Consider the following 51,767-nt stretch of genomic DNA (forward strand, 5'->3'; position numbering starts at 1 on the left):
TCTATCGGCTCTCGCCACCCGGAGGGCACGCTCCCCGCCGCGAAAAATCTCCTGAACCGTTGAACCTCCGCGCCCTCCGATGCGTACTCACCCACGTCCGGTGGCGTGCGCGGCACCGGCGACCTCGATCAGGCGCGCCGCGGGGGCCTTCTGATCAGGCCGGCGGCGGGCTCGGCCGGGACCGCTCATTCCACTCCGATGAGGAGCGGGTAGCGGTCCTGGCCGCCCTCGTAGACCACGACCTCCACGTCCGGCCGGTGCGCGTGCAGCCGCTCCCGTACGGTCTCGACGAGGTCGCCGGGGAGCCCGGCACCGGTGATCAGCGTGACCAGCTCGCCACCGCCGGACAGCATGCGGGTGAGGATCCGCGTCGCCACGTCGGACAGGTCCGCGCCGATCACGGACACATCTCCGTCGATCAGGCCGAGGGTGTCTCCCTGCCGGCAGATCCCGGCGCTGGTCACGGCCTCCTCGGCCGCCGTCTCCAGCTGGCCGTACCGGGTGGCGCCGGCCGCGCTCGTCATGGCGATCACGTCGTCGTCGAAGCGGCGCAGCGGGTCGTGCACGGCGAGCGCGGCGAGCCCCTGTGCGGAGGCCCGTGCCGGGATGACCGCCACGCGTACGCCGTCCTCCCGCGCGCGCTGGGCGGCCGCCTCGGCGACGGCGAGGACCGAGCGGTCGTTCGGCAGGACCGCGACCTCGTCCCCGGCCCGTACGATCGCCCCGGCCAGCTCGTCCAGCGACGGCGCGCCGCCCGGCTCACGGTGTACCGCCGTCGCCCCGTGCTCCTCGAACAGCGCGGTCAGCCCCTCGCCCAGGGTCACCGTCACCACGCCGCGGCCGGTGGTGCGCGGGTGCCGGTCCGCGGGCGCCTGGAGCCAGGTCACGCGGATGCGATGGGGACGGCCGGCGCGGATGCCGGCCTCGATCGCCGGGCCGGCGTCGTCGGTGTGCACGTGGACGTTCCAGAGGCCGTCGCCGCCGACGACTACGAGGGAGTCGCCGAGCCGGTCGAGCTCGGCACGCAGCCCGGCGACGGCATCCTCGCCGGCGTCGAGGAGGTACATCACCTCGTAGTCGCCGCCGGTCTCGGCGGGCCCGCAGGACGTGTCCCTGGGCGCGCTCCTGCGGGGGATCTCATACGACTGCGGAAACTCCTCGCTCGCGACCGCCGCGAAGGTCTCCAGCACCACGCAGAGCCCGGCCGCGCCCGCGTCGACCACCCCGTTGCGGGCGAGGACCTCGAGCTGCCCCGTCGTCTCGCGCAGCGCGGCTCGCGCGCCCTCGGCGACGCTCCAGGCGAGCGCGCCGGCCTCGCCCTCGTCGGGACAGGCCCCGGCGACCGTACGCAGGACGCTGAGCATCGTGCCCGGGACCGGGTGGGCGACGGCCTGGTCCGCCAGGCGCGAGGCGTGCCGCAGCGCCTCCCCGAGCCGTCCGCCCCCGCCGAGGATCTCGGCCAGCGCGCGCAGGATCTGGCTGAGGATCACGCCCGAGTTGCCCCGGGCCCCGACCAGCGCGCCCTCGGCGAGCGCGCGCCACGCCGAGGCGGCGTCGGCGTCGGCGGGAAGCCGCTCGACCGCCTCCGAGGCCGCCAGGACGGTGAGGTGGAGATTGGTCCCGGTGTCGCCGTCGGGAACCGGGAAGACGTTGAGCGCGTCGATCTCGGCGCGGGTACGGCCCAGCGCCTCCGCGGCAAGCCGGCACCACTGCCGTACGGCCTCAGCGTCGAGAAGGTCTCCCACGCCACCTCCAGAGATTCACGTCGCAATAGACTTACCGGACATCGAACGGGTGGCTCCAGTACCCCGGCGATTCGCGTCCGTGGGGCGGGGTCGGCTATTCTCTTCCGAGTGCCCTGTCCGGGCCTCTTTTGACGAGCGCCCGATCTCGGGCCATCACTCGAACCCTTTGGAGCGCATCCATGGCTTCCGTCTGCGACGTCTGCGGCAAGGGGCCGGGGTTCGGCATGCGCGTCTCTCACTCGCACCGCCGCACCCCGCGCCGCTGGAACCCCAACATCCAGCGGGTGCGTGCGGTCGTCGGCCGCACCACCAAGCGCATCAACGTGTGCACGTCGTGCATCAAGGCGGGCAAGGTCATTCGGCCCACCGCGCGCTGACGCCGCACCGGGCGCCGTGAGGCGCCCACATAGACCGTGCTCTCACCGGGCACGACGAACGGCCGGTTCCCACACGGACCGGCCGTTCGGCTGTCCGCCCCCAGACCGGTCTCGTACGGAGCGGGGACGGGTCGCCGTCCTGCCGAACGACCGCTCGGTCCTCGCCGTCGCCGTCGCCGCGGCCGCGGCCCAGCGCGCGCCCGCGCGGGGGCTCGCCGTGCACGACCGCTGCGCCGCCGCCGGACGGCATCCGCGGGGCGGCCCCAAGGGGCCGGTCTCGTACGGCGTCCAGGCGCTTCGGCCGGCGACCACGTGGCGGGACGCCGCCCGCCGCGCGGCGGGGCTTCGAGGCGGGCCATGAGGGCACGATGGGGTGATGAGAGTCGTCGTGCTCGCCGACACCCACGCGCCCCGGCGCTGGCGCGGCTGTCCCCCGGCCGTGGCCGCGCACCTGCGCGGCGCCGACCTGATCCTGCACGCCGGCGACGTCTGCGTCCCCTCCGTGCTGGACGAACTCGCCGCGTACGCGCCGGTCAAGGTCGTGCGCGGCAACAACGACGGGCCCGACGTCGCCGCGTGGGGTGCGCCGGAGACGCTGGAGTTCGAGCTGGCCGGCCTGCCGGTCGCGATGATCCACGACAGCGGCCAGGCGGCCCGCCGTACGGCGCGCATGCACCGCCGCTTCCCCGGCGCGGACCTCGTGGTCTTCGGCCACTCCCACATCCCGATGGACGAGACCGGCGACGGCGTACGGATCTTCAACCCGGGCTCCCCCACCGACCGTCGCCGCCAGCCACACGGCACCGTCGGCCTCCTCCACGTCGAGGACGCACGGATCGTCGAGGCGCGGATCGTGCCGGTCACCTAGGAGACGCGCTCGGCGACGGGTGAGACGGGTTCGGCCGGCGCCGGTTCGCGCGTCGCGCCGACGAACAGGACCGCCCCCAAGGCCACGACCGCCGCCACCAATGTGTGGCGGCGCGCCGCGGACCTTCCACGCGTGCGCGAACTCCAGCAGGCGGGCCGGGCCGGCGTCGGCGCGTGCGTCGGCGAGCCCCTGGGCCAGCGCGCGGGAGCGTGCGGATCGGTCTCGGCCGCCGCCGCGACGGCGAGGTCGGCGGCCACCGGTCCGTGGAACGCCACGGCCGCGCGCAGCTCCTCCCGTCCCGCGCCGAACGGATCGTAGAACGCCGACGGGTCACACTCCATCGCCGCCCGCAGGTCGGCCAGGTCCGCGTCGTCCAGGTCGGCGAGCGTGGTGATCCGGGGCATCAGGGCCTCACCCGTCCGCCAGATCGCCCACGCCACGCTCCCCAGAGCGACCACAAGGCGCGCGTAGGCCATGATCGCGTTCCCGGTATGGGAGATCTTCCCCGCCGCCGTCAGAGGCGCTCCGCCGAGCAGGAGCGCGCCGACGCCCGCCGCCGCGGCGATGGTCCAGCGGGCGGCGGACCGCATGTCGGCCACCGCGTCCGACTGCGGACGCACGGACGCGCCCTCCTCGGCCACCGGACCCCGCCCCGTACCCGTCGCGGAGGATGACGCCATCGTCCCCGGGCAGCCGCCGGTACGGGCCCCACGACCTGCCGTCGAACACTTCGATCTCCCCGGAGCCGGCAAGGCGGTGCGGGGTCAGCGGCGGTGCAGCCAGCCGTGGTCGACCGGGCCGATGCCCTCCCCCAGCGGGAAGCCGTGTTCGATCGCGCCGGTGACGTACTCCTTGGCCCGGCCGACCGCGCTCACCACGTCGTCGCCGAGCGCGAGGCGGGAGGCGATGGCCGAGGCGAGCGTGCAGCCGGTGCCGTGGGTGTGCCGGTTGTCGTGCCGGGGCCCCGCGAACCGGTATTCGCGCGTGCCGTCGAACAGCAGGTCGACCGGCTCGCCGGGGAGGTGCCCGCCCTTGACCAGCACCCATTCGGAGCCCAGCGAGAGCACCGCCTCGGCGGCCTCGCGCAGGCGGCTCTCCTCGTCGACCTTGACACCGGTGAGCTGCTCGGCCTCCCAGAGGTTCGGGGTGACGATGGTGGCGAGCGGGAGGAGTTGGGCGCGCATCGTGTCCAGCGCGTCCGGGGCCAGCAGCGAGTCGCCGTGCTTGGAGACGCCCACCGGATCGACCACGATCGGCGCGTCCACGTCCGCGAGCACCTCGGCCACCGTCGCGACCAGCGCGGACGAGGCGAGCATGCCCGTCTTCACCGCCTGCGCGCCGATGTCGGACAGCACGGAGTCGAGCTGGGCGCGTACGGCCTCCGGCGGCAGCTCCCAGTAGCCCTGGACGCCGAGGGAGTTCTGCGCGGTGACCGCCGTGACGACGCTCATCCCGTGGACGCCCAGCGCGAGCATGGTCTTCAGATCGGCCTGGACGCCCGCGCCGCCGCCGGAGTCGGATCCGGCGATCGTGAGCACGCGAGGGGGAGTCATGATCTCAAGCCTACGGGGAGCCGCCGCTCAGCACGCTTTCCCGTTGAACGAGCAGATGGTCGGGCGCGCGACGGCGCCCTTGGCGGTGAAGGACACCTTCACCGACTTTCCCGGGGCGATGGTGGGCCGGTCGGCCGGGTTGCCTGCCACCAGCGTGTCTCCCTTACGGATGATCTTCACGTCCCAGGCAGAGATGATCTTCGTCTGCGGGTAGCGCAGGGTCAGCGTCCAGCCGTTGACCGATCTGGCGCCGCGGTTGGTGATCGTCGCCTGGCCCAGGTATCCGGCGCGCCAGGTCGAGACGGTGCGCAGCGCGACGGTGATGGCGGTCCGGCTCGTCCCCCGGCTCACCCGGCTGCCCTCACGCGGGGTCAGCGACGAGTCATCGCGCGCGGTTCGCCGGCTGTGCCGGCCGTTGGGCTGGGCGGACTCGCTGACCTGTGGCTGCGCCTTCTGGGCCGTCGGGGGGCCGCCGGCGAAGTTCAGTGAGATCTGCTGCGTGCTGACGGCGGACACGACCGCACCGATCGCCACGACACCGGAGACCGCCGGCAGGAGCGGCACCTTGCCGACCCTCCGGCGCCGGCGAGAGCCCTCGTCGTCCGGAACGCCGTCTTCCACGATCTTGGTGTGTCGTCCCATCCCGTCCCTCTCCGGTCTCGGGATGTATACCAAAAGCACACTAGTCATGCCTACCAGACGAGCGGGCTCAACAGCGACAACTCACGGCTTCGGCCGCCTGAAGTGATCCCATCCGGCCGGCCCGTAAGAGCGCCCGTCGACGGTCACGCCGGGCTTTCCGGCCACCACCGTCCCGATGACCTGCCACTCCGCGGGAAGCGCCGCGACCGGCGGGAACGTCGCGGCGAAGGCGTGATCTTCGCCACCGGTCAGCGCCATCACGCGCCCCTCCGGCACCGGCGGGCCCGGCACCGCGGCGCCCTCGACCTCGACGCGGACCCCGCTCGCCTCCGCGAGATGCCCGAGATCCTGGACGAGCCCGTCGCTGACGTCGAGCATCGCGGTGGCGCCGAGCTCGCGGGCGCGCAGGGCCGCGGCGTACGGCGGGCGCGGGCGCCGGTGGGCGCCGACCAGGTCGGCCGGCTCGATGAGGCCACGCGAGAGCAGGTCGAGCCCTGCCGCCGCGTGGCCGAGCCGCCCGCAGACCGCGACCACGTCGCCGGGGCGCGCGCCGGAACGCGTGATCGGCGGCCCGTCCAGCGCGCCGAGCGCGGTCACCGCGAGCAGGACCGAGTCGGCGCCCACGACGTCGCCGCCGGCCACCGAGGCCGACACCTCCGCGCACTCGTCGCGCAGCCCGTCACACAGCGCCTCCACCCAGTCGACGGCGGTGTCGCCCGGCACGCCGAACCCGAAGAGCAGCGCCGTGGGCCGCGCCCCCATCGCGACGACGTCCGCGAGGTTCTGCGCGGCGGCCTTGCGCCCGATGTCGTACGGCGGTGACCAGTCGCGGCGGAAGTGCCGTCCTTCGAGCAGCACGTCGGTGGTCGCGACCACCCGTCCGCCCGGCGCGGCCACGATCGCGGCGTCGTCGCCGGGACCGAGCAGAACGCCGGGCCCGGAGCCCGTCCCACGGCTCAGACGTGCGGTGATTCGCGCGATGATCCCGAACTCGCCGAGTTCCCCGACGGTGATGACCTACCTCCAGTGAAGACACGGTACGGTGGCCGCCTGACGGCAGTCCCAGGGAGGACGTGATGGTGCAGGCCTACATCCTCATTCAGACCGAGGTCGGCAAGGCTGCCGACGTGGCTCGTGAGATCTCCGGCATTCAGGGCGTGACCCTGGCCGAAGACGTCACCGGACCCTATGACGTGATCGTCCGCGCCGAGGCGAACAACGTCGACGAGCTCGGCAAGCTCGTCGTCGCGCAGATCCAGTCGGTCGAGGGGATCACGCGGACACTGACGTGTCCCATCGTGCACATCTGACGCGGTGTCCTTCCTGCCGCCAGTCTGCACCATGAGACGCTCGCTGGCGGTGGGCGGCCCGCTCACCGCGCTGGTCCTGGTGGCGGGCTGTGGCGCCGGAGCCGTCGAGGCGCCCGTGCCGAGACCTCCCGCGTCGATCGCGCGCCTCTGCCAGACCCTGCGTGATCGGCTGCCGGCGAAGGTCCACGGACGGTCCCGGCGCTCGACCACACCCAAGTCCCCCCTCGTCACCGCGTGGGGCTCGCCCGCGATCGTGGTGCGCTGCGGCATGCCCCGGCCCCTGGCTCTGAAGCCCACCTCGGACCTCGTCGTGATCAACGGCCTCAACTGGCTGCCGGTGCCGCCGGACCGCCCGGTCACCTTCACCGCGGTCGGGCGGCAGGCCTACATCGAGGTGACCGTCCCGGCTGCGTACGAGCCGCCCGGCGACGTGCTGATCGAGCTGGGCGGCCCGATCAAGGCGGCCGTCCCCGCCACGCCCGACGGCTCTCTCTGACTCACTCGGCCCGGCGGCGCGGCCGTCGTCCGTGCGGCTGCGTGGGTTCGGGCCGTACGGGAGGCGCGGTCACCGGGCGGCTGACCGCGCCGCCGTTCAGCGCCAGCGTGTCGCCGTTGTGGCCGATCTCCAGCGGCTCCCCGCCGAGCAGCTCGTACGTCGCCTCGTGCGCGGTGACGTGGATCTTCAGCCGGCGGCCGCGGAACCGCATGCGGAAGATCAGCCGGGTGATCCCGCCGGGCAGCCGCGGCGTGAAGCTCAGCCGGTCGTCCTGGACGCGCATCCCGCCGAACCCGGCCACCAGCGCGGTCCACGCGCCGGCCAGCGAGGCGATGTGCAGCCCGTCGCGGGTGTTGTGCTCCAGGTCGCCGAGGTCCATCAGGGCGGCCTCGCCGAGATAGTCGTGGGCGAGGTCGAGGTGGCCGGTCTCGGCGGCGATCACCGCCTGCGTGCAGGCGGACAGCGACGAGTCGCGTACGGTCAGCGCCTCGTAGTAGGCGAAGTTGCGCGCCTTCTGCTCGTCGGTGAAGGCGTCGCCGCGCAGGTGCATGGCCAGGACGAGGTCCGCCTGCTTGACGACCTGCTTGCGGTAGATGTCGAAGTAGGGGAAGTGCAGCAGGAGGGGGTACTGGCTCGCGTCGGTGTTCTCGAAGTCCCACGGGGCGTGGTCGGTGAAGCCCTCGCTCTGCGGATGCACCTTGAGCCGCTCGTCCCAGGGGATGTACATGTCGGTCGCCGCGTCGCGCCAGGAGGCGGTCTCCTCGTCGGTGACGCCGAGCTTCTCGGCCTGCACGGGGTAGCGTTCGGCCAGGTCGGCGGCCGACTGGAGGTTCTCCTGCGCCATGAGGTTGGTGAAGACGTTGTCGTCGGCGATGGCGCTGTACTCGTCCGGCCCGGTGACGCCGTCGATGCGGAACCTCCCCTGCGCGTCGTGGTGGCCGAGGCTGCGCCACAGCCGGGCGGTCTCCACGAGGAGTTCGAGGCCGACCTCGCGGGCGAAGTCCTCGTCGCCGGTCGCGGCCAGGTAGCGGGTGACGGCCTGCGCGATGTCGGCGCCGATGTGGAAGGCCGCCGTGCCCGCCGGCCAGTAGCCGGAGCACTCGTCGCCCTCGATCGTCCGCCACGGGAACGCCGCGCCGGCCAGGCCGAGCTGCTCGGCGCGCGCCTTGGCGTGGTCGAGCGTCGAGTGCCGCCACCGCAGCGCGTCCGCGACCGTCCTCGGCTGCGTGTAGGTGAGCACGGGCAGAACGAACGACTCGGTGTCCCAGAACGTGTGCCCGTCATAGCCCGGCCCGGTCAGCCCCTTGGCCGAGATGGGCCGCCGCTCGCCGCGCGCTCCGGCCTGCAGCACGTGGAACAGCCCGAAGCGCACCGCCTGCTGCACCTCGGGGTCGCCGTCGACCTCCACGTCGGCACCGTCCCAGAAGTCATCGAGGTAGTCGCGCTGCTCGCGCAGCAGACCGTCCCAGCCGGACAGCCGCGCCGCGGCCATCGCCGCGATGACCTGGTCGTGCAGAGCGGGCCGGGACCGCTGGCTGGACCAGCCGTACGCGAGGTACTTGACGACGCGCAGCTTCTGGCCGGGTTCGAGGCTCGTGGCCACGGTGACGCGCCCGACGTCCTCGCTGGCGTCGGTGTCGATGTGGCCGTCGGGGCTGTCGATCTCGTGGGACATCGCCGCGCCGACGCGCAGCCCGCTCTCGCGGGTGCAGTGGACCATGACGACGCCCCGGTCGCGCGCGACGGACTCCTCCACCACGAGCGGGTTGTGGACGGCGGCGGAGGCGCGCGGGTCGTTGTCGCCGCCCGGCAGCGACTCGTTGGCGACGAGCTCGGACTGGAGCACGACGCGGACCTTCTCATCCACCGCCTCGACCTCGTACCGGATCGCGGCGACGGACCGCTGGACCAGCGAGACGAGGCGCACCGAGCGCACCCGGACCGTGTCACCCGCCGGAGAGGTCCACTCGGCCGTACGCGTCAGCGTGCCGGCCCGCAGGTCCAGGAGCCGCTCGTGCCAGCGCAGCTCGCCGTACCGGACGTCGAACGGCTCGTCGTTGACCAGCAGCCGGATCAGCTTGCCGTTGGTGACGTTGATGATCGTCTGACCGGACTCCGGATAGCCGTAGCCGGCCTCGGCGTACGGCAGCGCTCGCAGCTCGTACACGGAGTTGAGGTAGGTGCCCGGCAGCCCGTGCGGCTCCCCCTCGTCGAGGTTGCCCCGCAGGCCGACGTGCCCGTTGGACAGGGCGAAGACCGACTCGCTCTGCGCGAGCGTGTCGAGGTTCAGTCGCTGTTCGCGCACGCACCACGGCTCCACCGCGTACGCGGCCTGCTTGATCACAGGAGCTCCTCCAGGTCCTTGACGACGAGATCGGCGCCGTGGCGCTTCAGGGCCTCGGCCTGGCCGACGCGGTCGACGCCGACGACGAACGCGAAGTGGCCGGCCCGGCCCGCCTCCACCCCCGCGAGGGCGTCCTCGAACACCACGGCCTGGCCGGCCGGCACGCCGAGGGCCGCGGCCCCGGCGAGGAACATGTCCGGGGCCGGCTTGCCGGCGAGGTCGCGCTCCTTGGCGGTCACGCCGTCCACGCGCGCCTCGAACAGGTCCGCGATGCCGGAGGAGTCCAGCACCTGGGCGGTGTTGGCGCTGGAGGAGACCACGGCGGTACGGAGCCCGGCCTCGCGGGCCGCGCGGACGTAGCGGATCGAACCGTCGTACAGCTCGACGCCGTCCTGGCGGATCTTCTCCAGCACCAGCTCGTTCTTGCGCTCGCTCAGCCCGGTGATCGTGGGCGCACCCGGGGGGTCGTCCGGCGAGCCCTCGGGCAGGTCGATGCCGCGCGACTGCAGGAACGACCGCGTGCCGTCCTCACGGCGCTTGCCGTCGACGTACTCGTCGTAGTCGCCCTCCGGGTCGAACGGCGTGAACGACGCGCCGTCGCGATCACGAAGGAACTCGTCGAACATCTGCTTCCACGCCGCCGCATGGACGGTCGCGGTGCGGGTCAGCACCCCGTCCATGTCGAACAGGCACGCCGTGGCGGCGTCTGGCAGGCCGAGCATGTGTCCCTCCCCGTCGTCGGTGAACGACACATGCTTACCCGATCGAGCCGTCTCAACCGCCACGATCCGCCGATCCGCGCGCGGTGCTCAGGTCGGCAGGCCGACCGCCCGCTCGCCGCTGCGGCGCTGCTGGATGATGACCGCGACGACGAGAAGCGCGCCCTGGGCGACGTTCTGCCAGAACGTGTTGACGCCCACGACGTTGAGGCCGTTGTTGAGCGCGCCGAGCAGCAACACGGCCAGCAGGGTGCCGCCGACGCCGCCCTTGCCGCCCTTCAGCGCGCAGCCGCCGAGGGCCGCGGCGGTGATCGACTGGAGTTCGAGCCCCTCACTGCCGCTGGTCGGCTGCCCGGAGCCGGTACGCGCGGTGAGGACGATGCCGGCCACCGCCGCGACGATGCCCGCCAGCGCGTACACCGCGATCAGGTACTTGTTGATGTTGATGCCGGCGAGGCGCGCGGCGGTGTCGTTGCCGCCGATCGCGTAGACGTTCCGCCCGATGTCGGTGTACTTCAGCATCAGGTGCACGAGGATCGCGACGACGATCAGGATGCAGACCTGCACCGGGATACCGGCGATCCGGCCGCGGGCGATGAAGATGAACAGGTCGTCGCCGAGGACGAAGCCCTGCGCGCGCCCGCCGGAGATGAGCTGGGCGACGCCCTTGTACGCGGCGAGGCCGGCCAGGGTCGCGATGACCGGGTTGACGCGGCCGTACACGATGATGAGGCCGTTGAGGATGCCGATCACGACGCCCAGGCCGATGGCCGCGGCCATGCCGAGCAGCGGGTTGTGCCCGGTCGAGGTGAAGGCCATCGCGGAGATGACCGAGGCGACGCCGGTCTGCGAGCCGACGGAGATGTCCATCGCGCCGCAGATGATCACGACGGTCTGCACCACGGCGAGCAGCCCGGCCACGGTCGCGGCCTCGCCGATCACCTGTACGTTGTCCCAGGTGAGGTAGCCGGAGTTCAGCCAGCTGAAGATCGCGACGACGACGATGAGCGCACCGACGAGGCTGACGTTCTGCGGGCCGATGGTGGACAGGATCCGGCGCGGCGTCCGCTCCTTCGGCGGGGTGTCCACCGGCTCGCGGGTGGCGGTTGTCATTCTTGTCCCTCCGATAGCGACGTGGTGAGGTCCTCCGCCATGGCGAGGCCGAGGATGGCCTCCTCGGAAGCGTCGGCCCGGTCGAGCTCGCCGGTGATGTGGCCGTTCTGCATGACGATGACGCGGTCGGCCAGTCCGAGCACCTCGGGGAGCTCGGACGAGATGACGAGGACGGCCACGCCCGAGCGGGCGAGGTCGTCGATGAGGTGGTAGATCTCCGCCTTGGCGCCGACGTCGATGCCGCGGGTGGGCTCGTCCAGGATCAGCAGCTTGGGCTTGCGGGCCAGCCAGCGGGCGAGCACGACCTTCTGCTGGTTGCCGCCGGACAGCTTGCGCACCTCGTGCTCGATGTTCGGCGTGCGCACGTTGAGCCGGTCGACGTACTCCCTGACCAGCTTCCGTTCCTCGGCGCGTCTGACGAAGCGGAAGCGGCGGAGCCGGTCCAGGACGACCAGAGAGGTGTTGTCGCGGACCGAGCGTTCGAGCAGCAGCGCCTGGGCCTTGCGCTCCTCGGGCGCGTACCCCATTCCGGCGCGTACGGCGTCGCTCGGCTGCCGCAGGCGCACGCGCCTTCCGTCCACCCGTACCTGCCCGGAGCGGATCGGCAGGTCGCCCACCAGCGCCCCGGCCAGCTCCGAGCGGCCCGCGCCCACGAGCCCGGCCAGGGCCACGACCTCGCCGGCGTTGACGTTGAAGGAGATGTCGCGCACGTCATCGGAGGTGACGCCGTCGACCTCCAGGACCACCTTGTCCGTGGCGGAGTGGTCGCGGGCGAACATCGCGGACAGGTCGCGGCCGACCATCATCCGCACGATCTCGTTCTCGTCGGTCTCGGACGCGTCGCGGACGCCGACCAGGCCGCCGTCGCGCAGCACCGCGATCCGGTCGGCGAGCTGGAAGATCTCCTGCAGCCGGTGGGAGACGTACACGACGGCGAGCCCTTCCTCGCGCAGCCGCCGGATGAGGGTGAACAGAGCCTCCACCTCGTGCTCGGACAGCGACGAGGTCGGCTCGTCGAACGCGATCACCTTCGCGTCGGAGGTCAGCGCGCGCAGGATCTCCACGATCTGCCGCTGGGCGGGCGTGAGGCGCGAGCCGAGCGTGTCCGGGCTGATCACGCGCTCGAAGCCGAGGCGTTCGAGGTCGGCGCGGACGCGCCGGTTGAGGGCGGCCCGGTCGAGGCCGCGGCCGGCCCTGCGGGGCAGCGCGCCGAGGTAGACGTTCTCGGCCACCGACACGTGCGGCACGATCTCCGGCTCCTGCGGGATGACCCGGATGCCGGCCTGCCGCGCGTCGGCCGGCGTGTGCAGCTTGAACGGCTCGCCGTCGAAGAGGATCTCCCCTTCGTCCGGCAGGTAGTCGCCGCTCATGATCTTGATCAGCGTGGACTTGCCGGCGCCGTTCTCGCCCATGAGCGCGGTCACCGCCCCGCCGGGGAAGTCCAGCGAGACGTCGTTCAGCGCCCGTACGCCGGCGAACCGCTTGGAGATCCCTATAACGGACAGTTCGGTCATGAGACCTCCCTCTTCGGAAGCGTGACCGAGGCGCTGCGCCGGTCGGTTGCCTCGGTCATGTCAGCTCCGGGGGTCGGGGACGGGGCGGCCTGGCCGGCCGCCCCGCCGGTGGGTCAGGTGCAGGTGAGCCGGGCGTCGGCCCAGTCGGAGTGGTCGCTGTTGGTGCCGTTGCCGCCGTCGGTGACGACGAGGCGCACGAACGTCGCCCCGCTCACGTCGGCGGTCAGATGCTTGGCCGGGTCGGCCGTGGTGAGCAGGCCGCTGTCGGCGACCTTGGTCCCGTCGGCCCACAGCTCGAACGTCACCGAGCCGTTGGCCGTCTTCTCGTCGTCCACGCCTACGTCGGAGGAGACCGACGTGCAGCGCTTGGCCGTGTAGTACTCGACGGTGCTCGGCGCGTGCACGCCGAGACCTTTCTTGTAGACGGCGCCGTTGATGGTGATCGGATGGCCGTCGCCGGCCGGCTGCTCGCCGTTGCTGGTGTCCTTCTCGACCGGTCCCCAGTAATTGTCGCTGCGCAGCCAGGGAATGTCGCTCAGGTACGAGGTGCCGGACGGCGGCGCGGTCACGTCGAGCACGTCGACCTGGATCGTGGTCCGCGCGACCGTGTCGTCCGGTTGGTAGGTCGCGGTGGTGGTCAGGTCGTACGAGCCGGGCTTGGCGCCGGCGGGCGCCTGCACGGTCCAGGTCGTCGTGAAGCTCCGGTTCGAGCCGACGAGGACGCTCGACCTGCGAGACGTGGCCTGGACGTTCCAGCCGTCCGGCGCGGCGAGGTCGCCCCGCAGGAGCACGGCGGGCAGCCGGCCGGAGTTGGTGGCGGTCGTGGTCACGGTGACCGGCTTGCCCGGTTCGACGAACGGCCGCGCGCCCGGGTAGGCGACGGGGACGTCGAGCCCGGCGTCGACCGCCGGCGGGTAGATCACCCAGCGCGGGTCGCGGGCGACGCGCAGCATCACGGTGCCGTGCGCGGGCACGGAGGCCGTGAGGGTCCCGGCGGTCTCCCGCGTGGTGTGCGCCCACAGGTCGCGGACGCGGTACGCCGGCGCGGCCGGCATGCCGATCGCGCTCGCCGAGGTGGTGATCCGCTGCGGCGCGTCCGACTCGTTGAACAGCGCCACCGCCTTGTCGCCGTTCGCGAGCGGCTTGACGAAGACGTCCCGCCCGCCCTCGGTGGAGACCGGCGTGCCCTGGACGCCGAGCTTGTCCTGGTCGACGGCGATGACCTCTTTGTTGGTGAGGATGCTCATCGTCGCGGCCGAGGCCTTGCGCAGGTCGCTGCCGATCAGCAGCGGGGCGGCCATCTCCGCCCAGAGGCCGAAGTGCGAGCGGTATTCGGTGTCGGTCATGCCGCCGTTGCCGACCTCCAGCATGTCCGGGTCGTTCCAGTGCCCGGGCCCCGCGTACTGGGACAGGACCATGTTCTGGTGCACGATCCCCAGCATGCTGGTGTAACTGTCACCGATGTCGCCGGTGGTCCGCCAGGAGTTGCCGACGTCCTTGGCCCACAGCCAGGGCTTGTTCTCGCCCCACTCGCACATCGAGAACAGGATCGGGCGGCCGGTGGCCAGGAGCGCGTCGCGCATGTCGGTGTAGCGCTTGACCGCGTCCACACCCTGGTTGTTGCAGTTGTCGTACTTCAGGTAGTCCACGCCCCAGGAGGCGAACAGCCGTGCGTCCTGCTGCTCGTGCCCGAGCGAGCCGGGCATCGTCTGCGCGCAGGTCAGGGTGCCGGCGCTGGTGTAGATGCCGAACTTCAGGCCCTTGGAGTGCACGTAGTCGGCGACGGCCTTGATGCCGTCGGGGAACCTCGTCTTGTTCGGCACGTAGTCGCCGTTGGCGTCACGGTCGTGCTCGGCCCAGCAGTCGTCGAGGTTGACGTACTGGTAGCCGGCGTCCTTCAGTCCGGAGGAGACGAAAAGGTCGGCGATGCCCTTGACCATGGCCTCGTTGAAGTCGGCGCCACAGTGGGTCGCGTTCCAGTTGTTGAAGCCCATCTGGGGGGTCAGGGCGAGGCCGTTGTCGAGGGCGGCGGCGGGCGGGGCGGACGCGAGGGTGATCACCGCGGCGCCTGCCGCACTCGTCGCGACCGCGACGAGGGCCGACGCCATGGCGCGGACAATGCGCATGGGGGCTGCTCCTGGTTTCGGGGACTGCGCACTGCTGGGGATCGGCGGCGGTGTAGCGGCACCGCGCCGGTCCCCGGGGTGATCACGGCCGGCGGGCGGCAGAGGCGCGCCCGCCGGTCACGATCGTCGGCGTTCCGTTCAGAGCCGTACGGGGTACGGCCGAGCCGGGAGGACGCCGCGCTCCCGGATCAGGTGCACTTGACGCCCTCCTGCTTCCAGTTCGTGGCGTCGACCATCTTGGTCGGGGCGAACGCCTCCTGCGGCATCGGCTTGCCGTCGCGCAGGTTGTCCACGATCTGCTGTACGGCGAGGCCGCCGACGTCGTAGCCGTTGATGAACAGGGCGGCCTTCATACCGGTCGCCTTGCCCGATCCCCAGTCCTTGCAGGCGAGGTACGCGCCGAGGCCGACGCCGTCGATGTCGGCGGCCTTGTAGCCGGCGTTCTGGATCGCGGTGACCGCACCGGAGACGTTCTCGTCGTTGCAGCCCCAGATCACCCAGTGCTTGACGGAGCGGTGGCCCGAGACCACGGCGCCGGTCTTGGACTGGGCGTCGGTCGGGGTGTTGTCGGTGCCGACCTTGATGACCTTGACCTTGGTCCCGGCCGCCTGCTCGAACGCGGCCTGCGCGGCGACCACGCGGTCGGTGCACACGGTGACGTCCTGCTTCCAGGCCGAGATCACCGCGGTGTCGGAGGCCTTCCAGCCCGCCTTCTTGAACTCCTCGCCGACGCGCTGACCGACCTGGGCGCCCATCTGGCTGCCGGAGAAGCCCACCCGCTGGACGAGCTGGTCCTTCGGGCACTTGGCGGGGTCGGGACCGTTCTTGCAGATCTGGTCGTCACTGGACAGCAGCGCCACCTTGCCGCCGGCCGCGGTCTGCACGATCTGCGGGCCGACCGCCGGGTCCGGCGGGACGATGATGATGCCGTTCGCCTTCTGGGCGACCGCCGCCTGGGTCTCCGACACCGCCTTGTTGGTGTCGTTGCCGAGGTTGACGACCTTCACGTCGACGTTGCCGAGCTGCTTGGCCTTGTCCTTGGCGCCCTGGGCCTCGTCGATGAAGTACTGCTGGTCGCCCTGCTTCTGCAGGTACGCGATGGAGATCTTCCCCGAGACCTTCTTGCTCGAGCTGGTCGAGGAGCTCTCCTTGCCTGACGAACAGGCGGTGAGGCTGAGGGCGACCGCGACGCCAAGCGCCAAGATCGCGCCGCCGGGCCTGCGTATCCGGGCCATGCGCTGCCTTCTTTCTGGCCTTCTCCGGCTGGATGGTGGCTGGACCTGGTGCCGTTACCCCGATGTTTCCGCTGAGTTACCAGGCGATGTGCGCCATTCCTACCATTGTCAACACAAACCAACAAGACTCGATTCGGTAACGCGTTTACCTGTGTTGACATATGTCGGTTCTGCGGGCACGCTGCACGCGGTGGCCGGTCGCCGAGAGGGGTGTCGATGCTCGCCCAGCAACGGCAGCAGGCAATTTTGGACCTCGTCCAGCAGCACGGCGGCGTCCGTGTCGCGGACCTGGTGCGCGAGTTCAGCGTCTCGGACATGACGATCCGCCGTGACCTGGAGGTTCTCGCCGACCGGGGACTGATCTCCAAGGTGCACGGCGGCGCGACCACGGTCGGCGCGGGCTCCACGGAGGAGCCCGGTTTCGCCGCCAAGTCGGTCCGGCAACGTCAGGAGAAAGAAGCCATCGCCCGCCGCGCCGCCCGGCTCGTACGGCCCGGTACGGCGGTCGCGGTCTCGGCCGGCACCACCACGTGGACGCTCGCCCACCATCTGACCGACGTTCCGGAGCTGACCGTTGTCACGAACTCCATCCAGATCGCCGATGTCTTCTACCGGGCGAGCCGGGCCGACCAGACGATCGTGCTCACGGGCGGCATCCGCACTCCCTCGGACGCGCTGGTCGGACCGGTCGCGGTCAACGCGATCCGGGCGCTCAACGTCGACCTGCTGCTGCTCGGCGTGCACGGCATGAGCACCCGCGCCGGCTTCACCACGCCGAACCTCATGGAGGCCGAGACCGACCGCGCCATGGTGGGCGCGGCGCGCCGCCTCGCCGTACTGGCCGACCACACCAAGTGGGGCACCGTCGGCCTCAGCACGATCGCCCGGCTCGGCGACGCCGACGTGCTCATCACCGACTCGGGCCTGCCCGACGAGGTGCGCAAGCAGCTCGCCGAGGAGGTCGGGGAGCTGGTCACCGTGACCCCGGACGAGGCTGACGCGTGAAACGCACCGTGACCTGCCTGGCCGACGGCCGGGAGCTCATCTACTTCGACCGGCGGGAGGACGCCGACCGGTCCGCGCCCGACACCCGTACGCTGCCGCCGCCTCCGCAGGCCTCCGAACTGCGCCGCGACCGGCTGCTGGGCGAGTGGGTGACGATCGCCGCGCACCGCCAGGACCGCACGCACCTGCCACCGAGCGACCAGTGCCCGCTCTGCCCGTCCACCCCCGGCCGGCCCACCGAGATCCCGGCGGCCGACTACGAGGTGGCCGTCTTCGAGAACCGCTTCCCGTCCTACTCCGGCCGCGTGCCGGCCGACCTGGACGGCGTGGTCCCGGGGCTGGGCCGCTGCGAGGTGGTCTGCTTCTCCTCCGACCACGACGCGTCCTTCGCGACCCTGGACCCGGCGCAGGTCGGCACGGTCATGGAGGCATGGGCGGACCGTACGGCCGAGCTGTCCGCGCTGGACGGCGTCGCGCAGGTGTTCTGCTTCGAGAACCGCGGGGCCGAGATCGGCGTCACGCTCGCCCACCCGCACGGCCAGATCTACGCCTACCCGTTCGTCACGCCGCGCACCACGCGGATGCTGCAGGTCGCCCGCGCCCACCGCGAGGAGACCGGCCGCGACCTGTTCGCCGACGTGCTGGCCGCCGAGCGGGCGGCGGAGGTACGCGTCGTCGCCACGAACGAGCTGTGGACGGCGTTTGTGCCCGAGGCCGCGCGGTGGCCGTTCGAGGTGCACCTGTTCCCCCACCGCAAGGTGCCGGACCTCACCGCGCTGTCGGCGGAGGAGCGCGCGGCGTTCGGCCCGCTGTACGTGGACGTGCTGCGCCGCCTGGACGACCTGTTCGGCGTGCCGATGCCGTACATCTCCGCGTGGCACCAGGCCCCGGTCTCGCTCGACCGTGACCTCGGCTACCTCCACCTGCAGCTGTTCAGCAGCCGGCGGGCGGCGGGGAAGCTGAAGTACCTGGCCGGCTCGGAGGCCGCGATGGGCGCGTTCGTGAACGACATCTACCCAGAAGAGGCCGCCCGGCGCCTCCGCGCCGCCGGTCAGGGCGGCGACCGCACATAGGGCGTCGCGGCGGTCACGGCCGTCCCGGCGCAGGATCGGCGCGCGGCGGAGTCGTCCACCTGAATCGCGCGCGGCGGCGAGCCGGGCGCGGGCGCGCGGTAGATCCCCTGGCCCCGCCACGCAGGCAGCGTCGACCCGCCCCAGAACCCGGCGGCCTCGGTGCCCTTACGGAACACGAGCCACCCGGCGGAGACGACCTCGGCGACCAGGACGGTCATCTCTTCCGGGTCCGCGGACACCCGCGTGCTCATGTCGCCGCCGAGCCATCCGACGTCCTGCCCCAGACCGCGGACTCCATCGCGGCGATGCGGTGCATGTGCGCCTCCGCCGTGACCCGGCGGAGGCGGACGCCGTCCGGCAGGACCGGATCGCCGGCCAGTTCCCCGGCGAGACCGATCATGACGGTCTCCTGCTCCCCGGGGACGAAGTCGGCGGCCCGCAGCCGGCCGGTGAGGTCGGCCGGGCGGTCATGACCGCGGACCTTCCACTCCACCTCTTCCCCGCGCGGGGAAGAAGTCGTGTTGCCGCCGGATCAGCCGGTCGCGGTCGGCGCCGCGCAGGCCGGGGCCGTGGGGGCTGCTGACGAAACCGCGGAACTGGCCGACGATCCGTGTCAGCGGGCCGTCGCGCTCGTACCTGACCCTCGCCGGCAGGGGGTGGGCGGCACTCCGCGCATCTGCTCGTCGTAGGCCGTGAGGAGGGTGTCGGTGTCGCTCGTACGGACCGACGATACGGTCCGGGCGGACGGACCGGCTTCGGCCTCCGACTTGCATTTGGTTTAAGTTTCAACTACGCTCAGGCACATTGTTGAAGGTTCAAGCAATGGAGGATCTCATGACCGCCCTCGCCAGTGAACTCGGTCTCCCGACCGGCACGTGGAACATCGACCCGGCCCACTCCGAGGTCGCGTTCGTCATCCGGCACCTGATGACCAAGGTCCGTGGCTCGTTCACCGAGTTCTCGGGCTCGCTGGAGATCGCCGAGAACGTCACGGAGTCCAAGGCGACCGTCGAGATCCAGATCAAGTCGATCGACACCCGCAACTCCGACCGTGACGCCCACATCCGGTCCGCGGAGATTCTCGACCTGGACAACCACCCCGCCATGACGTTCGTCACCAACGGCGTGCGCGAGAACGGCAGCGACAAGTACTTCCTCGACGGCACCCTCACGATCAGGGACGTCACCCGCCCGATCACGCTGGACCTGGAGTTCAACGGCACCGACACCGACCCCTGGGGCGGCACGCGCGTCGGTTTCAGCGCCACGACCTCGATCAGCCGTAAGGAGTACGGCATCGAGTTCAACATCCCGCTCGGCGGCGACAAGGCCCTGCTCGGCGACAACGTCGACGTGCAGCTCGAGGTCCAGGCCGTCAAGGCCTGATCCACAAGGGCCGGCGGCTCCCCGCCGGCCCGATCCGCGTGACGAAGAGCACCCTGCGACTTTGCGCCTGGTGCTCTTCGCCGTGTTGGCAAAGCCGACATTCGGGGTATCGCGGAACAGCAAAGGGGAGATCAGCGTTGATCCATACGGGATCCGACGTGAGAGCGAGGTGGCCCATGGCGGCGACCACGAACAGTGGCAGGCGTATAAGGCGGCCCGGACGTGCCGCCGACGGCGACCTGCTGGGCGCCTACTTGGACGAAATCGCCGCGACGCCTCTGCTCACGGCCGAACAGGAGATCGAGCTGGCCCTGGCCATGGAGGCCGGCCTGCTCGCGCACAACCATCTCGACAGCGGCACGCACCCCGAAGGGGCGACGCAGGACGAGCTGGAGGAGGTCGCGGCGCGCGGCGACGCGGCCAAGGACCGGTTCATCCTCGCCAACCTGCGCCTGGTCGTCTCCGTGGCGCGGCGCTACCCCACCGACGGCATGAGCCTGCTCGACCTGATCCAGGAGGGCACGATCGGCCTGATCAGGGCGGTCGAGGGCTTCGACCCGCGCCGGGGCTTCAAGTTCTCCACGTACGCCACCTGGTGGATCCGGCAGGCGATCGGCCGCGCCCTGGCCAACTCCTCCCGGTCCGTACGCCTCCCGGGGGCCGTGCACACCGACGTCAACCGGCTCCGCAAGGCCCGGCGTGAGCTCGTGCTGCTCACCGGCTCCGAGCCCACCGACGAGGAGCTCGCCGCCGAGCTCGACCTGCCGGTCGAGCGCATCGGCGAGCTGGATCGCTGGGACCGTACGCCGGCCAGCCTGGACGCGGTCGTCGGAGAGGACGAGGAGACCTCGCTGGGCGACCTGCTCGCCGACGAGGACGCCCCGTCGCCCGAGGACGCGGCCATGGACGCCGCCCAGCTGGAGATCATCGACGGGATGCTCGACCGGCTGGAGCCGCGCGAGGCCGTGGTCCTGCGGGCGCGCTACGGCCTGGAGGACGGCACCGAGCACAGCCGCCGCGAGATCGCGACGCGGCTCGGGGTCTCGGCCGAGCGCGTACGGCAGATGGAGCTGGCCGCGCTGCGGCGCATGCGGGAGATGGTGCAGCGGCTGGACGCGCCGCTCGCCGCCTGAGGGCAGGACCGGCGCCTCATGCGCCGAACCAGCCCAGGAAGTCGTCATGGCCGAACATCCGGGCCGTGTCGGCGGCCGACGGGGCGCCCGCGCGGGGGTCGGCGCCCGCGTCGAGCAGGGCGCGTACCACCTCGGGCTCCTTCTTGAAGACCGCGCCCGCCAGCGGCGTCTGACCGCGGTCGTTGGCCCGCCCCGGATCGGCGCCCCGGTCGAGCAGCGCTCGTACGGTCTCGGGGCGCCCGTGGTAGGCGGCGAGCATCAGCAGGGAGTCGCCCGCCTCGTTGGTGAGGTCGGCCGGTACACCGGCGTCGACGTACGCGGTGAGCGCGTCGGTCTGCCCGGTACGGGCGAGGCCGAACAGCTTGGTCGCGAACTCCACCAGCTCTGGATCGTCCATCGAGTCAAGCATGCCATGGAGAGACGCCGAGGGATGCGGGAGACGAATCGCATCCCTCGGCGTGGTGCCTCCTGACGGTTCGGTGCTCTCGCTAGGCCTTCACCTCCTCATCCGCGCCGCGCTCGCGCGCTTCAGGCGACTTCGACGGTCAGTCCCGCGACCGTCGCGTCGAGGGAACTGGTCGTGATCGGCATGAGAACCGGTTCGCTGACCCGGAACCGCTCCATGCCGCGCTTGGTGAGATGGACCCTCAGGTCGAGCCAGCCGTCCTGGGTCCGGCATCCGCCCTCGTCGGGGAAGTGCAGGTCGCCGGCCGAGATGCGGGCGCCCGGGACGTGCACGGGCAGCAGGATCTGCGACCGCGGCGGGAGCTTGCGGCACGAGGCGCGCACCGGTTCGGCGCGGGCGGCCACCCGCTCGTGGTCGGCCGAGGCGGGCGCGATCCGGCCCAGCAGGGCGCCGGAGGGGTCGTTCCCGGCGTTCCGGAGCATCGCGTGCGACGGCGCGCACCCGAGGATGCCCGGATGGCCGGCCCCCGCGAAGCACCCGTCGAGGCGGCCGAGGCCCAGGATCTCGATCATGATGAGGTCGCCCGGCTCGGCGCCGACGACGCCGATCGGCCCGCACAGGACGTCGGCGCCCTGGCAGTTCAGGCGGACGGAGCCTCCGGCGATCACCTCCGCGACCGCCGGTATGTCGGGGTGCCAGCGGTTGTGACCGGGGACGTACTGCACGGTCCGGAGCGGTGCGGCGGGCGTGAACAGCAAGTGCCGGTCCCTTCTGTTCGTCGAGGCGCGTGCGTCGTTCTGAGGGGCGAACGTCTTGGGTCAATCCTGCACGTCGAGCTGTTTCACCCGGGTTTCGCGGCTTTTAACGCGCAGTCAATTGAAGTTCACCGGAACCGTGAGGGCCCCGTCCGCGTCCAAGTCCCATGGGCTCCGAGTCGACGTCAGGCGCCCGGCCGGTCCTCGCGGTCGCGGTAGCCGGATTGATCATCGCTGGATGCGGCGCCGGCGGCGCACGTTCTCCTGTCCCCTCATCGCCCGCGCTGCGGCTGGTGGCCTACGACGACTGCGGCGAGCTGCTCAGCGGGCTGCGCAAGGCCACCGCGGCCCAGGTCGGTCCGTACGGCCTGGCGGGCGGGCCGATCATGCACCCGCTGGCGCCGGGGCGCGTCCCCGGTGACGCGCAGGCCGACAAGCCCGCCGCGACGCCGCACTCCGACACCAACGTCCAGGAACCCGGGGTCGACGAACCCGACCTGGTCAAGACCGACGGCCGCCGCATCGTCACCACGGCGGCCGGGCGGCTCCACGTGGTCGACGCCGCCTCGCGCAAGGAGACCGGCACGGTCGACCTGGGGGCCGGCGCCGCCTGGTCCTCCGGAGAGCTGCTCCTCAGCGGCGACCGGGCGCTCGTGGTGCTGCGCCCGGCGCTCACCTTCACGCGCGGCGAGCCCGGCATCGTGGACGGCGGCGTCGCCGCTCCCAAAGGGCAGGGGCCCCGGCTGGTCCTCGTGGACCTGTCCGGGCCGCCTCGCGTCGTGAGCTCCCTGCAGGCCGACGGCGCCTATGTGGACGCCCGCCAGGTCGGCTCGGTCGCCCGGGTCATCGTGCGCTCCGCGCCCCGCCTGACGTTCCCCCGGAGGCGCGGCGGCAGCGACGCCGACGCTACCGCGGCCGACCGCGCCGCCGTACGGGCCGCGCCGCTCGACGCGTGGCTGCCGCGCTACAGCGTCACCCGCGGCGGCCGTACGCAGGCGGAGAAGGTCCCGTGCGCCCAGGTCAGCCACCCGGCTTCCTACACCGGGCTCTCGCTGGTGTCGGTGCTGTCGGTCGACCTGACCGGCGACATGGCCGACGCCGCGCCGGTCAGTGTCGTGGCGGGCGGCCAGACGGTCTACGGCTCGGGCACCGCCCTCTACGTCACGGACCGGCCGGCGGGCCCGGACCGTACCGATGTCTACCGCTTCGACACCGGCGGCTCGGGGCCGCCGAGGTTCGCCGCGGCCGGCTCGGTCCCCGGCGCCGTGCTGAACCAGTACTCCCTGTCGGAGTACGCCGGGAACCTGCGCGTCGCCACCACCTCCGGCCAGGAGGCCGGGCCGCCCGGCACACCGCCGCCGACCGAGAGCGCGGTGTACGTCCTCGCGCGGCGGGGAGCGAAGCTGGTGCGCGTGGGCATGATCGGCGGACTCGGCCACGGGGAGCGCATCTACGCCGTGCGCTTCGCCGGGCCGGCGGGCTACGTCGTGACGTTCCGGCAGACCGACCCGCTCTACGCCCTCGACCTGCGCGACCCGGCCAAGCCGCGGGCCACCGGCGAGCTGAAGCTCAGCGGCTACTCGGCGTACCTGCATCCGGCCGGCGACGGGCGGCTCATCGGGGTCGGCCAGCAGGCCGACGCGAACGGCCGCGCGAAGGGGCTCCAGGTCGCCCTGTTCGACGTGCGCGACCCGGCCGCGCCGCGCCGGATCAGCGGGTACACCGTCGGGTCCATGGGGTCGATGGCCGAGTTCGACCCGCACGCGTTCCTGTACTGGCCGCAGAGCGGGCTGACCGTCCTGCCGCTGGGCGGGCCGGGCGAGGACGGCGCGCTGGCGCTGAGCGTCACTCCGGCGGGCGTCCACCGGCTGGGCCACGTGACCCCGCCGAAGACCGCGGGCGCCGTCCAGCGCGCGCTCGTCGTCGGCGACACGCTGTGGACCCTGACGCCGACCGGGCTGCAGGCCAACGACCTGACCGGCCCGACCAAGACCGCCTGGCTGCCCTTCGCTTAGCCACTCGCCTAGCGGAGGCCGACGGGCCGCTGCATCGCCGTACGGATCCAGCGGTCCACGAGGGCGCGGTAGTCCAGGCCGGTCGCCGCCCACATCTTCGGGAACGCCGACGCGGGCGTGCACCCGGGCATCGTGTTGATCTCGTTGAGGACCACGCGGCCGTCGGGGGTGTAGAAGAAGTCGACCCGGGCCAGGCCCTCGCAGGACAGGGCCTCGAAGGCCTGCACCGACAGCTTGCGCACCTCTTCGATCACCGCGGGCGGCAGGTCCGGCGGGATGTCGAGGCGCAGGCCCTCGTCGAGGTACTTCGCCTCGAAGTCGTAGTAGTCGTGGCCGGAGCCGACGCGCACCTCGGCGGGCAGGCTGGCCTCCGGCGGGTCGTCGTCCAGCCCCTCCAGGACGCCGCACTCGATCTCGCGGCCCTCGATGGCGGCCTCGACGATGACCTTGGGGTCGTGCTCGCGCGCGGTCTCGACCGCGGCCTCCAGGTCCGCCTCGGACTCCACCCGGGAGATGCCCATGCTGGAGCCGGCCCGCGCGGGCTTGACGAACACCGGCCAGCCGAGCTCCTTGACCTCGTCCACGACGCGCTTGCGCTCGCGCCGCCAGCGGCGGTCGCCGATGACGACGTGCGGGCCGACCGGGAGCCCGGCACCCTGCCAGACGACCTTCATGAAGCCCTTGTCCATGCTCGCGGCGCTGGCGAACACGCCCGCGCCCACGTAGCGGACCCCGGCGAGCTCCAGCAGGCCCTGGATCGTGCCGTCCTCGCCGTACGGGCCGTGCAGCAGCGGCAGCACCACGTCGACGTCGCCGAGGGCGCGCGGCACCTCGCCGGGCTCGATGACCATCAGGCCGCTGCCGCCCGGGTCGAACGGGAGCGCCAGCGGCAGGCCGTCGCCGGCCACCTCGGGCAGGCGTCCCTCCTCGATCGCGAGCCGCTGCCCGGAGGTCAGGACCCACCGGCCGTCGCGCGCGATGCCCACCGGGACGATCTCATAGCGGTCGGTGTCGATCGCCGCCATGACGCTGCCCGCGGTGAGACAGGAGATCGCATGCTCCGAGCTTCGTCCGCCGAAAACGACGGCGACACGGACCTTTTTCATGCCATCCACCTCTTCTCACCTGCACCAGAAACGCGGCCCTTGACCATACACGGCATTTCGCCACGAACGACCGCGCCCAACCGCCCTGACCGAATTATGGGTTGAATGCCCCGTCCGGCATCCCCGCGTGCCCAATCGCGGTCAACGCGTTGGTCACGTCGAAGATCAGGTCGTCGGCGTCCTCGAGCCCGACGGAGAACCGCACGGCCCCCGGATCGATGCCCGCGGCGGCCAGCGCGTGCTCGTCCATCTGCCGGTGCGTGGTGGAGGCCACGTGGCCGGCCAGCGTGTGGGTGCCGCCCAGAGAGGGGGCGACCAGACCGAGGCGCAGGCCGTCCGCCAGGGCCATGCCCGCCGCCCGCCCGCCGTACGGCGTGATCGTCACGACCGCGCCGAACCGCGTGCCCTCCGGCCCGGAGTCGTACAGCCGCCGGGCCGTCTCGTGGCCCGGGTGCCCGGGCAGGCCCGGGTAGTCGACCCGCGCGACGGCCGGGTGCCGGGCGACCGCCGCGGCGAGCTGGGCGGCCGTGTCGCACTGCCGCCGTACGCGCAGGGGCAGCGTCTCCAGGCCGCGGCGCAGCAGGAACGCCTCGTCGGGCGCGAGCATGCCGCCGGTGTGGATGCGGACCGTACGGACCGGCCCGATCAGCCCGCCGCGGCCGACCACGACGCCGCCGGTGGCGTCGCTGTGCCCGCCGATGTACTTGGTCGCCGAGTGGACGACCAGGTCGGCGCCGTGCTCCAGCGGGCGGCACACGACCGGCGTGGCGAAGGTCGAGTCGACGACGAGCAGCGCGTCCGCCTCGTGCGCCGCCTCGGCCAGCGCCGGGATGTCGGCGACGGCCATGGTCGGGTTCGCGAGCGTCTCGGCCCACACGAGGCGCGTCTCGGGCCGGATCGCCGCGCGCACCCGGCCCAGGTCGGTCGTGTCGACGAAGTCGGTGTGCACGCCGAACCGCGACAGCAGCTCGGCGAGCAGGCCGTAGGTGCCGCCGTAGGCCGCCGTGGGCGCCACCACGTGCGCACCGGCGTGCGTGAACGCCAGCAGGACCGCGCTGATCGCGGCCATGCCGGAGGCGAACGCCTGCCCGGCGACGCCGCCGCCGGCCCGTACGCCCTCCATGGCCGCGACCGCCTGGGCGAACGCGTCGGCGGTCGGGTTGTCCACACGGCTGTAGGAGTAGCCCGGCGCGCGGTCGCCGAGGACGTCGGCGTACTCCTGTGAGGTGTCGAAGCTGTAGGTGGTGCTGCGCCACACCGCCCCGCCCAGCGCGGACTGGGCGGGGACCGGAGGCGGGGGCAGGTGGACGGCGCGGGTGTTCTCCCCGGGCGGGGGCGCCTCAGTCATGGTTCAGACTCCGTAGCGTTCGGGCTTGGGCGTGCGCGACATCAGCAGCCGGCCGGCCTCGACCGGGCTCAGGCCGCCGTGCATGACCGCGACGATCGCCTCGGTGATGGGCATCTCGACGTGGTGGCGGCGGGCGAGTTCCAGGACGGCGTCGCAGGACTTGACGCCCTCGGCCGTCTGCCGGGTCGCCTTGGTGACCTCCTCCAGGCTCATGCCCCGGCCGAGGTTCTCGCCGAACGTCCGGTTGCGCGACAGCGGCGAGCTGCACGTGGCGACGAGGTCGCCCATGCCCGCCAGCCCGGCGAAGGTGTGCTGGTCGGCGCCTAGCGCCGCGCCGAGGCGGGCGATCTCGGCGAGCCCGCGCGTCATGAGCAGGGCGCTCACGTTGGCGCCCATGCCCATGCCGACCGCGATGCCGACCGCGAGCGCGATGACGTTCTTGACCGCGCCGCCGAGCTCGCAGCCGACCACGTCCAGGTTGGTGTACGCGCGGAAGTAGGGGGTCATGCAGGCGAGCTGGAGCTTCTGCGCGGTGGGCTCGTCGGCGCAGGCCACGACGGCGGCCGAGGGCTGTTCGAGCGCGATCTCGCGGGCGAGGTTGGGCCCGCTGACCACGGCGACCCGCTCGGCCGGCACGTCCGCGACCTCGCGGATGACCTCGCTCATCCGCTCGCAGGTGCCGAGCTCGATGCCCTTCATGAGGCTCACCAGCACCGTGTCGCCGCCGATCAGCGGCCGCCACTCCGACAGGTTGGCGCGCAGCGTCTGCGCGGGCACGGCCAGGACGACGTACGTCGCGCCGTCGAGCGCCCCGGCGACGTCGGTCGTGGCGCGCAGGCGTTCGGGCAGCGTGCAGTCCGGGAGATAGTCGGGGTTGCGCCGGGTCTCGTTGATCGCCTCGACGACGCCCGTACGGCGTCCCCACATCATCACGTCGCCACCGGCGTCGGCGAGCACCTTGGCGAAGACGGTCCCCCACGAACCTGCCCCGAGTACGGCGGTCTTCAAGAGGCCTTGGCCTCCTTGTCCTGGTCGTCCGTGCCCTTCTTGCCGGCGCGGGCCGTGTGGTGGTCATAGAGCACCTCCGGCGGCGTCTGCCCGCGCAGCTCCCCCAGCAGCTCCGCGATGGCCCGCATGATGTCGTCGGTGGCCGCGGTCAGCGTCTCGGCGTCGAGCGGCCTGCCCTCGTACTTCGACAGGTCCACCGGCGGCCCGGCGGCCACGTGCATCGTCTTGCGCGGGAACGGCCGGAACCTCTTCGTACCGTACGGCAGGACCTCCTGCGCTCCCCAGTGGGCCACCGGGATCACGGGCACGCCGGTCGCGAGGGCGACCCGGGCGGCGCCGGTCTTGCCGGTCATCGGCCACAGCTCCGGGTCACGGGTGCAGGTGCCCTCAGGGTAGAAGATCAGGCATTCGCCGGCGCGCAGGCCCTTCTCGGCGTCGCGGAGCGCGAGGCCGGCGTCCGCGCGGTCGCGGTAGACCGGGATCTGGCCCGTACGGCGGAGGATGTGGCCGACGACCCGGCTCCGGAAGACCGAGTCCTTGGCGAGGTAGACGGGGAACCGGCCCGCCGTGTATACGAAGTGGGCCATGACCAGCGGGTCCGCTTCCGAAATGTGGTTGGGCGCGATCACCACGCCGCCCTCGCCCGGGATGTTGTCCTGGCCCTTCCAGTCGCGCTTGAGCAGGTTGAACAGCAAAGGCCGCAGGATCCCCACCACGATCGTGCGCCATACGGGCGAATAGTTCATTGCCCATCTCCTAGGTCCGTACCCGCGGAACCGCGGGGTCTGGTCAAGTCTCGCGGTTGGTTCCGCATAGTGTCGACCCACGATGCCTCGTACCCACCGCCTCACCTGGACTCTCGTCGTGCCGGTCAAACCGCTGGCACGCGCGAAGTCACGCCTTTCCGGACCGGCCGGGCCGCACCGCGAGCGGCTCGCGCTGGCCATCGCGACCGACACGGTATCGGCCGTACTCCGATCTTCGCGGGTGCAGGGGGTCGTGGTCGTCACCGACGATCCGATCGCCGCGCCGGAGCTCGCGGCGCTCGGCGCCGTCATCGTGCCGGACGAGCCCGACAGCGGCCTGAACCCCGCGCTCGTGCACGGCGTGGCCCACGCGCGCCTGCGCGCCCCCGACAGCGCGGTGGGCGCGCTGAGCGCCGACCTGCCCGCCCTGCGCCCCGCCGAGCTGGACCGGGTGCTGGAGGCCGCCGCCGCGGCGCCGAACGCCTTCGTGCCCGACGCGGCCGGGATCGGCACCACGCTCTACACCGCACGCCCGGGAGCGGACTTCTCCCCCGCGTTCGGCACGGACTCCCGGCTGCGGCACCGCGAGGGCGGCGCGCGGGAGCTGGCCCTGGACGACGTGCCGAGCGTACGCCGCGACGTCGACACCATCGAGGACCTGCGCGTGGCCCTCGAACTCGGCGTCGGCCCCCGCACCGCCTCCGTGGCCCCCCTGCTCCCCCTCGCACGCCATTAGGCTCTGAGGCATGCAGGCGACGGTGAAGGCGTACGACCGCGAGACCCGCAGCGGGAGCGTGCTGCTCGACGACGGGACCGAGGTGGCGTTCGGCGCGCTGGCGTTCGACGCGGGCGGCCTGCGGCTGCTGCGGCTCGGCCAGCGGGTCAACATCGCCGTCGACGGCGAGTGGATCACCGCCATCACGCTGTCCACGTTCCCCCTGCCCTGAGCGGGGTTCAACGACGACGGCGCCCGGGAGACGATGTCTCCACGGGCGCCGTAGCCGTATGCGGGTTATCTGTGGCGGTTACTTTTTCTTTGGACCGGCCACCTGGCCCTTGAAGTCGGCACCGGCCTTGAACTTCGGCACCGACGTCGCTGGAACCTTGATGGTGGCGCCTGTCGCCGGGTTGCGGGCCTCTCGGGCCGGCCGATCGGCCTTCTCGAAGGATCCGAAGCCAGTGATGGCGACCTTCTCCCCCTTGGCGACGGTGACCTGGATGGTGTCCAGAATCGCGTCGACGGCCTCCGTGGCGACCTTCTTACTGCCCACTCGTTCGGCGACAGCGTCGACGAGCTCACGCTTGTTCATGGGTTGCTCCTCTTCCCCCTTGCTCGCTTGAAACTAGGGGACTCACAGCATCTACACAATCACCCATGGCCGAGGTTTTCGGCTGTGTCGCAGGCGGAAGTGCCGTTCGGGGTACGTTTTCATCGCTCTCCGAGATCGTTCAAGAACGATTCGAGGCGTCTCAGGGCGAGCGCGGCATCCCGCTTGGCGAGGTCGGTGATGACCAGCAAATGCCGGGTCATCTGGGGTCTGACCTGCGGCGGAAGGCCCGCGACCCGGACATGAGCGATCCGCAGCCCGTCCGCCAGAGCGTCGAGCTGCGGATCGTTCCACCGGGGTCCGTCCGGTGCGGTCATAATCACACCCGAGTTTCGTGGCGCGCCGGTGTGGCGCGCACGCCGACAGGGCGGCAAGCGCCCCGTCAGCGTACTCAGGTGTGTCAGGCGGTCACCGGGAGCCAGGACCGCCGGTCCTGCTCGAACGCGGTGATCTCGTCCGCGTGGCGCAGCGTCAGGCCGATGTCGTCGAGGCCCTCCAGCAGCCGCCAGCGGGTGTAGTCGTCGAGCTCGAAGGACAGTACTCCGCTCTCGCCGGAGCGCAGCTCGCGCGCGGCGAGGTCGATGGTGAACTCCCCGGCGGGGTTCGCCTCGATCTCGCCCTGTAGGCGCTCGACGTCGGCCTCGGGCAGCTCGATCGGCAGCAGGCCCATCTTGGTGGCGTTGTTGCGGAAGATGTCGCCGAACCGGGCCGAGACGACGGCGCGGAAGCCGTACTGCTGCAGCGCCCAGACGGCGTGCTCGCGCGAGGATCCGGTGCCGAAGTCCGGGCCGGCGACCAGGATCGAGGCCCCGGCGTACTCCGGCCGGTTGAGCACGAAGCCCGGGTCCTCGCGCCAGGCGCCGAACAGGCCCTTCTCGAAACCCGTACGGCTGACCTGCTTGAGCCAGACCGCCGGGATGATCTGGTCGGTGTCGACGTTGCTGCGCCGGAGCGGCACGGCGCGCCCGGTGTGGGTGGTGAAGGCGTCCATGACAGGCGGAACTCCTCGGTTACAGGTCGGCGGGCGCGGCCAGGTGGCCGGTGACGGCGGTGGCCGCGGCGACGGCCGGTGAGACCAGGTGGGTACGGCCGCCCTTGCCCTGCCGGCCCTCGAAGTTGCGGTTGGAGGTCGAGGCGCTGCGCTCCCCCGGTTTGAGCTGGTCGGGGTTCATGCCCAGGCACATCGAACAGCCGGCCTCGCGCCACTCGGCACCGGCCTCGGTGAACACGGCGTTAAGGCCCTCTTCCTCGGCCTGCGCCTTGACCTTCATCGAGCCCGGCACGATCAGCATGCGGACGCCGTCGGCGACCTTGCGGCCCTTGATGATGTCCGCGGCGGCCCGCAGGTCCTCGATGCGGCCGTTGGTGCAGGAGCCGACGAACACGGTGTTCACCGCGATGTCGCGCAGCGGCGTGCCCGCGCTGAGGCCCATGTACTCCAGCGCCCGCTCGGCGGCGCTGCGCCGGGTCGGGTCGTCGTACTCGGCCGGGTCCGGCACGCTCGCGCCGAGCGGCGCGCCCTGGCCGGGGTTGGTGCCCCAGGTGACGAACGGGGTCAGCTCGGAGGCGTCGATGACGACCTCGCGGTCGAAGGTCGCGTCGTCGTCGGTGCGCAGCGACCGCCAGTACTCCTTGGCGGCCTCCCAGTCGTCTCCTTGAGGCGCGTGCGGGCGGCCCTCCAGGTAGGCGAAGGTCGTCTCGTCCGGCGCGATCATGCCGGCGCGGGCCCCGGCCTCGATCGACATGTTGCAGACCGTCATCCGGCCCTCCATCGACAGCGACCGGATGGCCTCGCCGCGGTACTCGATGATGTGGCCCTGGCCGCCGCCGGTGCCGATGCGGGCGATGATCGCCAGGATCAGGTCCTTGGCCGTGACGCCGTGCGGGAGCTCGCCCTCGACGGTGACCGCCATCATCTTGGGACGCTTCTGCGGCAGCGTCTGGGTGGCGAGGACGTGCTCGACCTCGCTCGTGCCGATGCCGAAGGCCAGCGCGCCGAAGGCGCCGTGCGTCGAGGTGTGCGAGTCGCCGCAGACCACCGTCATGCCCGGCTGGGTCAGCCCGAGCTGCGGGCCGATGACGTGCACGATGCCCTGCCCCGCGTCACCCATCGGGTAGAGGCGCACGCCGAACTCGGCGCAGTTCTTGCGCAGCGTCTCCACCTGCGTGCGCGACACCGGGTCGGCGATCGGCAGGAGGATGTCGCTCGTGGGGACGTTGTGGTCCTCGGTCGCGATCGTGAGGTCGGGGCGGCGGATCGTGCGGTTCGCCATCCGCAGGCCGTCGAAGGCCTGCGGGCTGGTCACCTCGTGGATGAGGTGAAGATCGATGTAGAGCACGTCCGGCTCGCCGTCTGCTCTGTGCACGACGTGCGCGTCGTAAACCTTGTCCGCAAGTGTCCGGCCCATCACTTCACCTCTTCTTGGTCCTGGGCTCCTTCGCTCACGACTTGCATCTCAGATGGCGAGACGTCAGTATCGAGGCATGGACAACTCTAGCGGAGTCGGCGTACTTGACAAAGCGGTGCTCGTCTTGAACGCCCTAGAGTCCGGGCCCGCGTCGCTGGCCCAGCTCGTGCAGACGACCGGCCTGGCCAGGCCGACCGCGCATCGGCTGGCCGTCGCGCTGGAGCACCACCGGCTGGTCCACCGCGACACCCAGGGCCGGTTCATCCTCGGCCCCCGGCTGGCCGAGCTCGCCGCCGCCGCGGGCGAGGACCGCCTGCTGGCCGTGGCCCAGCCGATCCTGACCCAGCTGCGCGACCTGACCGGCGAGAGCGCCCAGCTGTACCGCCGCCAGGGCGACGCGCGGGTCTGCGTGGCGGCGGCCGAGCGGATGAGCGGCCTGCGCGACACCGTCCCGGTGGGCACGTCCCTGCCGATGACCGCGGGGTCCGCGGCCCAGATCCTGCTGGCCTGGGAGGAGCCGGACCGCCTGCACCGGGGCCTGCGCGGCGCGAAGTTCACCGCGACCACCCTGGCGTCGGTACGCCGCCGGGGCTGGGCCCAGAGCGTCGCCGAGCGCGAGCAGGGCGTCGCGTCGGTGTCGGCGCCGATCCGGGGCACGGGCGCCCGGGTGATCGCCGCCATCTCGGTCTCCGGCCCGATCGAGCGGCTGAGCCGCTCCCCGGGCCGCATGCACGCCCCGCCGATCCTCGCCGCCGCGGAGAAGATCTCCGAGTCCATGCGCCGCCCCTGACCCACGCCTACCCGACGTTCAGCGGCCGGTAGACGGGGATCCCGCGGGCCCGCAGTTCCTCGCGCAGGGCGAAGTAGGCGTCACCGAAGGGGTCCGTGCCGACCAGGGGCATCAGGCCGCGGCGGATGGCCACGTCGTGCGGAGCCAGTTCGGCGGCCCTGGCGAGGTGCCGGGCGGCGGCGTCCGCGCGGCCCTCGCGGGCCAGCCACACCGCGAGCCGGGCGTGGGCGCGGGCGCGCTGTTCCTCACGGGTCGGCACCCGCAGGTTCTCCTCGATCTGGGCGTCCGTGAGGCCGCGGTCGCCCTCGGCCACCCAGCGGCGCAGGGCCGCCAGGGACGCCTCCGAGTCGATGCCGTTCATCGAGCGGAACAGGTCCGTCGCCGTCTGGGTGTCCTGCGGCCGCGCGATGCGGCCCTCCTCGTCGATCCAGACGACCGTCGGGACGTTGATGACGTTGTAGCGCTCGGCGACGATCCCGTCCGCGTCGACCAGGGCCGGATGCGTCAGGTCCGACTGCCAGGGCCTCGCCTGGGCCGGGTCGCGGTCGCAGGCCACGCTCACGACCGTCAGGCCGCTCGGCTCCAGCGCCCGGTGGCGCTCCTCCCACGCCGGCAGGTCGTACCGGCAGCCGCACCACGACGCCCAGAACACCAGCGCCACCTTGCGGCCGCGGAACTCGCTCAGGGAACGGCCGTCGAGCGTGAAGTCCGGCGCCCGCCCGCCGGGGGGCATCGGCGCCGCGTCGGCCAGGGCGATCACGCGCTCATCGCGGTCGACGGCGGCGACCTTGCCGGTCAGCTCCGCGAAGGCGACGACGTCGACGCCTCGATCGTCCTCCGCCGCCCGTGCGGCGGCGGCCGGGACGCACGCGTCGTCACGGCACCAGCCGTGCGGCTTGCGGACCCAGCCGAGCAGCGGCGCGCTGAGCGGCGCCCGCAGGTCGGCGTCCAGGTCGAGCCGCTCTTCGCGGCCGTCGGTCAGCAGAACGTGGTCCATCGGGCGCCCCTCATTGGATAGTGACACTCTCCAATAATTGGATAGCGCTAGTATCCAAGTCAAGGGGGGAGCCATGAAGGTCTCAGAACTCAGCGATCGCAGCGGCCTGCCGGTCCAGACGATCAAGTACTACATCCGTGAGGGCCTGCTGCCGAAGGGCGCGGCCACCGCCGCGACCAGGGCCGAGTACGACGACGGCCATCTGGAGCGGCTCCGGCTGATCCGCGCCCTCCGCGAGGTGGGCGACCTGCCGATCGCGTCGGTGAAGCGCGTCGTCGGCGCGGTCGACGACGAGGACATCGGGCTGCACGACCTGCTCGGCACCGCGGCGTACGCGCTGAGCCCGGTCGCCGAGCCGCAGCCGGAGGACCCGGACTGGCGGGCCGCGCGGGAGGACGTGGACGCGATCGTCGCCGAGCTCGGCTGGCGGGTGACGAAGGACGCGCCGACCCGTGACCTGCTCGCGCAGGCGTTCCTCGCCCTGCGCGGCCTCGGGCGGCCGATCGTCTGGACCGAGCTGCGCCCCTACATCGAGGCCGCCACGATCATCGCCGAGCACGAGGTCGGGGGGATGTCCTTCGAAGGCGACCGCGGCCGGGCCGTGGAGACGGCGGTCGCGACCAACGTGCTGTACGAGAAGGTGCTGCTCGCGCTACGCCGGATGGCGCAGGAGAACGCCTCCGCCGAGCGGTTCATCGAGGACTGAGATCCGCGGCTTCACGGCACGTCCGTCGCGGGTAATCATGGCGGTGTGGAGTTCGCCACGGCCGCCGACGAGCTGTACGGCGTCCTGCCCTCGGAGTTCACGGCGACGCGCAAGCGGCTGGCCGGCGAGCTCTCACGCGAGGACGGCCGCCGCCTCACCGCGCTGCGCCGGCCGACCGTGCCCGCGTGGGCGGTGAACCGGCTCGTACGCGACGGTGCCATCGGCCCGCTCCTCGACCTGGGCGAGCGCATGCGCACGGCGTGGTCGGACGGCGGCGACCTCGCCTCGCTCGACGGCGAGCGCGGCTCCCTCGTCGCCGACCTCGTACGCCGGGCCCGCGCACTGGCCGACGAGGCCGGGCGGCCCCTGAGCGACGCTTTCGCCGACGAGGTCGAGGAGACGCTGCGGGCCGCCATCGCCGACTCCTCGGCCGCCGAGGCCGTACGCGCCGGGCGGCTCGACCATCCGCTGCGGCACGCCGGTTTCGGGCCCTTCGGCGCCGCCGCTCCCCCGGCCGCGAAGCCCCCGAAGCCGGCAAAGCCCCCGAAGAAGCCGAGCGAGGATCGCGAGCGCAAGCGCCGGGCGGAGGAGGCACGGGCCGCCGAGCGCCAGGCCGATGCGGCCGAACGCTCCCTCGCCGAGTGGGAGTCCGCCCTCGCGGAGGCGCGGGGCCGGCTGGCCGAGGCCGACGACGACCTCGGCGCGCTGCGCGAACGGTTGCGCGAGGCCGAGACCCGGCGCGCGGACCTCGACCGCAAGGCCCAGGTGGCCGAACGCGAACACGACCGCACGGCGCGTACGGCCAAGGACGCACGCCGCAAGGCACGGCGGCTCGCGCGCGACCTTTGAATACCGGCCGGTACCCCTTTTTTAATGGTCGTATCCGACCATTTCCACGTGCGCGAATCTCCACATCGTCCCAGCTCACATTGCGTCCATCGCGCCCAGCGACCGAGCGGAACGTGCGATCCCACGCGTGCGGTCTAAGATCAAGGCAAAGCGCAAGAAAGGATGAGATGGTGACCGGCGCGGCGCGGCGGGCCTTCGGGGAGTTCGACACGTCCAAACCCAATATCGCCCGCATGAACGACTATTTCCTCGGCGGTAAGGACAATTTCGCCGCCGACCGGCGAGCCGCCGAGGCGCTGCTCGCGATCGCTCCCGAACTCAGGACCATGGCGACGGAGAACCGCCGGTTTCTCGGGCGGGCCGTGCGCTACATCGCCGAGCAGGGCGTCCGGCAGTTCTTCGACATCGGGTCCGGCCTCCCGACCCGGCAGAACACCCACGAGGTGGCGCGCGCGGTGGTCCCCGGCGCCCGCGTGGTGTATATCGACAGCGACCCGGTCGTCATCTCACACGGCCAGGCGATCCTCGCCTGCGACGAGCACACCGCCGTGGTCGAGGGCGACATCCTGCACCCGGAGGACCTCGTCTCCGACCGTCACGTGCGCCGCCTCGTCGACTTCGACGAGCCGATGGCCATCATGATCTTCGGCGCGCTGCACTTCATCCCGCACGTGGACGACCCGTTCACGAGCGTCGCCTGGCTGCGCGACACCATCCCGGCCGGGAGCTACCTGGCGCTCTCGCACGTCGTCTTCGACGCGAGGCCGGACGCCGCGCGCCCGATCAAGGACATCTACGGCGACATCCTCGGCCGCCCGAACACGGGCGGCACACGGACGACCGACGACGTGCGCCGGTTCTTCGACGGTTTCGAGCTGGTCGACCCGGGCCTGGTCTACGTGCGCCAGTGGCGGCCCGACATCCGCCCGAGCAGGCGGAGCGCCGAGGCCGTCTGGACCGTCGGCGGAGTCGGCCGCAGGCCCTAGAAGTCGCGCAGGATGCGGTGGAGGGTGTCGCGGATCTCCGAGGCCGGCTGGGCGTCGATACAGAGCCGCTCCATGACCATGTGGTAGTGATCCACGTCGTCGCGCTTGTCGAGGTAGAGCGCGCTGGTGAGCTGTTCGAGGTAGACCACGTCCGGCAGGTCGCGCTCGGCGAACCGCAGGATGCTGAACGGCCCGCCGGCCGCCGCGTGGCCGCCCCGGTTGAAGGGCACCATCTGGAGCGTGACGTTGGGGAGCTCGGTCACCTCGACCAGGTGCTCCAGCTGCCGGCGCATCACCTTTCCGCCGCCCAGCGGACGGCGGAGCACCGCCTCGTCGACCACCGCCCACAGGTGCGGTGACTGCGGTGCGGACAGCAGCGACTGCCGCCGCATGCGCAGGCCGACGCGCCGCTCCACCTCGTGCCCGGGCGACGTCGGGTGCCCGAGCAGTGTCACGGCGCGTGCGTAGTCCTCGGTCTGGAGCAGCCCGGGAACGAACTGGACCTCGTACGTGCGGATCCGCGAGGCGGCCTCTTCGAGGCCGATGTAGATCTCGAACCAGTTGGGAAGGATGTCGGAGTAGCTGTGCCACCAGCCGGGAGCGCTCGTCCGGTCGGCGAGCGACAGCATCGCCTCACGCACGTCCGGCTCGGCGAGCCCGTAGAGCGTCAGCAGGTCCGCGACGTCGCGGCGCCGGAAACGCACCCGGCCGAGCTCCATCCGGCTGATCTTGGAGTGGGACGCCCGGATCGCCGTCCCGGCCTCCTCACACGTGATCTGCCGTTCTTCGCGCAACCGCCGCAACTGCGAGCCCAGCACGATGCGCAGCACGGTCGGGCCACCACGATGCTGGCCGAACATGCTGCCGGCAGACTCTTCACCGCCGGGCTGGGACCCGATCATGTGCTCCCCTAAGGACACTGGAATCGGCCCAGTGTCCCACTGGAGCCTCTCGTTGCAAAGCGCTTGCCTCAAGCAAGCATGTGATCGAAGTCGCCGTCCTTGGCCCCCTTGATGAATGCGTCGATCTCCGCCCTCGTGTAGAGCAGCGCGGGTCCGTCCGGGAACCGCGAGTTGCGGATCGCGATCTCTCCGCACGGCAGTTCGGCCAGTTCCACGCAGTTGCCGCTCGGATTGCTGACATGGCTCTTGAGCCAGCTGGCCTCTCGCAAGCTGGCCGCCGATATTCCGTTGTAGGCCTGATACATCTCGCCCTCCAAGCCGTCAATCGAGGACTGCCGGTCCGCTGAAACACGGCCCGGGCCGCTCCCCCCGGCAAACCAACGCCCGTGCACTTGCACGTGCATCCGTGCGTGCAAGTGTGCTTGCATATGCACGACTTGAGGAGCAAGATAGCGGAACGACGCACCACACGCCTTGCGACGAACACGACTTCCCCAGGGTTCGCAATGAACATCCCGCCGCCGAGCGAAACGACCGGTATCCCACTCAATGACCAGGGTTGGGACGACTGGCTGCACCCTTTTGACGGCAGACCCCGGCCACAGGGCGACCGCCCTCTGGTCGCGGCCAGTGACCTTCCCCCCGAAGTCGCATCGCCGGGCATAGCGCGGCATGTGACCAAAGCCACACTTGTTCGCTGGAGTCTGGGCGAGTTCTACGACGACGCAGCGGTCGTCGTCTCCGAACTCGTGACGAACGCCATCCGCTACGGGCTCAGCCCGGGCGCCGGCAGTCTCCTGCGGCTGGTGCTCGTGCGCTACGAATGCCAGCTGGTCTGCATGGTCACCGACCCGACCGACACCGCCCCGAAGATGCAGGAGCCGGACTGGGTCACCGAGACCGGCCGGGGCCTGCACATCATCGAGGCGATGAGCCGGGCATGGGGCTGGACCCCTCTGCTCGGCGGGGGCAAGGCGGTGTGGGCCTCGTTCGCCATCCTCTGACCACCCCGTCTTAGTACGGACCGGCCTCAGACCGGTCCGGCCAGCCATTCTCCGTGTCCATGGCCGACGGCAAGCAACCGTCCCGGCCCGGCGTCCCGGCTCAGCGTGAGGCCGAAGGAGGTCTCGTCGAGGCCCTCGTAGGCCTCGTACGACAGATGGAACAGCGCGTGGTCGCGCCCGACGTCCGCGATGGCCGCGTCGAACGCCTCGCGCCGCCCGGCCGGCACGTGGATCCGCGTCGCCGAGTGGAAGACCACCACCGGCGCTCCCCTCGGCACCTCCGCGACGACCTGCGGCAGCACCTCGACCGCGTCCCCCGCGACCGTACGCGGAGGGTTTCGCGCCACCGCTTCGAGCGCCGCGTCCTGCAGCACCGCGTGCGCGCCGTTCTCCGGCCAGACCAGCGCCCGGAGCCACCGCCTCTCGTCCGGATCGGTGGCATCGATCGGGTTGAGGTCGATGCCGACCCGGTCCGCGAGGTCCGGAACGGGATCGAGGTCCGGAGCCGCCGTCTCACCGCGCCAGGCCGCCGACACGACGACCGGTGAGGACGCCCTCCCCCACGTCCGCCCGGCGAAGTCGTACCGGTAGTCGTCGAACCGCAGGTGCACCCCGGCACTGCACCCCACCTCGACCAGCGTCACCGGCTCACGCGTCATCGACGCGACCACCGCGAGGCCGGCGCGCAGGACCAGGGACCGCTTCACCACGTTGGTCTGCACGAGGCGGCGGCGCATCAGCGCGACGATCTCGGCGCGCCGGTCCAGGCAGAAGGCGGTGAACGCCGGCCCCGGGTCGCCCTCCGCGGTACCGCCGAGCGAGGGGTACCAGGCCGCCAGCTCGTGCGCCGGATCGCGCAGAAGCAGGTAGTGCACCGACGCGAACAGCAGGTTGGACGGGATCTGGCCCGCCCGCGCCTGCGCCGCGACGGCGAGCAGGCGCTCGTCGCCCGCGACCACCTGGCCGACGCGGGAGTAGAGCGGCGAGCCGGCGAAATGGAGCGGCGACGCGGCGAACAGACCGGCCAGCGTGTCGTCGCCGGCCCCCATGACGGTGCTCATGGCGGAAATCGTCGCAACATCGTCAATGATGGTCAATGTTGATTTCGATCAATACGTACCCCTGATTCCGCCGGTATGGGCGACAATCAACGCCATGTGGTTCGGCATCCTGGGCGCGACGGAGGTGCGCTCCGCCGACGGCGGCGTCGTACCGGTCGGCGGGCCACGGGTGCGTTCCCTCCTCGCCCTCCTGCTGCTGAGCGCCGGGCGGCCGGTCACCGCCGAACGCCTCATCGACGGGCTGTACGGCGAAGAGCCCCCGTCCGGCGCGGCCAACGCCCTCCAGTCCCAGGTCTCGCGGCTCCGCCGCGGGCTGGGCGACGCCGGGGACCTGGTCGCGTTCGACGCGGCCGGCTACCGGCTCGCCGTCGACCCCGACGACGTCGACGCCCACCGGTTCGAGCGCCTCCTCGCCGAGGGACGGCGCGCGGCAGATCCGGCCGAGGCGGCCCGCCTGCTGCGCGCGGCCCTCGACCTGTGGCGCGGGCCAGCGTTCGCCGACGTGAGCGCGGCCCCGTTCGCCGCGGCGCAGACCGCGCGGCTGGAGGAACTGCGCGTCTCCGCGGTCGAGGAGCGCGCCGAGGCCGAGCTGGCGCTGGGCGGCCACCGCGACCTCGTCCCCGAGCTCACCGCGCTGGTCACGGCGTACCCGCTGCGCGAGCGGCCGCGCGGGCTCCTCATGCGGGCGCTGTACGGCAGCGGACGGCAGGCCGACGCGCTCGCGGTCTTCGACGATGCGCGGCGTACCCTCGCCGAGGACCTCGGCGCCGACCCCTCGCCCGAGCTCACCGCCGTGCACCTCGCCGTGCTCCGCGCCGAGCCCGAGCCCGTCTCGGCGGCGCCCGCCGGACTTCCCGCGCAGCTGACCAGCTTCGTCGGCCGCGAGGAGGAGCTCCAGCGGATCGGCGGGCTTCTCGCCGCCGGACGGCTCGTCACGCTCCTCGGGCCCGGCGGCGCGGGCAAGACACGCCTGGCGATCGAGGCGGCCGGCCAGGAGAAGGGCGAGGTCCGCTTCGTCGACCTGGCCCCGATCGGCGCAGGCCAGGAGGCCGCCGGACAAGGCTGCACGGTCGCCCAGGCGGTGATCGAGGCGCTCGGCCTGCGCGAGACCGGCCTGTTCGCGCAACCGCCGGAGCAGCGACCCGACCCGGCCGGGCGGCTGGTCGCCGCCCTGTCCGAGCGCCGGATCCTGCTCATCCTCGACAACTGCGAGCACGTCATCGGCAACGCGGCCCGGCTCGCGGGCCGCCTGCTCGGCGCCTGTCCCGGCGTACGCGTGCTGGCCACGAGCCGCGAGCCGCTCGGCATCACCGGCGAGGCGCTGTGCCCGCTCCCGCCGCTCCCCCTCCCCCCGCCCGCGGCGGACGCGCCCGGCGCACTCGGCTATCCGGCGATCCGCCTGTTCGCCGATCGCGCCGCCGCCGTGCGCCCCGGCTTCGATCCGGCCGCCGAGGTGGAGACGATCCAGCGGATCTGCGTCGCGCTGGACGGGCTGCCGCTGGCCATCGAGCTGGCCGCCGCGCGGCTGCGCGCGCTCACGGTCGCCGAGATCGCCGCGCGGCTGGACGACCGGTTCCGGCTGCTGTCGCGCGGCGACCGTACGAAGGCGCCGCGGCACCGGACCCTGCGCGCGGTGATCGAGTGGAGCTGGGACCTCCTGCGCGACGACGAGCGGACGCTGGCCCGGCGGCTCACGGTGTTCGCCGGCGGCGCGACGCCCGAGGCCGTGGCCGAGGTGTGCGGAATGCCGGCCGAGGAGGCCGACGAGCTGCTCGCCGACCTCGTCGACAAGTCCCTGATCGAGGACTCCGCGGGCCGTTACCGCATGCTGGACACGATCCGGGCGTTCTGCGCCGAGCGGCTGGCCGAGGCCGGCGAGCGGGACGCCGTCCACGCGGCGCACACCGCGTACTTCCTGGACCTGGCCGAGACCGCCGAGCCGTACATGCGGCGTGCCGAGCAGGTGGAGTGGCTGGCCCGGCTGGGCGCCGACCACGGCAACCTCATGGCGGCGCTGCGCCGGGCCGTCCACGCCGACCGCCGCCTGGCGCTGCGGCTGCTCGCCGCGATGGTGTCGTACTGGTGGCTGCGCGGCCTGCGCACCGAGGGCGTGCCCGAGGCCGTGGAGCTGCTCGGCCTCATCGGGCCCGAGCCGCCCGCCGGGCTGGAGGAGGAGTACGTCCTGGCCCTCATGACGGCCGTGCACGGCGGGGTCCAGGGACCGCTGGTCCGCGACCACCGCCGGATCATCGAGTCGATCATGGCGAACCTCGATCCTGGCCACCCGCCGCTGCGGCCCATGGTCACCGTGCTCTGGGCGGTCAGCTCGGGCCCCACCGACGCGGACGTCGAGCTGCAGGAACGCCTGATGGCCCAGGACCCGTGGTCGTGGGCGCTCCGCCACTTCGGGTGGGGCTACATCCGGATGTTCTCCGGCGACGCGACCGGGGCCGGGGCGGAGTTCGAGGCGAGCGTCGAGGGGTTCCGTACGACCGGCGACCGCTGGGGACTGGCCGGCGCGCTCACGGCCCTGGCACGGCTCACCGCCGCTCGTGGCGAGGACGGCCGGTCGGTCGCCCTGGCCGATGAGGCGTTCACGCTGGTGAGCGAGCTCGGCGCCGCCGAGGACACGACCGACCTGCTGTGCCTGCGCGCCGAGCGGATGACGCGGGCCGGCGACTTCACGCAGGCGCGTGCCTGTTACGAGCGGGCCGGTGAGTTCGCCCGCCGGTCGGGAGCGGCGCCGACGGTGGCGCACGTCCGGCACGGGCTCGCCGAGCTGGCCCGGCTGAGCGGCGACCTCGCCGAGGCCCGCCGCCAGGGCGAGAGCGCGCTGAGCGTGTGCACGAGCGAGGCGTTCGGCGTCCACGAGGTACGGGCGCGGGTGCTCGTCGGGCTCGGCCGGGTGGCGGAGGCCGAGGGCGACGCCGCCGGGGCCGGCTCCCGGTACCGCCAGGCGCTCGCCCTGAGCGCCGGGTACGGCGACCTGCGGGCGGTCGCGGACGTCGCCGAGGGCATGGCCGGGGTCGCGCTGTGCTCGAAGGATGGGGAGCGGGCCGCGCTCCTGCTCGGCGCCGGCACCGCGCTGCGCGGGATGTCCGTCGCCGGAGATCCGGACGTCGCCCGCGTCGCCGGCGGGGCACGGGAGCTGATCGGCGACGCGGCGTACGCCTCGGCCTTCGAACGCGGCGCGGAGCTGCCCTCGCAGGAGGCGCTAGCGCTGCTCGGCTGAGCCACGCGTCAGCATTTCGGAAAGGCATGGGGCGGGCGTGATTCGTGGTGCTCCGGAGAAGGCGCCATAAATGGGAAAAGGCCGACCACCGTTATGGTGATCAGCCTTTGACCTGTAGTCCCGACCGGATTTGAACCGGCGTTACCGCCTTGAGAGGGCGGCGTCCTAGGCCACTAGACGACGGGACCTCATCTGCCCGCTTGGTCTTCCTTGCGGGGCGACGCCCAGCTTAGCGGACGTTCTCCCGTTGCACGAACCGGGTTCTTCGCACCCGGCCCCTGCGTAACCCCGACGTACAGGGCCCTGCCGGAAGACCAGCGCGGCCAGCATACCGATGGTCGGCGACGGCGCCAAACGGCGACGCTCCCCCAATCTCACCGCGCAATTCGGGCCGCCGGAACTGTCGCTCAGTACCGCAGGTCGGCGAGGACTCCGTAGTGGTCGGAGGGGAGTACGCCGTCGACCGCCTCGGTGCCGACCACCTCGCAGTGGACCGGATGGCCCGCGCCGCCGCGCCGTGGCCAGGCGGAGAAGACATGGTCGATCCGGCGGTCGGGCCACAGCATCGGCACCGCCCAGGAGTTGGTCCGCGCCCAGGTGTGGCCGGGCCCGCCCGTGCCCGCGGTCTCCCACGCGTCGTAACAGACGAGCTCCGGCACCGCGGGGGCGGACCTGCCGGTGAGGAGACGGATCTCGTCGCTGTCCGGATCCGCGTTGAAGTCGCCGCACACGACCGTCGGGCCGCGCCGCCGCTGGACGTCCGCGACGAACGCCGCCACCTCGCGCACCTGCGCCTGCCGTACGGCGCTGTGCTCCAGCCGCCACGTCAGCGCCACTACGAAGACCTGGACGGCCCCGCGCGGACCGGCGATCTCGGCGAACAGGACCGCGCCGGTGCCGTCCTCGGGCCCGGCGAGCGTGCGGTACTCGTGGCGCTCGACGGGCCAGCGGGACAGGACCGCCACTCCTTCGCCCTCGCCGGCGAACACGTGGTGCGGCATCCCCAGCCGCTCGCCCTGCCCGTCCCAGGCCTCGACCAGGCCGACGATGTCCGGGTCGTGGCGCTCCAGCGTCGCGAGGACGGCCTTCTCACGCCGCTCCCACGGGCCGAAGCGCGCCCAGACGTTCCAGGTCAGGAGCCGCAGCGTGCTCTCGATGAGCGGCCCGTACGGCTCCGCGATGTCGTACGCCACGCGGCGAACGATAGCCCCGGGACGATCAGAAATCGAGGGCGTCCCTGGACCGCCCGCAGCCGCCGCGCCGGCGCGGAGCCGGGCCGGTCGCAACCGTCGTGCCACGCCCGCCAGTCCCGGCTCACGTCCCGGCCTCCTCGCGTCAGCTCGCCGCGGCTCCCGCCTCCGCGCCCAGCGTACGGTCGAGGCGGATCGGCAGGGCGCGCTGGCGTACACCGGTCGCGTGGTAGGCCGCGTTGGCGATGGCCGCCGCGACGCCCACGATGCCGATCTCGCCGAGTCCCTTGATCCCGCTGGGGTTGTAGGTGTCCACGTCCTCGACCCAGTCGGCCTCGATCGCCGGCACGTCCGCGTTGGAGGCCACGTGGTAGCCGGCGAGGTCGCCGTTGACCAGGCCGCCGGACACCGCGTCCCGGACGCCCTCCTCGTGCAGCGCCATCGACAGGCCCATGATCATGCCGCCGATGAGCTGGCTGCGCGCGGTCAGCGGGTTGACGACCCGGCCGACGGCGTAGATCCCGAGCAGCCGCCGTACGCGTACCTCTCCGCTGGCCACGTCGACCGCGACCTCGGCGAACTGGCCCCCGTAGCCGTGGCACTCCTTGGGCTCGCGGGCCTTGATCAGCTCCGAGGTCTCCCCCCGCACCGTGATCCCCTCTCCGGGGATCTCATCGGTGAAGGCGAGCCGTTCGCGCAGCTTGGACGCCGCCTCGATGACCGCCCAGCCCCAGGAGCCGGTGCCCATCGAGCCGCCCGCCAGGAACGCGGGCCCGAAGTCGCTGTCCGCGATCTCCACCCGGACGGCCTCCGGAGGCGCGTCCAGCGCGTCGACGGCGATGTGCTTGAGCGCCGTACGCGCGCCGGTCCCGACGTCGGTCGCGCCGATCCGTACGGTGAAGGTGCCGTCCGCCTCGGCGGTGATCGACGCCGAGGACGGCGCGATCCCGGCGGAGTGGGTGGCGGCGGCCATCCCGGTGCCGACGAGCCAGCGCCCGTCCCGGCGCATGCCCGGACGCGGGTCGCGGCCCGCCCAGCCGAACCTCCGGGCCCCCTCCTCGAGGCAGGCGATGAGCTCGCGGCTGCTGAACGGCAGGCCCGAGGCGGGCGCGACCGCGGGTTCGTTGCGGACGCGGAGCGCGATCGGGTCCATGCCGAGCTTCACGGCGAGCTCGTCCATCGCCGACTCCACGGCGAACGAGCCGGGCGCCAGGCCCGGCGCGCGCATGAAGGTCGGCGTCGGCGTGTCGAGCCGCACCACCTTCGTACGGGCGCGCAGCGCGTCGGTCGCGTACATGACGCGGCTGGACCGCGTGCTCTGCTCCACGTACTCGCTGAGCTGCGAGGTGAAGGTGGAGGCCTCGTGGTCCAGCGCCCGCAGGCGTCCGTCGGCGTCCGCTCCCAGCCGGATCCGGTGGGCGGTCGCGGGCCGGAACCCCACCAGCGCGAACATCTGGCGGCGGGTGAGGGTCACCCGGACCGGCCGGTCGAGCGTGGTGGCGGCCATCGCGGCGAGCACGAGGTGCGGGCGCATCAGGCCCTTGGACCCGAAGGCGCCGCCGACGTGCTCCGAGCGCACGCGTACCGAGGTCGCGTCGAGGGAGAACAGCTTGGCCAGGTCCTGGGCGATGGCGTACGAGCCCTGGTTGGAGTCGACGACGTCCAGCCGCCCGGCGTCCCAGCGCGCGACGGCGGCGTGCGGCTCCATCGCGCTGTGGTACTCCTCCGGCGTGGTGAACTCCTCGTCCACCACCACGGCGGAGCCGGCCAGCTCGGCCTCGATGTCGCCCTTCTCCACGTCCGGGCCCGTGAGCCCGCCGGGTACGGGGGTGTAGAGACCGGGGTGGTGGCCGCTGAAGACGACGTCGTGCGGCTCCTCGTCGTAGGTGACGACGAGCGCGCCGGCGGCGGCCCTGGCCTGCTCCAGCGTGGTGGCGACCACGAGCGCCACCACCCAGCCGACGTGCGGGACCTTGTCGTCCTGGAGGATCTGCAGGGTCGCGTCGGGGCCCATCATGCCCACGTCGGGCGCGAGGCGCGGCGCGTTCCGGTGGTCGAGCACGGTGAGCACGCCGGGCATCGCGAGGGCGGGCTCGGTGTCGATCGACCGGATCCGGCCACGGGCCACGGTCGAGGTCACCAGCCAGCCGTACGCGAGGTCTTCGAACGGGACCTCGCCGGCGTAGCGGGCCGCGCCGGTCACCTTGGCCAGACCCTCGATGCGGGTGCTCGCGGTGCCGACGACGGGCGTACGTGGCGTCGCGGTGGTGGTCGTACCGGTGGTCATCGCGCGGCCTCCTCGGTGAGCTCGGTCAGCGTGGCCACGACGAGGTTCCGGATGAGCGCCACCTTGTAGGCGTTGTGCGCCAGTGGCCGGGCGGCGGCCAGCTCGGCGTCGGCGGCGGCCGTGAACGCCTCGGCCGTCGCCGGACCTCCGGTCAGGGCCCGCTCGGCGGTCCGCGCGCGCCACGGACGGGAGGCGACCGCGCCGAACGCGAGACGCACGTCCCCTACGACGCCGTCCTCGACCTCCAGGGCGGCGGCGATCGAGCCGTTCGCGAACGCGTAGGACGCGCGCTCGCGCACCTTGCGGTAGCGGGACCGGGCGGCCACGGGCGCGGCCGGCAGGGTCACGCCCGTGATCAGCGCGCCGGGCGGCAGCGCGGTCTCGCGGTCCGGGGTGTCGCCGACCGGCAGGTAGAACTCCGACAGGGGCAGCTCGGCCGGCCCGTCCGCCGTCCACAGCAGGACGACGGCGTCGAAGGCGGCGAGCGCGACGCCCATGTCCGAGGGGTGCGTCGCCACGCAGTGCTCGGTCCAGCCGAGGATCGCGTGGTTGTGGTTCTCGCCGGTGTGGGCGGGGCAGCCGCTGCCGGGCTCGCGCTTGTTGCACGGCTGCGACGTGTCGCCGAAGTATCCGCAGCGGGTGCGCTGCAAGAGGTTCCCGCCGACGGTCGCCATGTTGCGCAACTGCCCGGAGGCGCCCGCGAGCACGGCCTGGGACAGCGCCGGGTAGCGGCGCCTGACCTCGGGGTCGGCGGCGAGGTCGCTGTTGGTCACGGTCGCGCCGATCGTCAGCCCGCCGCCGGCGGTGACCTCGATCCGGTTGAGCGGCAGCCCGCGTACGTCGACGAGCAGGTCGGGCTTCTCCACCCCGATCTTCATCAGGTCGACCAGGTTGGTGCCGCCGCCGAGGAACCGCCCCTCGGGGTTGTCCTCGAGCAGGGCGACCGCCTCGGGCACACCGGTCGCGCGCTGGTAGCCGAACTCCCTCATGCCGTCACCTTCACGCTCTCGTCGTGCTCGGCGTGCGCCTCGGCGGCGTCCGCGACCGCGCGCACGATCGAGACGTACGCGCCGCAGCGGCACAGGTTGCCGCTCATGCGCTCGCGGATCTCGTCGTCGGTCAGCCGCGGCGCGCCGGCCTCGGGCCGTACGTCGTCGGTCGCGGCGCTCGGCCAGCCGGCGGCGTGTTCCTCGATCACGGCGACCGCGGAGCAGATCTGGCCGGGCGTGCAGTAGCCGCACTGGTAACCGTCGCGGTCGAGGAAGGCCTGCTGCACGGGGTGCAGCCGGTCTCCGTCGGCCATGCCCTCGATGGTGGTGACCGAGCGCCCTTCGGCCGCGACCGCGAGCTGGAGGCAGGAGTTGGTCCGCCGCCCGTCGAGCAGGACCGTACAGGCCCCGCACTGCCCCTGGTCACAGCCCTTCTTGGTGCCGGTCAGGTCGAGATGTTCGCGTAGTGCGTCGAGCAGGGTCGTGCGGTTGTCGACCGTGATCGAGTAGGTCTCGCCGTTCACGCTCAGCGCGATGGCGCTGGAATTGGTCTGGTCCATCAGATCTCCTGGAGGCAGGACTCCGCGCGGCGGCCGTGAGGGGCCGGAGCACCATGCGTGCCGAGACGTACGGCCGCGAGGCGTGGTGCCCGGCGCGGGCGCTCGCCGGTATTCCGAATGGTGACGCTGTCATGGATGGTCACGAGTGATCCTGGTGTCGGCGGTGGAGCCGAGGAGGCGCTACCTCTCCAACCGGAGGACTCTCCGGCACCCTCCACCCTAAACGGAGGCAGCTCCCCTTAGCAAACCACCCGCGTACACGGACCTGGACGGAAGCACTCCGCCGGACCGGCCCAAGTTACCTTCTTCGCAACCTGTCCTGGATTTCCTACGAACGATGAGTGTCTTACTGCTTCTTACTTTCGAACATGCAACAACCTGTTCGGATATTGCGTAAATGTGTCGGCGGGGTTACCGTCCCCGGTAGCACGATCCACCCCGTCCCTTGCTGGGGCTTTCGTCCTCTATCGCCGTACGTACCGGGCGGAGATTCAACTGGTCCGTGGGGCGTTGCCGGCGCCGGCTCCCGCGTTTCGGCGTGCTGTCCGTGAGCTTTTGGGGCCCCACCGAGAGTGAGCAGCGCATGTCCAAACCGCACACGGGACTCAGATCCCGACTCGGCGCCATCCTCAGCAGCGTGCTGATCGCCGCCGGCGTCGTCACCCTGTCCGCGAGCCCGGCCTCCGCCGCCGCGACCGGCGGTGTCGGCGCGACACTTCCCTACGTCGAGGTCCAGGCCGAGAACTCGGCCACCAACGGCACCGTCATCGGCCCGAGCGCCGCCTACAACACGCTTCCCGCCGAGGCGTCGTACCGCAAGGCGGTGACACTGCAGGGCAGCGGCAAGTACGTGGAGTTCACCACCCCCGTCGCCACGAACTCCATCGACTTCCGCTACAGCATCCCGGACACCTCCGGCGGCTCGGTCTACACGGCGCCGCTGTCGCTGTACGTCAACGGCACCAAGCAGTCCGACTTCACGCTGACCAACGCCTACAGCTGGTACTACGGCGGCTACCCCTTCACCAACTCGCCGGGGAGCAACCCGCACCACTTCTACGACGAGGTCCACCGCCTCTTCTCCACCACCTACGCCGCGGGCACGAAGTTCCGGCTCCAGGTCGACGCCGGCGGCGCGTCCTCGTACACGATCGACTTCGCCGACTTCGAGAACGTCGCCGGCGCGCTGTCCCAGCCGTCCGGCTCCGTCTCGGTGACCGGCAAGGGCGCCGACCCGACCGGCGCCGCCGACTCCACCGCCGCGTTCAACTCCGCCATCTCCGCGGCCGGCTCCGGGGGTACGGTCTGGATCCCCGAGGGCACCTTCAAGATCCCCGGCCACCTGATCCTGAACAACGTCACGGTCAAGGGCGCCGGCATGTGGCGCTCGACCGTCGTCGGCGCGGCGCCCGGCTTCTACGGCGACAACGCGCCGAGCGGCAGCACCGGCGTGCACCTCGCGGACTTCGCGATCTTCGGTGACGTCCAGGAGCGCAACGACGGCGCCCAGGTCAACGGCATCGGCGGCGCGCTCAGCAACTCCACCGTCGACCGCGTCTGGATCGAGCACGAGAAGGTCGGCGCCTGGATGGACGGGCCGATGAGCAACCTCGTGTTCAGCGGCATGCGCATCCGGAACGTCACGGCGGACGGCGTCAACTTCCACGACGGCGTGACCGGTTCCAAGGTCACCAACAGCGACCTGCGCAACCTCGGCGACGACGGCCTGGCGACCTGGGCCGACCAGAACGCCGACGCCAACGACTCCTTCGACCACGACACCGTGCAGTACCCGATCCTCGCCAACGGCATCGCGATCTACGGCGGCCACGACAACACCGTCTCCGACAACCGCGTCATCGACGCCGGCCTCACCCAGGGCGGCGGCATCCACGTCGCGCAGCGCTTCGCCTCGACGACGCTGGGCCGTACGGACGTGCTCCGCAACACGATCATCCGGTCGGGCAGCCTGGACCCGAACTGGAACTTCGGTGTGGGCGCGCTGTGGTTCGACGCGCGCGACGCCGCGATGAGCGGCCAGGTCAACGTCGACAACATCCTCATCCAGCAGAGCCCGTACGAGGCGATCCAATTCGTCTCGGGGTCGAGCATCACGAACGTCTCGATCAACAACGCGACGATCCAGAACACCGGCACGTGGGTCGTCCAGGAACAGGTCGGCGGCTCGGCCAAGATCACCAACAGCACCGCGACCGGGACGCAGGCACCGGCCCCGATCTACAACTGCGGCGTCGGCTTCACACTGACCGACGGCGGGGGCAACTCCGGCATCTTCGGCACGCCGGCCTGCTCGAACATCACCAACCCGGCGTTCCCTCCGTACCTGCCGGACAACGGCTCGCAGATCTCGATCAGCCCCACCGCGGTCGGCTTCGGCACCGTGGCCACCGGCTCCACGAGCCCCGCGCAGAGCGTGACCGTCACCAACAGCGGCACCGCCGCCGCCCCGGTCGGCTCGATCGCCACGACGGGTGACTTCGCCCAGACCAACACCTGCGGCAGCTCGATCGCGGCGGGCGGGTCCTGCACCGTCAGCGTGAAGTTCACCCCGACCGCGACGGGCTCGCGGACCGGCAACCTCTCGATCACCGCCTCCGGCATCACCAATTCGGTCCCGCTGTCCGGTACGGGCGTGGCCCCCGGGCCGATCCTGACCCCTGACCCCTCCAGCCTGTCCTTCGCCGGCACGATCGTCGGAAGCCCGGCGGCGACCCAGGCGGTCACCGTCACCAACACCGGCACCACCTCGGCCACGGTCTCCGGCGTCAGCGCGAGCGGCGACTACAACCAGACCAACAACTGCTCGACCCTGGCGGTCGGCGCCTCCTGCACCGTGACCGTCAAGTTCACCCCGACGACGTCCGGCACTCGTACGGGCAGCGTCACGATCACCAGCAGCGCCAACAACAGCCCGACGACCGTCGCCCTCACCGGCAGCGGAATCGGCACCGACACCAACATCGCCCGGGGCAAGGCGGCCTCGGCGAGCAGTGAGGTGAACGGCACGCAGGCGGCGTCGACCACGACGGACGGTGACGCGAACACCTACTGGGAGAGCGCGAACAACGCGTTCCCGCAGTGGCTGCAGGTCGACCTCGGCGCGAGCTACTCGGTCGGCAAGGTGACGCTCAAGCTGCCGCCGTCGTCCTCGTGGGGCACGCGTACGCAGACCCTGTCGGTGCAGACCAGTACGAACGGCACGAGCTTCAGCACCGTCGTGCCCTCCGCCACCTACACCTTCACCTCGCCGGCCAACGTCGTGAACATCGCGACCCCGGCCACGAACGCCCGCTACGTCCGCGTCAACGTCACCGCCAACTCCGGCTGGCCGGCGGGACAGGTGTCGGAGTTCGAGGTCTATCCCAGCGGCGGGACGTCCACTCCGTCGGCGACCCTGTCCGCGAACCCGGGCTCGCTGAGCTTCGCGAGCCAGGCTCTGGGCACCACCAGCGCGGCCAAGGCCGTGACCATCTCCAACACCGGCACGGCGACGGCCTCGCTCACCTCGATCGTGGCCTCCGGCGACTACACGATGACCAGCACGTGCGGCGGCTCGATCGCCGCCGGGGCCTCCTGCACCGCGAACGTCAGCTTCCGTCCGACGGCCTCCGGCACGCGTGCGGGCGCGCTCACGGTCACCAGCAACGCGGCCAACAGCCCGACCACGGTGGCTCTCACGGGTGTCGGCGCGGGCGGCTCTTCGGTCGACCTGGCGGCGGGCAGGCCCACCGCCGAGTCCAGCCACACCGATGTCTATCCGTCGGGCAACGTCACCGACAACGACCAGAACACCTACTGGGAGAGCGCGAACAACGCCTTCCCGCAGTGGGTCCAGGTCGACCTCGGCTCGGCGCAGAGCGCGAGCCGGGTGGTGCTGCAACTGCCCGCGTCGTGGGAGGCGCGCAGCGAGACGCTGTCGGTCCTCGGCAGCAACGACGGCTCGTCCTTCTCGACGGTCAAGGCGTCCGCGGCGTACTCCTTCAACCCCTCGTCGAACAACACCGTCACGATCCCCATCACCGCGACCCAGAGGTACTTCCGGGTGAACATCACCGCGAACTCGGGCTGGTCGGCCGGGCAGCTCTCCGGCCTCCAGGTCTGGAACACCTGACCCTCGGCTGAGGCCACGGGGGCGGGGGGGGGGGCGCCCCCCCCCCCCGCGGCCGCCGCGCGCGGGGGGGCGGGGGGGGGGGGGGGGGGGGCCCCCCCCCCGCCGCCCCCCCCCCCCCCCCCCCCCCCCCCCCGACGGGGGGGGGGGGGGGGGGGGCCAGCCGTTCACGATCAGCTTCCCGGCCGCCGCCGCCGGGGGGCACGCCCGACGAGACACCCAAAAAACAACAGAACCCAACACACAGCACAAGACGGGCACAGACCCCCAGGGACAACACCAAACACCAAACGAGAGACAACGACAGAGGGAACCACAAGCGGCCG

Annotated in this window: 49 protein-coding genes and 1 tRNA gene; 18 read left to right on the forward strand and 32 right to left on the reverse strand. The window is 72.0% G+C overall.

Going from position 1 to position 51,767, the window contains the following annotated elements:
* Window positions 1-185: 185 nt before the first annotated feature.
* Complete coding sequence (locus QWU11_RS28920; protein ID WP_290117605.1) at window positions 186-1,745, reverse strand: DAK2 domain-containing protein; 1,560 nt, start codon at window positions 1,743-1,745, stop codon at window positions 186-188.
* 179 nt (window positions 1,746-1,924) lie between these two features.
* Between QWU11_RS28920 and rpmB the strand changes: the two genes are divergently transcribed.
* Both rpmB and QWU11_RS28930 read left to right on the forward strand, forming a co-directional pair.
* Window positions 1,925-2,122, forward strand: coding sequence for a 50S ribosomal protein L28 (gene rpmB / locus QWU11_RS28925; protein WP_290117606.1), 198 nt, complete (start codon window positions 1,925-1,927; stop codon window positions 2,120-2,122).
* Between the two features lie 376 nt (window positions 2,123-2,498).
* Window positions 2,499-2,990 carry a metallophosphoesterase family protein gene (locus QWU11_RS28930; protein WP_290117607.1) on the forward strand — a complete coding sequence of 164 codons (492 nt, stop codon included), beginning with the start codon at window positions 2,499-2,501 and terminating at the stop codon, window positions 2,988-2,990.
* Here the strand turns inward: QWU11_RS28930 and QWU11_RS28935 are convergent.
* The 4 genes from QWU11_RS28935 to QWU11_RS28950 form a co-directional block, all read right to left on the reverse strand.
* Complete coding sequence (locus QWU11_RS28935; protein WP_290117608.1) at window positions 2,987-3,610, reverse strand: hypothetical protein; 624 nt, start codon at window positions 3,608-3,610, stop codon at window positions 2,987-2,989. The two genes, QWU11_RS28930 and QWU11_RS28935, sit on opposite strands and share 4 nt — an antisense overlap.
* 144 nt (window positions 3,611-3,754) lie before the next feature.
* Entirely contained in the window at window positions 3,755-4,543 is a 789-nt protein-coding gene (gene thiD, locus QWU11_RS28940; RefSeq protein ID WP_290117609.1) for a bifunctional hydroxymethylpyrimidine kinase/phosphomethylpyrimidine kinase, read from the reverse strand.
* Window positions 4,544-4,570: 27 nt separating this feature from the next.
* Entirely contained in the window at window positions 4,571-5,185 is a 615-nt protein-coding gene (locus QWU11_RS28945; protein WP_290117610.1) for a cellulose binding domain-containing protein, read from the reverse strand.
* Between the two features lie 81 nt (window positions 5,186-5,266).
* On the reverse strand, window positions 5,267-6,199 hold the full coding sequence (locus tag QWU11_RS28950) for a thiamine-phosphate kinase (RefSeq protein ID WP_290117653.1): 933 nt from the start codon (window positions 6,197-6,199) through the stop codon (window positions 5,267-5,269).
* 62 nt (window positions 6,200-6,261) lie between these two features.
* On the opposite strand from QWU11_RS28950, the gene QWU11_RS28955 reads away from it, so the two are divergent.
* Together QWU11_RS28955 and QWU11_RS28960 are read left to right on the forward strand one after the other, a co-directional pair.
* Window positions 6,262-6,495, forward strand: coding sequence for an Lrp/AsnC ligand binding domain-containing protein (locus QWU11_RS28955; RefSeq protein WP_141953243.1), 234 nt, complete (start codon window positions 6,262-6,264; stop codon window positions 6,493-6,495).
* Window positions 6,496-6,526: 31 nt separating this feature from the next.
* The gene (locus QWU11_RS28960; protein WP_290117611.1) at window positions 6,527-6,991 is read left to right on the forward strand and encodes a DUF3515 domain-containing protein; all 465 of its coding nucleotides are present in this window, start codon (window positions 6,527-6,529) and stop codon (window positions 6,989-6,991) included.
* A 1-nt stretch (window position 6,992) separates the two neighbouring features.
* On the opposite strand, the gene QWU11_RS28965 is transcribed toward QWU11_RS28960, so the two are convergent.
* The 6 genes from QWU11_RS28965 to QWU11_RS28990 form a co-directional block, all read right to left on the reverse strand.
* A complete protein-coding gene (locus QWU11_RS28965; protein ID WP_290117612.1) occupies window positions 6,993-9,335 on the reverse strand; it encodes a glycoside hydrolase family 65 protein in 2,343 nt (780 codons plus the stop codon).
* Window positions 9,332-10,057, reverse strand: a complete 726-nt coding sequence (locus tag QWU11_RS28970) for a beta-phosphoglucomutase family hydrolase (protein ID WP_290117613.1) — start codon at window positions 10,055-10,057, stop codon at window positions 9,332-9,334. Before QWU11_RS28970 ends, QWU11_RS28965 begins: the two co-directional genes overlap by 4 nt.
* A gap of 87 nt (window positions 10,058-10,144) precedes the next feature.
* On the reverse strand, window positions 10,145-11,167 hold the full coding sequence (locus tag QWU11_RS28975; RefSeq protein ID WP_290117614.1) for an ABC transporter permease: 1,023 nt from the start codon (window positions 11,165-11,167) through the stop codon (window positions 10,145-10,147).
* Window positions 11,164-12,681, reverse strand: coding sequence for a sugar ABC transporter ATP-binding protein (locus tag QWU11_RS28980; protein ID WP_290117615.1), 1,518 nt, complete (start codon window positions 12,679-12,681; stop codon window positions 11,164-11,166). Before QWU11_RS28980 ends, QWU11_RS28975 begins: the two co-directional genes overlap by 4 nt.
* A gap of 113 nt (window positions 12,682-12,794) precedes the next feature.
* Window positions 12,795-14,807: an NPCBM/NEW2 domain-containing protein gene (locus QWU11_RS28985; protein WP_290117616.1), complete on the reverse strand. Its 2,013-nt coding sequence runs from the start codon at window positions 14,805-14,807 to the stop codon at window positions 12,795-12,797.
* A gap of 188 nt (window positions 14,808-14,995) precedes the next feature.
* Window positions 14,996-16,042 (reverse strand): substrate-binding domain-containing protein, encoded by a 1,047-nt coding sequence (locus tag QWU11_RS28990; RefSeq protein WP_290117617.1) that lies wholly within the window; start codon window positions 16,040-16,042, stop codon window positions 14,996-14,998.
* Between the two features lie 216 nt (window positions 16,043-16,258).
* On the opposite strand from QWU11_RS28990, the gene QWU11_RS28995 reads away from it, so the two are divergent.
* Together QWU11_RS28995 and galT are read left to right on the forward strand one after the other, a co-directional pair.
* Entirely contained in the window at window positions 16,259-17,047 is a 789-nt protein-coding gene (locus QWU11_RS28995) for a DeoR/GlpR family DNA-binding transcription regulator (protein ID WP_290117618.1), read from the forward strand.
* Complete coding sequence (gene galT, locus QWU11_RS29000; protein WP_290117619.1) at window positions 17,044-18,120, forward strand: galactose-1-phosphate uridylyltransferase; 1,077 nt, start codon at window positions 17,044-17,046, stop codon at window positions 18,118-18,120. Before QWU11_RS28995 ends, galT begins: the two co-directional genes overlap by 4 nt.
* On the opposite strand, the gene QWU11_RS29005 is transcribed toward galT, so the two are convergent.
* Entirely contained in the window at window positions 18,099-18,371 is a 273-nt protein-coding gene (locus QWU11_RS29005) for a hypothetical protein (RefSeq protein WP_290117620.1), read from the reverse strand. The genes galT and QWU11_RS29005 overlap by 22 nt on opposite strands.
* Window positions 18,368-18,613: a hypothetical protein gene (locus QWU11_RS29010; RefSeq protein WP_290117621.1), complete on the reverse strand. Its 246-nt coding sequence runs from the start codon at window positions 18,611-18,613 to the stop codon at window positions 18,368-18,370. The genes QWU11_RS29005 and QWU11_RS29010 overlap by 4 nt, the downstream gene beginning before the upstream one ends.
* A gap of 329 nt (window positions 18,614-18,942) precedes the next feature.
* On the opposite strand from QWU11_RS29010, the gene QWU11_RS29015 reads away from it, so the two are divergent.
* Entirely contained in the window at window positions 18,943-19,506 is a 564-nt protein-coding gene (locus QWU11_RS29015; RefSeq protein ID WP_290117622.1) for a YceI family protein, read from the forward strand.
* Between the two features lie 176 nt (window positions 19,507-19,682).
* Window positions 19,683-20,639, forward strand: a complete 957-nt coding sequence (locus tag QWU11_RS29020) for a sigma-70 family RNA polymerase sigma factor (RefSeq protein WP_290117623.1) — start codon at window positions 19,683-19,685, stop codon at window positions 20,637-20,639.
* Window positions 20,640-20,655: 16 nt separating this feature from the next.
* On the opposite strand, the gene QWU11_RS29025 is transcribed toward QWU11_RS29020, so the two are convergent.
* Both QWU11_RS29025 and QWU11_RS29030 read right to left on the reverse strand, forming a co-directional pair.
* Entirely contained in the window at window positions 20,656-21,036 is a 381-nt protein-coding gene (locus tag QWU11_RS29025) for an ankyrin repeat domain-containing protein (protein ID WP_290117624.1), read from the reverse strand.
* A gap of 131 nt (window positions 21,037-21,167) precedes the next feature.
* Window positions 21,168-21,803, reverse strand: coding sequence for an acetamidase/formamidase family protein (locus tag QWU11_RS29030; RefSeq protein ID WP_290117625.1), 636 nt, complete (start codon window positions 21,801-21,803; stop codon window positions 21,168-21,170).
* Window positions 21,804-22,093: 290 nt separating this feature from the next.
* Here QWU11_RS29030 and QWU11_RS29035 point away from each other — a divergent pair, with 290 nt between their 5' ends.
* Window positions 22,094-23,815, forward strand: coding sequence for a beta-propeller domain-containing protein (locus QWU11_RS29035; RefSeq protein WP_290117626.1), 1,722 nt, complete (start codon window positions 22,094-22,096; stop codon window positions 23,813-23,815).
* An 8-nt stretch (window positions 23,816-23,823) separates the two neighbouring features.
* Here QWU11_RS29035 and QWU11_RS29040 read toward each other — a convergent pair whose 3' ends face one another.
* The 4 genes from QWU11_RS29040 to QWU11_RS29055 all read right to left on the reverse strand — a co-directional run bounded on the left by QWU11_RS29040 (window position 23,824) and on the right by QWU11_RS29055 (window position 28,023).
* On the reverse strand, window positions 23,824-24,921 hold the full coding sequence (locus QWU11_RS29040) for a D-alanine--D-alanine ligase family protein (RefSeq protein ID WP_290117627.1): 1,098 nt from the start codon (window positions 24,919-24,921) through the stop codon (window positions 23,824-23,826).
* 94 nt (window positions 24,922-25,015) lie between these two features.
* Window positions 25,016-26,269 (reverse strand): aminotransferase class I/II-fold pyridoxal phosphate-dependent enzyme, encoded by a 1,254-nt coding sequence (locus QWU11_RS29045; protein ID WP_290117628.1) that lies wholly within the window; start codon window positions 26,267-26,269, stop codon window positions 25,016-25,018.
* Window positions 26,270-26,272: 3 nt separating this feature from the next.
* Window positions 26,273-27,277 (reverse strand): NAD(P)H-dependent glycerol-3-phosphate dehydrogenase, encoded by a 1,005-nt coding sequence (locus tag QWU11_RS29050; protein ID WP_290117629.1) that lies wholly within the window; start codon window positions 27,275-27,277, stop codon window positions 26,273-26,275.
* Window positions 27,274-28,023: a lysophospholipid acyltransferase family protein gene (locus QWU11_RS29055; protein WP_290117630.1), complete on the reverse strand. Its 750-nt coding sequence runs from the start codon at window positions 28,021-28,023 to the stop codon at window positions 27,274-27,276. Before QWU11_RS29055 ends, QWU11_RS29050 begins: the two co-directional genes overlap by 4 nt.
* 82 nt (window positions 28,024-28,105) lie before the next feature.
* On the opposite strand from QWU11_RS29055, the gene cofC reads away from it, so the two are divergent.
* Window positions 28,106-28,759: a 2-phospho-L-lactate guanylyltransferase gene (gene cofC, locus QWU11_RS29060; RefSeq protein ID WP_290117631.1), complete on the forward strand. Its 654-nt coding sequence runs from the start codon at window positions 28,106-28,108 to the stop codon at window positions 28,757-28,759.
* Window positions 28,760-28,769: 10 nt separating this feature from the next.
* Window positions 28,770-28,970, forward strand: a complete 201-nt coding sequence (locus tag QWU11_RS29065) for a hypothetical protein (protein WP_290117632.1) — start codon at window positions 28,770-28,772, stop codon at window positions 28,968-28,970.
* A 78-nt stretch (window positions 28,971-29,048) separates the two neighbouring features.
* Here QWU11_RS29065 and QWU11_RS29070 read toward each other — a convergent pair whose 3' ends face one another.
* From QWU11_RS29070 to leuC, 4 genes are all read right to left on the reverse strand, one after another.
* Window positions 29,049-29,333, reverse strand: coding sequence for an HU family DNA-binding protein (locus QWU11_RS29070; protein WP_290117633.1), 285 nt, complete (start codon window positions 29,331-29,333; stop codon window positions 29,049-29,051).
* A 119-nt stretch (window positions 29,334-29,452) separates the two neighbouring features.
* A complete protein-coding gene (locus tag QWU11_RS29075; RefSeq protein ID WP_290117634.1) occupies window positions 29,453-29,668 on the reverse strand; it encodes a hypothetical protein in 216 nt (71 codons plus the stop codon).
* A gap of 83 nt (window positions 29,669-29,751) precedes the next feature.
* Window positions 29,752-30,342 carry a 3-isopropylmalate dehydratase small subunit gene (gene leuD, locus QWU11_RS29080; protein WP_290117635.1) on the reverse strand — a complete coding sequence of 197 codons (591 nt, stop codon included), beginning with the start codon at window positions 30,340-30,342 and terminating at the stop codon, window positions 29,752-29,754.
* 19 nt (window positions 30,343-30,361) lie between these two features.
* Window positions 30,362-31,759: a 3-isopropylmalate dehydratase large subunit gene (gene leuC / locus QWU11_RS29085; protein WP_290117636.1), complete on the reverse strand. Its 1,398-nt coding sequence runs from the start codon at window positions 31,757-31,759 to the stop codon at window positions 30,362-30,364.
* 76 nt (window positions 31,760-31,835) lie between these two features.
* On the opposite strand from leuC, the gene QWU11_RS29090 reads away from it, so the two are divergent.
* On the forward strand, window positions 31,836-32,549 hold the full coding sequence (locus QWU11_RS29090) for an IclR family transcriptional regulator (protein WP_290117637.1): 714 nt from the start codon (window positions 31,836-31,838) through the stop codon (window positions 32,547-32,549).
* Window positions 32,550-32,556: 7 nt separating this feature from the next.
* Here the strand turns inward: QWU11_RS29090 and QWU11_RS29095 are convergent, their stop codons facing one another.
* On the reverse strand, window positions 32,557-33,546 hold the full coding sequence (locus QWU11_RS29095) for a TlpA disulfide reductase family protein (RefSeq protein ID WP_354670913.1): 990 nt from the start codon (window positions 33,544-33,546) through the stop codon (window positions 32,557-32,559).
* Between the two features lie 73 nt (window positions 33,547-33,619).
* On the opposite strand from QWU11_RS29095, the gene QWU11_RS29100 reads away from it, so the two are divergent.
* The 3 genes from QWU11_RS29100 to QWU11_RS29110 all read left to right on the forward strand — a co-directional run bounded on the left by QWU11_RS29100 (window position 33,620) and on the right by QWU11_RS29110 (window position 36,087).
* Complete coding sequence (locus QWU11_RS29100; RefSeq protein ID WP_290117638.1) at window positions 33,620-34,252, forward strand: MerR family transcriptional regulator; 633 nt, start codon at window positions 33,620-33,622, stop codon at window positions 34,250-34,252.
* Between the two features lie 45 nt (window positions 34,253-34,297).
* Window positions 34,298-35,101, forward strand: coding sequence for a hypothetical protein (locus QWU11_RS29105; RefSeq protein ID WP_290117639.1), 804 nt, complete (start codon window positions 34,298-34,300; stop codon window positions 35,099-35,101).
* 167 nt (window positions 35,102-35,268) lie between these two features.
* A complete protein-coding gene (locus tag QWU11_RS29110; protein WP_290117640.1) occupies window positions 35,269-36,087 on the forward strand; it encodes an SAM-dependent methyltransferase in 819 nt (272 codons plus the stop codon).
* Here the strand turns inward: QWU11_RS29110 and QWU11_RS29115 are convergent.
* Together QWU11_RS29115 and QWU11_RS29120 are read right to left on the reverse strand one after the other, a co-directional pair.
* A complete protein-coding gene (locus tag QWU11_RS29115; protein ID WP_290117641.1) occupies window positions 36,084-36,947 on the reverse strand; it encodes a helix-turn-helix transcriptional regulator in 864 nt (287 codons plus the stop codon). The genes QWU11_RS29110 and QWU11_RS29115 overlap by 4 nt on opposite strands.
* Window positions 36,948-37,057: 110 nt before the next feature.
* Window positions 37,058-37,294: a DUF397 domain-containing protein gene (locus tag QWU11_RS29120; RefSeq protein WP_290117642.1), complete on the reverse strand. Its 237-nt coding sequence runs from the start codon at window positions 37,292-37,294 to the stop codon at window positions 37,058-37,060.
* A 369-nt stretch (window positions 37,295-37,663) separates the two neighbouring features.
* Between QWU11_RS29120 and QWU11_RS29125 the strand changes: the two genes are divergently transcribed.
* Window positions 37,664-37,993: an ATP-binding protein gene (locus QWU11_RS29125; RefSeq protein WP_290117643.1), complete on the forward strand. Its 330-nt coding sequence runs from the start codon at window positions 37,664-37,666 to the stop codon at window positions 37,991-37,993.
* Between the two features lie 26 nt (window positions 37,994-38,019).
* On the opposite strand, the gene QWU11_RS29130 is transcribed toward QWU11_RS29125, so the two are convergent.
* Complete coding sequence (locus tag QWU11_RS29130; protein ID WP_290117644.1) at window positions 38,020-39,054, reverse strand: DUF2332 domain-containing protein; 1,035 nt, start codon at window positions 39,052-39,054, stop codon at window positions 38,020-38,022.
* A gap of 94 nt (window positions 39,055-39,148) precedes the next feature.
* On the opposite strand from QWU11_RS29130, the gene QWU11_RS29135 reads away from it, so the two are divergent.
* Entirely contained in the window at window positions 39,149-42,286 is a 3,138-nt protein-coding gene (locus tag QWU11_RS29135; protein ID WP_290117645.1) for a BTAD domain-containing putative transcriptional regulator, read from the forward strand.
* Window positions 42,287-42,401: 115 nt separating this feature from the next.
* Here QWU11_RS29135 and QWU11_RS29140 read toward each other — a convergent pair.
* The 5 genes from QWU11_RS29140 to QWU11_RS29160 form a co-directional block, all read right to left on the reverse strand.
* A tRNA-Glu gene (locus QWU11_RS29140) sits at window positions 42,402-42,474 on the reverse strand.
* A 219-nt stretch (window positions 42,475-42,693) separates the two neighbouring features.
* Window positions 42,694-43,479 (reverse strand): endonuclease/exonuclease/phosphatase family protein, encoded by a 786-nt coding sequence (locus tag QWU11_RS29145; protein WP_290117646.1) that lies wholly within the window; start codon window positions 43,477-43,479, stop codon window positions 42,694-42,696.
* A 142-nt stretch (window positions 43,480-43,621) separates the two neighbouring features.
* Window positions 43,622-45,763: a xanthine dehydrogenase family protein molybdopterin-binding subunit gene (locus QWU11_RS29150; protein WP_290117647.1), complete on the reverse strand. Its 2,142-nt coding sequence runs from the start codon at window positions 45,761-45,763 to the stop codon at window positions 43,622-43,624.
* Window positions 45,760-46,752: a xanthine dehydrogenase family protein subunit M gene (locus QWU11_RS29155; protein ID WP_290117648.1), complete on the reverse strand. Its 993-nt coding sequence runs from the start codon at window positions 46,750-46,752 to the stop codon at window positions 45,760-45,762. The genes QWU11_RS29150 and QWU11_RS29155 overlap by 4 nt, the downstream gene beginning before the upstream one ends.
* Window positions 46,749-47,312 carry a 2Fe-2S iron-sulfur cluster-binding protein gene (locus tag QWU11_RS29160; protein WP_290117649.1) on the reverse strand — a complete coding sequence of 188 codons (564 nt, stop codon included), beginning with the start codon at window positions 47,310-47,312 and terminating at the stop codon, window positions 46,749-46,751. Before QWU11_RS29160 ends, QWU11_RS29155 begins: the two co-directional genes overlap by 4 nt.
* Before the next feature lie 583 nt (window positions 47,313-47,895).
* Here QWU11_RS29160 and QWU11_RS29165 point away from each other — a divergent pair.
* Entirely contained in the window at window positions 47,896-51,444 is a 3,549-nt protein-coding gene (locus QWU11_RS29165; protein WP_290117650.1) for a choice-of-anchor D domain-containing protein, read from the forward strand.
* Window positions 51,445-51,767 lie beyond the last annotated feature (323 nt).

It is taken from the genome of Actinomadura sp. DC4 (genome assembly GCF_030406325.1).
Taxonomy (GTDB): domain Bacteria; phylum Actinomycetota; class Actinomycetes; order Streptosporangiales; family Streptosporangiaceae; genus Actinoallomurus.

Bases quoted from the DNA above. Each gene is read 5' to 3' on its own strand.
- QWU11_RS29135 (WP_290117645.1), top strand. From the start codon at position 39,149: ATGTGGTTCGGCATCCTGGGCGCGACGGAGGTGCGCTCCGCCGACGGC.
- QWU11_RS29160 (WP_290117649.1), bottom strand. From the start codon at position 47,312: ATGGACCAGACCAATTCCAGCGCCATCGCGCTGAGCGTGAACGGCGAG.
- QWU11_RS29165 (WP_290117650.1), top strand. From the start codon at position 47,896: ATGTCCAAACCGCACACGGGACTCAGATCCCGACTCGGCGCCATCCTC.
- QWU11_RS29095 (WP_354670913.1), bottom strand. From the start codon at position 33,546: ATGGACCACGTTCTGCTGACCGACGGCCGCGAAGAGCGGCTCGACCTG.
- QWU11_RS29040 (WP_290117627.1), bottom strand. From the start codon at position 24,921: ATGAAAAAGGTCCGTGTCGCCGTCGTTTTCGGCGGACGAAGCTCGGAG.
- QWU11_RS28995 (WP_290117618.1), top strand. From the start codon at position 16,259: ATGCTCGCCCAGCAACGGCAGCAGGCAATTTTGGACCTCGTCCAGCAG.
- QWU11_RS28960 (WP_290117611.1), top strand. From the start codon at position 6,527: ATGAGACGCTCGCTGGCGGTGGGCGGCCCGCTCACCGCGCTGGTCCTG.
- QWU11_RS28985 (WP_290117616.1), bottom strand. From the start codon at position 14,807: ATGCGCATTGTCCGCGCCATGGCGTCGGCCCTCGTCGCGGTCGCGACG.
- QWU11_RS29020 (WP_290117623.1), top strand. From the start codon at position 19,683: ATGGCGGCGACCACGAACAGTGGCAGGCGTATAAGGCGGCCCGGACGT.
- QWU11_RS29100 (WP_290117638.1), top strand. From the start codon at position 33,620: ATGAAGGTCTCAGAACTCAGCGATCGCAGCGGCCTGCCGGTCCAGACG.
- QWU11_RS28975 (WP_290117614.1), bottom strand. From the start codon at position 11,167: ATGACAACCGCCACCCGCGAGCCGGTGGACACCCCGCCGAAGGAGCGG.
- QWU11_RS29065 (WP_290117632.1), top strand. From the start codon at position 28,770: ATGCAGGCGACGGTGAAGGCGTACGACCGCGAGACCCGCAGCGGGAGC.
- thiD (WP_290117609.1), bottom strand. From the start codon at position 4,543: ATGACTCCCCCTCGCGTGCTCACGATCGCCGGATCCGACTCCGGCGGC.
- QWU11_RS28955 (WP_141953243.1), top strand. From the start codon at position 6,262: ATGGTGCAGGCCTACATCCTCATTCAGACCGAGGTCGGCAAGGCTGCC.
- QWU11_RS29045 (WP_290117628.1), bottom strand. From the start codon at position 26,269: ATGACTGAGGCGCCCCCGCCCGGGGAGAACACCCGCGCCGTCCACCTG.
- QWU11_RS29150 (WP_290117647.1), bottom strand. From the start codon at position 45,763: ATGACCACCGGTACGACCACCACCGCGACGCCACGTACGCCCGTCGTC.
- QWU11_RS29090 (WP_290117637.1), top strand. From the start codon at position 31,836: ATGGACAACTCTAGCGGAGTCGGCGTACTTGACAAAGCGGTGCTCGTC.
- QWU11_RS29130 (WP_290117644.1), bottom strand. From the start codon at position 39,054: ATGAGCACCGTCATGGGGGCCGGCGACGACACGCTGGCCGGTCTGTTC.
- QWU11_RS28980 (WP_290117615.1), bottom strand. From the start codon at position 12,681: ATGACCGAACTGTCCGTTATAGGGATCTCCAAGCGGTTCGCCGGCGTA.
- QWU11_RS29055 (WP_290117630.1), bottom strand. From the start codon at position 28,023: ATGAACTATTCGCCCGTATGGCGCACGATCGTGGTGGGGATCCTGCGG.
- leuC (WP_290117636.1), bottom strand. From the start codon at position 31,759: ATGGGCCGGACACTTGCGGACAAGGTTTACGACGCGCACGTCGTGCAC.
- QWU11_RS29015 (WP_290117622.1), top strand. From the start codon at position 18,943: ATGGAGGATCTCATGACCGCCCTCGCCAGTGAACTCGGTCTCCCGACC.
- leuD (WP_290117635.1), bottom strand. From the start codon at position 30,342: ATGGACGCCTTCACCACCCACACCGGGCGCGCCGTGCCGCTCCGGCGC.
- QWU11_RS29115 (WP_290117641.1), bottom strand. From the start codon at position 36,947: ATGTTCGGCCAGCATCGTGGTGGCCCGACCGTGCTGCGCATCGTGCTG.
- QWU11_RS29075 (WP_290117634.1), bottom strand. From the start codon at position 29,668: ATGACCGCACCGGACGGACCCCGGTGGAACGATCCGCAGCTCGACGCT.
- QWU11_RS28970 (WP_290117613.1), bottom strand. From the start codon at position 10,057: ATGCTCGGCCTGCCAGACGCCGCCACGGCGTGCCTGTTCGACATGGAC.
- QWU11_RS29155 (WP_290117648.1), bottom strand. From the start codon at position 46,752: ATGAGGGAGTTCGGCTACCAGCGCGCGACCGGTGTGCCCGAGGCGGTC.
- QWU11_RS28945 (WP_290117610.1), bottom strand. From the start codon at position 5,185: ATGGGACGACACACCAAGATCGTGGAAGACGGCGTTCCGGACGACGAG.
- QWU11_RS29120 (WP_290117642.1), bottom strand. From the start codon at position 37,294: ATGTATCAGGCCTACAACGGAATATCGGCGGCCAGCTTGCGAGAGGCC.
- QWU11_RS28930 (WP_290117607.1), top strand. From the start codon at position 2,499: ATGAGAGTCGTCGTGCTCGCCGACACCCACGCGCCCCGGCGCTGGCGC.
- QWU11_RS29005 (WP_290117620.1), bottom strand. From the start codon at position 18,371: ATGAGCACGCGGGTGTCCGCGGACCCGGAAGAGATGACCGTCCTGGTC.
- QWU11_RS28990 (WP_290117617.1), bottom strand. From the start codon at position 16,042: ATGGCCCGGATACGCAGGCCCGGCGGCGCGATCTTGGCGCTTGGCGTC.
- rpmB (WP_290117606.1), top strand. From the start codon at position 1,925: ATGGCTTCCGTCTGCGACGTCTGCGGCAAGGGGCCGGGGTTCGGCATG.
- QWU11_RS29110 (WP_290117640.1), top strand. From the start codon at position 35,269: ATGGTGACCGGCGCGGCGCGGCGGGCCTTCGGGGAGTTCGACACGTCC.
- QWU11_RS29025 (WP_290117624.1), bottom strand. From the start codon at position 21,036: ATGGACGATCCAGAGCTGGTGGAGTTCGCGACCAAGCTGTTCGGCCTC.
- QWU11_RS29070 (WP_290117633.1), bottom strand. From the start codon at position 29,333: ATGAACAAGCGTGAGCTCGTCGACGCTGTCGCCGAACGAGTGGGCAGT.
- cofC (WP_290117631.1), top strand. From the start codon at position 28,106: ATGCCTCGTACCCACCGCCTCACCTGGACTCTCGTCGTGCCGGTCAAA.